Annotated in this window: 58 protein-coding genes and 1 pseudogene (2 of these 59 only partly in view); 38 read left to right on the top strand and 21 right to left on the bottom strand. The window is 67.4% G+C overall.

Annotated elements, in window-relative coordinates; all coding sequences use genetic code 11:
- Positions 1–1,616, bottom strand: the 5' portion of a protein-coding gene (locus AAFN88_RS06705) for an elongation factor G (RefSeq protein WP_347519245.1). 430 nt of this gene lie to the left of the window's left edge; 1,616 of the gene's 2,046 nt are visible here — the first part of the coding sequence; it begins with the start codon at positions 1,614–1,616; the stop codon falls past the left edge of the window.
- A gap of 361 nt (positions 1,617–1,977) precedes the next feature.
- On the opposite strand from AAFN88_RS06705, the gene argC reads away from it, so the two are divergent.
- Positions 1,978–2,943, top strand: coding sequence for an N-acetyl-gamma-glutamyl-phosphate reductase (gene argC, locus AAFN88_RS06700; protein ID WP_347519243.1), 966 nt, complete (start codon positions 1,978–1,980; stop codon positions 2,941–2,943).
- A gap of 19 nt (positions 2,944–2,962) precedes the next feature.
- Here the strand turns inward: argC and AAFN88_RS06695 are convergent, their stop codons facing one another.
- From AAFN88_RS06695 to AAFN88_RS06680, 4 genes are all read right to left on the bottom strand, one after another.
- Entirely contained in the window at positions 2,963–3,577 is a 615-nt protein-coding gene (locus AAFN88_RS06695) for a glutathione S-transferase family protein (RefSeq protein ID WP_347519241.1), read from the bottom strand.
- 173 nt (positions 3,578–3,750) lie between these two features.
- Positions 3,751–5,475: a Cache 3/Cache 2 fusion domain-containing protein gene (locus AAFN88_RS06690; RefSeq protein ID WP_347519239.1), complete on the bottom strand. Its 1,725-nt coding sequence runs from the start codon at positions 5,473–5,475 to the stop codon at positions 3,751–3,753.
- A 175-nt stretch (positions 5,476–5,650) separates the two neighbouring features.
- The gene (locus AAFN88_RS06685; RefSeq protein ID WP_347519237.1) at positions 5,651–7,072 is read right to left on the bottom strand and encodes an amidase; all 1,422 of its coding nucleotides are present in this window, start codon (positions 7,070–7,072) and stop codon (positions 5,651–5,653) included.
- Between the two features lie 7 nt (positions 7,073–7,079).
- Entirely contained in the window at positions 7,080–8,285 is a 1,206-nt protein-coding gene (locus AAFN88_RS06680; RefSeq protein ID WP_347519235.1) for an aspartate transaminase, read from the bottom strand.
- Positions 8,286–8,580: 295 nt separating this feature from the next.
- Between AAFN88_RS06680 and AAFN88_RS06675 the strand changes: the two genes are divergently transcribed.
- The 6 genes from AAFN88_RS06675 to AAFN88_RS06650 all read left to right on the top strand — a co-directional run bounded on the left by AAFN88_RS06675 (position 8,581) and on the right by AAFN88_RS06650 (position 15,047).
- Positions 8,581–10,950: a marine proteobacterial sortase target protein gene (locus AAFN88_RS06675; RefSeq protein ID WP_347519233.1), complete on the top strand. Its 2,370-nt coding sequence runs from the start codon at positions 8,581–8,583 to the stop codon at positions 10,948–10,950.
- On the top strand, positions 10,943–11,638 hold the full coding sequence (locus AAFN88_RS06670; RefSeq protein ID WP_347519231.1) for a class GN sortase: 696 nt from the start codon (positions 10,943–10,945) through the stop codon (positions 11,636–11,638). The genes AAFN88_RS06675 and AAFN88_RS06670 overlap by 8 nt, the downstream gene beginning before the upstream one ends.
- A gap of 5 nt (positions 11,639–11,643) precedes the next feature.
- On the top strand, positions 11,644–11,790 hold the full coding sequence (locus AAFN88_RS06665) for a hypothetical protein (protein ID WP_347519230.1): 147 nt from the start codon (positions 11,644–11,646) through the stop codon (positions 11,788–11,790).
- Between the two features lie 99 nt (positions 11,791–11,889).
- Entirely contained in the window at positions 11,890–14,058 is a 2,169-nt protein-coding gene (gene uvrB / locus AAFN88_RS06660) for an excinuclease ABC subunit UvrB (protein ID WP_347519228.1), read from the top strand.
- Positions 14,059–14,070: 12 nt separating this feature from the next.
- The gene (locus AAFN88_RS06655; protein WP_347519227.1) at positions 14,071–14,577 is read left to right on the top strand and encodes a DUF6653 family protein; all 507 of its coding nucleotides are present in this window, start codon (positions 14,071–14,073) and stop codon (positions 14,575–14,577) included.
- Positions 14,574–15,047, top strand: a complete 474-nt coding sequence (locus AAFN88_RS06650) for a YaiI/YqxD family protein (protein WP_347519226.1) — start codon at positions 14,574–14,576, stop codon at positions 15,045–15,047. Before AAFN88_RS06655 ends, AAFN88_RS06650 begins: the two co-directional genes overlap by 4 nt.
- A gap of 27 nt (positions 15,048–15,074) precedes the next feature.
- Here the strand turns inward: AAFN88_RS06650 and AAFN88_RS06645 are convergent, their stop codons facing one another.
- Complete coding sequence (locus AAFN88_RS06645; protein WP_347519225.1) at positions 15,075–16,010, bottom strand: sensor domain-containing diguanylate cyclase; 936 nt, start codon at positions 16,008–16,010, stop codon at positions 15,075–15,077.
- Positions 16,011–16,291: 281 nt separating this feature from the next.
- Here AAFN88_RS06645 and msrB point away from each other — a divergent pair, with 281 nt between their 5' ends.
- The 9 genes and pseudogenes from msrB to AAFN88_RS06600 all read left to right on the top strand — a co-directional run bounded on the left by msrB (position 16,292) and on the right by AAFN88_RS06600 (position 24,424).
- On the top strand, positions 16,292–16,711 hold the full coding sequence (gene msrB / locus AAFN88_RS06640) for a peptide-methionine (R)-S-oxide reductase MsrB (RefSeq protein WP_347519224.1): 420 nt from the start codon (positions 16,292–16,294) through the stop codon (positions 16,709–16,711).
- Positions 16,712–16,891: 180 nt separating this feature from the next.
- On the top strand, positions 16,892–17,911 hold the full coding sequence (locus AAFN88_RS06635) for a calcium/sodium antiporter (protein WP_347519223.1): 1,020 nt from the start codon (positions 16,892–16,894) through the stop codon (positions 17,909–17,911).
- Between the two features lie 90 nt (positions 17,912–18,001).
- On the top strand, positions 18,002–18,412 hold the full coding sequence (locus AAFN88_RS06630) for a dihydroneopterin aldolase (RefSeq protein ID WP_347519222.1): 411 nt from the start codon (positions 18,002–18,004) through the stop codon (positions 18,410–18,412).
- A 712-nt stretch (positions 18,413–19,124) separates the two neighbouring features.
- Positions 19,125–20,963 (top strand): annotated as a pseudogene (gene uvrC, locus AAFN88_RS06625) (excinuclease ABC subunit UvrC); the annotation flags it as partial.
- Between the two features lie 178 nt (positions 20,964–21,141).
- Complete coding sequence (pgsA, locus tag AAFN88_RS06620) at positions 21,142–21,714, top strand: CDP-diacylglycerol--glycerol-3-phosphate 3-phosphatidyltransferase (RefSeq protein WP_347519221.1); 573 nt, start codon at positions 21,142–21,144, stop codon at positions 21,712–21,714.
- A gap of 14 nt (positions 21,715–21,728) precedes the next feature.
- Complete coding sequence (gene mobB / locus AAFN88_RS06615) at positions 21,729–22,268, top strand: molybdopterin-guanine dinucleotide biosynthesis protein B (protein WP_347521642.1); 540 nt, start codon at positions 21,729–21,731, stop codon at positions 22,266–22,268.
- Complete coding sequence (glp, locus tag AAFN88_RS06610) at positions 22,268–23,524, top strand: gephyrin-like molybdotransferase Glp (RefSeq protein WP_347519219.1); 1,257 nt, start codon at positions 22,268–22,270, stop codon at positions 23,522–23,524. The genes mobB and glp overlap by 1 nt, the downstream gene beginning before the upstream one ends.
- Positions 23,525–23,697: 173 nt before the next feature.
- Positions 23,698–23,949 carry a molybdopterin converting factor subunit 1 gene (moaD, locus tag AAFN88_RS06605; RefSeq protein ID WP_347519218.1) on the top strand — a complete coding sequence of 84 codons (252 nt, stop codon included), beginning with the start codon at positions 23,698–23,700 and terminating at the stop codon, positions 23,947–23,949.
- Between the two features lie 4 nt (positions 23,950–23,953).
- A complete protein-coding gene (locus tag AAFN88_RS06600; RefSeq protein ID WP_347519217.1) occupies positions 23,954–24,424 on the top strand; it encodes a molybdenum cofactor biosynthesis protein MoaE in 471 nt (156 codons plus the stop codon).
- A 68-nt stretch (positions 24,425–24,492) separates the two neighbouring features.
- Here the strand turns inward: AAFN88_RS06600 and AAFN88_RS06595 are convergent, their stop codons facing one another.
- Complete coding sequence (locus AAFN88_RS06595; RefSeq protein ID WP_347519215.1) at positions 24,493–24,879, bottom strand: RidA family protein; 387 nt, start codon at positions 24,877–24,879, stop codon at positions 24,493–24,495.
- Between the two features lie 119 nt (positions 24,880–24,998).
- On the opposite strand from AAFN88_RS06595, the gene AAFN88_RS06590 reads away from it, so the two are divergent.
- Complete coding sequence (locus tag AAFN88_RS06590; RefSeq protein WP_347519214.1) at positions 24,999–25,478, top strand: Lrp/AsnC family transcriptional regulator; 480 nt, start codon at positions 24,999–25,001, stop codon at positions 25,476–25,478.
- A 17-nt stretch (positions 25,479–25,495) separates the two neighbouring features.
- On the opposite strand, the gene AAFN88_RS06585 is transcribed toward AAFN88_RS06590, so the two are convergent.
- Both AAFN88_RS06585 and AAFN88_RS06580 read right to left on the bottom strand, forming a co-directional pair.
- The gene (locus AAFN88_RS06585; protein WP_347519213.1) at positions 25,496–25,996 is read right to left on the bottom strand and encodes a GreA/GreB family elongation factor; all 501 of its coding nucleotides are present in this window, start codon (positions 25,994–25,996) and stop codon (positions 25,496–25,498) included.
- A gap of 87 nt (positions 25,997–26,083) precedes the next feature.
- A complete protein-coding gene (locus AAFN88_RS06580; RefSeq protein ID WP_347519212.1) occupies positions 26,084–26,977 on the bottom strand; it encodes a branched-chain amino acid aminotransferase in 894 nt (297 codons plus the stop codon).
- A gap of 231 nt (positions 26,978–27,208) precedes the next feature.
- Between AAFN88_RS06580 and AAFN88_RS06575 the strand changes: the two genes are divergently transcribed.
- The 4 genes from AAFN88_RS06575 (at position 27,209) to AAFN88_RS06560 (ending at position 30,860) form a co-directional block, all read left to right on the top strand.
- A complete protein-coding gene (locus AAFN88_RS06575; protein ID WP_347519210.1) occupies positions 27,209–27,760 on the top strand; it encodes a MarR family transcriptional regulator in 552 nt (183 codons plus the stop codon).
- Between the two features lie 126 nt (positions 27,761–27,886).
- Entirely contained in the window at positions 27,887–28,546 is a 660-nt protein-coding gene (locus AAFN88_RS06570) for a response regulator (protein ID WP_347519207.1), read from the top strand.
- A gap of 34 nt (positions 28,547–28,580) precedes the next feature.
- Positions 28,581–29,936, top strand: a complete 1,356-nt coding sequence (locus AAFN88_RS06565; RefSeq protein WP_347519206.1) for an ATP-binding protein — start codon at positions 28,581–28,583, stop codon at positions 29,934–29,936.
- Between the two features lie 141 nt (positions 29,937–30,077).
- A complete protein-coding gene (locus AAFN88_RS06560; protein WP_347519204.1) occupies positions 30,078–30,860 on the top strand; it encodes a response regulator in 783 nt (260 codons plus the stop codon).
- Positions 30,861–30,917: 57 nt separating this feature from the next.
- Here the strand turns inward: AAFN88_RS06560 and AAFN88_RS06555 are convergent, their stop codons facing one another.
- Together AAFN88_RS06555 and AAFN88_RS06550 are read right to left on the bottom strand one after the other, a co-directional pair.
- Positions 30,918–31,550: a LysE family translocator gene (locus AAFN88_RS06555; protein ID WP_347519202.1), complete on the bottom strand. Its 633-nt coding sequence runs from the start codon at positions 31,548–31,550 to the stop codon at positions 30,918–30,920.
- Positions 31,551–31,629: 79 nt separating this feature from the next.
- The gene (locus tag AAFN88_RS06550) at positions 31,630–31,977 is read right to left on the bottom strand and encodes a tRNA-binding protein (protein WP_347519200.1); all 348 of its coding nucleotides are present in this window, start codon (positions 31,975–31,977) and stop codon (positions 31,630–31,632) included.
- Positions 31,978–32,303: 326 nt separating this feature from the next.
- On the opposite strand from AAFN88_RS06550, the gene AAFN88_RS06545 reads away from it, so the two are divergent.
- A complete protein-coding gene (locus tag AAFN88_RS06545; protein ID WP_347519199.1) occupies positions 32,304–32,780 on the top strand; it encodes a hypothetical protein in 477 nt (158 codons plus the stop codon).
- A gap of 19 nt (positions 32,781–32,799) precedes the next feature.
- Here AAFN88_RS06545 and AAFN88_RS06540 read toward each other — a convergent pair whose 3' ends face one another.
- Positions 32,800–33,294: a MarR family transcriptional regulator gene (locus tag AAFN88_RS06540; RefSeq protein ID WP_347519197.1), complete on the bottom strand. Its 495-nt coding sequence runs from the start codon at positions 33,292–33,294 to the stop codon at positions 32,800–32,802.
- A 297-nt stretch (positions 33,295–33,591) separates the two neighbouring features.
- On the opposite strand from AAFN88_RS06540, the gene ectA reads away from it, so the two are divergent.
- The 7 genes from ectA to AAFN88_RS06505 all read left to right on the top strand — a co-directional run bounded on the left by ectA (position 33,592) and on the right by AAFN88_RS06505 (position 39,257).
- Entirely contained in the window at positions 33,592–34,143 is a 552-nt protein-coding gene (gene ectA / locus AAFN88_RS06535; RefSeq protein WP_347519196.1) for a diaminobutyrate acetyltransferase, read from the top strand.
- Between the two features lie 92 nt (positions 34,144–34,235).
- Positions 34,236–35,516 carry a diaminobutyrate--2-oxoglutarate transaminase gene (gene ectB / locus AAFN88_RS06530; protein WP_347519195.1) on the top strand — a complete coding sequence of 427 codons (1,281 nt, stop codon included), beginning with the start codon at positions 34,236–34,238 and terminating at the stop codon, positions 35,514–35,516.
- A 23-nt stretch (positions 35,517–35,539) separates the two neighbouring features.
- Positions 35,540–35,932, top strand: coding sequence for an ectoine synthase (locus tag AAFN88_RS06525; RefSeq protein WP_347519193.1), 393 nt, complete (start codon positions 35,540–35,542; stop codon positions 35,930–35,932).
- Between the two features lie 110 nt (positions 35,933–36,042).
- Entirely contained in the window at positions 36,043–37,548 is a 1,506-nt protein-coding gene (locus AAFN88_RS06520; RefSeq protein WP_347519192.1) for an aspartate kinase, read from the top strand.
- A gap of 92 nt (positions 37,549–37,640) precedes the next feature.
- Positions 37,641–38,048, top strand: coding sequence for a hypothetical protein (locus AAFN88_RS06515; protein ID WP_347519190.1), 408 nt, complete (start codon positions 37,641–37,643; stop codon positions 38,046–38,048).
- A 10-nt stretch (positions 38,049–38,058) separates the two neighbouring features.
- Complete coding sequence (locus AAFN88_RS06510; RefSeq protein ID WP_347519188.1) at positions 38,059–38,523, top strand: NAD(P)H-dependent oxidoreductase; 465 nt, start codon at positions 38,059–38,061, stop codon at positions 38,521–38,523.
- 170 nt (positions 38,524–38,693) lie between these two features.
- On the top strand, positions 38,694–39,257 hold the full coding sequence (locus tag AAFN88_RS06505; RefSeq protein WP_347519186.1) for a hypothetical protein: 564 nt from the start codon (positions 38,694–38,696) through the stop codon (positions 39,255–39,257).
- Positions 39,258–39,433: 176 nt separating this feature from the next.
- Here the strand turns inward: AAFN88_RS06505 and AAFN88_RS06500 are convergent, their stop codons facing one another.
- The 9 genes from AAFN88_RS06500 to AAFN88_RS06460 form a co-directional block, all read right to left on the bottom strand.
- Positions 39,434–40,189: a dienelactone hydrolase family protein gene (locus AAFN88_RS06500; RefSeq protein ID WP_347519184.1), complete on the bottom strand. Its 756-nt coding sequence runs from the start codon at positions 40,187–40,189 to the stop codon at positions 39,434–39,436.
- Positions 40,190–40,500: 311 nt separating this feature from the next.
- Positions 40,501–41,007 carry a phasin family protein gene (locus AAFN88_RS06495; RefSeq protein WP_347519182.1) on the bottom strand — a complete coding sequence of 169 codons (507 nt, stop codon included), beginning with the start codon at positions 41,005–41,007 and terminating at the stop codon, positions 40,501–40,503.
- A 214-nt stretch (positions 41,008–41,221) separates the two neighbouring features.
- Positions 41,222–41,884 (bottom strand): TetR/AcrR family transcriptional regulator, encoded by a 663-nt coding sequence (locus tag AAFN88_RS06490; RefSeq protein WP_347519181.1) that lies wholly within the window; start codon positions 41,882–41,884, stop codon positions 41,222–41,224.
- Between the two features lie 65 nt (positions 41,885–41,949).
- The gene (locus tag AAFN88_RS06485; RefSeq protein ID WP_347519180.1) at positions 41,950–42,453 is read right to left on the bottom strand and encodes a YbaK/EbsC family protein; all 504 of its coding nucleotides are present in this window, start codon (positions 42,451–42,453) and stop codon (positions 41,950–41,952) included.
- A gap of 155 nt (positions 42,454–42,608) precedes the next feature.
- Positions 42,609–43,424 (bottom strand): pyrroline-5-carboxylate reductase, encoded by an 816-nt coding sequence (gene proC / locus AAFN88_RS06480; protein WP_347519178.1) that lies wholly within the window; start codon positions 43,422–43,424, stop codon positions 42,609–42,611.
- A gap of 18 nt (positions 43,425–43,442) precedes the next feature.
- A complete protein-coding gene (locus AAFN88_RS06475) occupies positions 43,443–43,943 on the bottom strand; it encodes a YbjN domain-containing protein (RefSeq protein ID WP_347519175.1) in 501 nt (166 codons plus the stop codon).
- A 239-nt stretch (positions 43,944–44,182) separates the two neighbouring features.
- Entirely contained in the window at positions 44,183–44,512 is a 330-nt protein-coding gene (locus AAFN88_RS06470; RefSeq protein WP_347519174.1) for an accessory factor UbiK family protein, read from the bottom strand.
- A 121-nt stretch (positions 44,513–44,633) separates the two neighbouring features.
- The gene (locus AAFN88_RS06465; protein ID WP_347519172.1) at positions 44,634–45,260 is read right to left on the bottom strand and encodes a hypothetical protein; all 627 of its coding nucleotides are present in this window, start codon (positions 45,258–45,260) and stop codon (positions 44,634–44,636) included.
- Positions 45,261–45,269: 9 nt separating this feature from the next.
- Positions 45,270–45,854, bottom strand: coding sequence for a hypothetical protein (locus AAFN88_RS06460; protein ID WP_347519170.1), 585 nt, complete (start codon positions 45,852–45,854; stop codon positions 45,270–45,272).
- Between the two features lie 177 nt (positions 45,855–46,031).
- Between AAFN88_RS06460 and AAFN88_RS06455 the strand changes: the two genes are divergently transcribed.
- The 9 genes from AAFN88_RS06455 to pth all read left to right on the top strand — a co-directional run.
- Positions 46,032–47,078, top strand: a complete 1,047-nt coding sequence (locus AAFN88_RS06455; RefSeq protein ID WP_347519168.1) for a substrate-binding domain-containing protein — start codon at positions 46,032–46,034, stop codon at positions 47,076–47,078.
- A 128-nt stretch (positions 47,079–47,206) separates the two neighbouring features.
- A complete protein-coding gene (rfaD, locus tag AAFN88_RS06450) occupies positions 47,207–48,205 on the top strand; it encodes an ADP-glyceromanno-heptose 6-epimerase (RefSeq protein ID WP_347519166.1) in 999 nt (332 codons plus the stop codon).
- Between the two features lie 59 nt (positions 48,206–48,264).
- Positions 48,265–49,068: a prolipoprotein diacylglyceryl transferase gene (gene lgt / locus AAFN88_RS06445; protein WP_347521641.1), complete on the top strand. Its 804-nt coding sequence runs from the start codon at positions 48,265–48,267 to the stop codon at positions 49,066–49,068.
- 12 nt (positions 49,069–49,080) lie between these two features.
- Positions 49,081–50,232: an SAM-dependent methyltransferase gene (locus AAFN88_RS06440; protein ID WP_347519164.1), complete on the top strand. Its 1,152-nt coding sequence runs from the start codon at positions 49,081–49,083 to the stop codon at positions 50,230–50,232.
- Between the two features lie 10 nt (positions 50,233–50,242).
- Complete coding sequence (gene pgeF, locus AAFN88_RS06435; protein ID WP_347519162.1) at positions 50,243–51,010, top strand: peptidoglycan editing factor PgeF; 768 nt, start codon at positions 50,243–50,245, stop codon at positions 51,008–51,010.
- Between the two features lie 19 nt (positions 51,011–51,029).
- On the top strand, positions 51,030–52,181 hold the full coding sequence (locus AAFN88_RS06430) for a Xaa-Pro peptidase family protein (RefSeq protein WP_347519160.1): 1,152 nt from the start codon (positions 51,030–51,032) through the stop codon (positions 52,179–52,181).
- 426 nt (positions 52,182–52,607) lie between these two features.
- The gene (locus AAFN88_RS06425; RefSeq protein WP_347519158.1) at positions 52,608–53,552 is read left to right on the top strand and encodes a ribose-phosphate pyrophosphokinase; all 945 of its coding nucleotides are present in this window, start codon (positions 52,608–52,610) and stop codon (positions 53,550–53,552) included.
- A gap of 119 nt (positions 53,553–53,671) precedes the next feature.
- Entirely contained in the window at positions 53,672–54,328 is a 657-nt protein-coding gene (locus tag AAFN88_RS06420; RefSeq protein ID WP_347519156.1) for a 50S ribosomal protein L25/general stress protein Ctc, read from the top strand.
- A 24-nt stretch (positions 54,329–54,352) separates the two neighbouring features.
- Positions 54,353–54,968 carry the 5' portion of an aminoacyl-tRNA hydrolase gene (gene pth / locus AAFN88_RS06415; protein WP_347519154.1) on the top strand. The gene runs 59 nt beyond the window's last position, so 616 of the gene's 675 nt are visible here — the first part of the coding sequence; its start codon is at positions 54,353–54,355; its stop codon lies beyond the right edge, outside the window.

Genomic DNA, 54,968 nt, shown 5'->3' with positions numbered 1-54,968 from the left:
CCCAGGGGGCCGCGCGAAAGGTACTCCTTCGCTCCATGCTCCACGGCGCCGATGTACTGGCGCGGCACCGCGCCGCCGACCACCTTGTCGACGAACTGAAAGCCCTCGCCGCGCGGCAGGGGATTGATCTCCACCTGTACGTCGCCGAACTGGCCGTGGCCGCCGGTCTGGCGCTTGAAGCGCGAATGCTGCTTGGTTCCCTTGCGGATGGTTTCCTTGTAGGCGGTCTGCGGACGCGCCGCGTCGACCTCGACGTTGTAACGGTTCTTCAGCCGGTCGACCGCCAGCTTCAGGTGGATATCGCCCTGGCCGCGCAGCAGCATCTCGTGGGTGTCCTCGTTGTGCTCCAGCGCCAGCGAGGGATCTTCCTCGATCAGCTTGGCGAGGCTCGACGTCAGCTTCACTTCGTCCTGCCGGTTGTGCGGACGGATGGCGAGGCTGAAGACCGGCCTGGGCACCTCCGGCCACGGCAGCCCGGCCTCGGGCTGGCGGCCGTCCCCGGTTAAGAGGTCGCCCGTCTGCAGGGTCTCCATGCGGCCCAGGGCGACCAACTCGCCGACGCCGGCGCTGTCGATCTTCCGTGTTTCCCCGCCCATCAGGTGGTAGAGGCCGGAAATCCGGTCGTCGCCCAGGGTGTCGCCGTCTTTCACGCCGCCGCGCCAGATGCGCGCCACCGACATCTTGCCGGTGTGCGACTGGTGATAGGTGCGGATCACACTGGCGGCCAGGGCTCCGTCGCCCGGGGCGCCTTCGGGCACGCCCAGGCGCGCGGCGGTCGCCGCCGGCTCCGGCGTTTCGTGGCGCAGCGCCTTCAGCAGGCGGGTGATGCCGTGGCCCTGCTCGGCCGAGCCGAAGAGCACCGGCACGATGAGGTCGTCCGCCAGGTCCTTGGCGATCTGTTCGTAGATCTCGCCGGAGGCCGGGACCTTGTCCTCCAACAGTTGCTCGAGCAGACCGTCATCGAAGTCGGCCAGGGATTCCAGCATCTCCTGGCGCGCTTCCGCTTCGCGGTCCTTCACCTGGTCGGGCATTTCGATGAGGTTAGACTGCTTGTCGAGGTTGTAATGCCAGGCCCGCTCGCTCACCAGGTCGACGAAGCCGGTCACCTCCTCGCCTGCGCGGATCGGCACCTGGCGCAGGACCAGCGGACGGTCGGAAACCGATTGCAGGGACTCCAGGACGTCGCGCACCCGCAGCGTCGTCTTGTCCATCTTGTTGACGAAGAGGATGTGCGGGATCTGGTGGTCATCGAGAAACTTGAAGATCGGCGCCAGGGTCAGGGCGCGTTCGGGCTCCGGCGAGGCCACGACCACGGCGACGTCGACACCCATGAGGACGGCGTGGGTGTCCTGCGCCAGTTCGATGGAGCCGGGGCAGTCGATGAAGGACCAGGTCTCGTCGAGATAGGAGCAGTGCGCGAAGTTCGGTTCCGTAGTCATCTGGCGTTCGCGCGCCTCGGGGGCGGAATCCCCGACGCTGTTGCCTTCGACGACCGAGCCTTTGCGGTGGATGGCTCCGGTTTGCAGGAGCAGGGCTTCCAGCAGGGTGGTCTTGCCGCTGGTATAGGGTCCCACGATGGCGGCGCAGCGCGCCGCCGATACCGATCTGGACGTCATGGCTTCCTCCCTCCGCCCCGAGGGTGGCTCCATGAGGGACCGGACCATGCGTTTCCCCATGTGAGACCTGGGGCGAACTGTCCTTGTTGTGAATGGGCTAAAGCGGCCTTCCTGGACGTTTTTAGACCTTATGTGGGCCTATGGTTTCAAAGAAGGCGGCAAGCTGGCAACCAAAAAGCGGGCCCGTTCCGGGCAGCGGCGGCCGATGTCACGGAAATTCAGTGACTTCCGGGCCGCAAGGCCGAATAATACGGCTTGGCTTTCGGCCTGCGAGACAGTCCCCTCCGCCCCGGGCGACGGGGTTGTTTTGGTATGGCCGGATTCCCCTCAACCACACCCAGGACGCAATGGGACCAGAGACATGACCGCGCAGGTATTCATCGACGGCGAAGCAGGCACCACGGGACTTCAGATCCGGGCGCGCCTGGAGGCGCGCGCCGACGTGCGCCTGATCCGCCTGGCCGATGACGAGCGCAAGGACCCGGATGCCCGCGCGCGCGCCCTCAACGCCGCCGACCTGGCCATTCTCTGCCTGCCCGACGAGGCGGCGCGCGAGGCCGTGAGCCTGATCGACAACCCGGAAACGCGGGTGATCGACGCCAGCACCGCCTACCGCACCGACCCGGAATGGACCTACGGCTTTCCGGAGCTGGATGCCGCGCAGGCCGCCAAGGTCGCAGCCTCCAAACGGGTCAGCAACCCCGGCTGCTATCCCACCGGCGCCATCGCCCTCGTCCGCCCGCTGGTCGACGCCGGCGTGCTGCCGCGGGACTTCCCGGTCACGGTCAACGCCGTCTCCGGCTACTCCGGCGGCGGCAAGAACCTGATCCGCCGCTACGAGGAGGCCGGCGCGCCCGACCACCTGGCCAACGCCTACCGCGCCTATGCCCTGGGCCTCGCCCACAAGCACCTGCCGGAAATGCAGGTCCATGCCGGGCTGGACCACACGCCGCTCTTCGTGCCGGCGGTGGGCAATTACCACAAAGGGATGCTGGTGCAGGTACCGCTGCAGCTCTGGGCGCTGCCGGGCAAGCCGTCGCCCGACGACTTGCGCGCCCTGCTGGCCGAGCGTTATGCCGGCGCGGACTTCGTCAGCGTCGCCCCTGCCGAGGACAGCGCGGGGCGCGAAGACCTCGACCCGGAGGGTCTGAACGGCACCAACGACATGCGCCTCTACGTCTTCGGCAACGCCGCCGGCGACCAGGCGCTGCTGGCCGCGGTGCTCGACAACCTGGGCAAGGGCGCCTCCGGCGCGGCGGTGCAGAACATGAACCTCATGCTGGGCCTCGACCCCCAGGCCGGCCTCTCCGACCGCCTCGCCGCCTGACGCGGCGCGGCGGCCCGCCTCAATTCAGCTCGTATAGCCTGCGTACTTCGGCGATGCGCGGCTCTTCCTTCAGGGCCGCGCAGAGGCCGCCGATACGCGGCAGCTCGCCGGCCGGCGGATACCAGTCGACCAGCATCATCAGGTAGATGTCGGCGGCGCCGAAGGTCTCGCCGAGCAGAAAGGCGTCGGCCTCCAGCGCCGCCTCGAGGATCGCGAAGAGAGACTCCAGGTCGCGCCCGGCCGCTTGCCGGACGCCCTCGGCGCCGGCCGGATCGGTGGTGAAGCGGCCGGCGTAGTAGCGGCGCAGGATGGCGCCGTAGACGTTCACCGCCAGGAACACCAGCCAGCGATCGAAGACCGCCCTTGCGCTGCCGCCGGGGGCAGGCGCCAGCCTCGCCTCTGGAAAGCGTTCGACCAGATGCAGCACCATGGCCGCGGATTCGGTGATCGTCTCGCCGTCGGGCAGCCGCAGCAGTGGGATCTGGCCCAGCGGATTGAGCTTGCGATAGGCCTCGCCCTGATGCTCCTTGCCGTCGTAGTCGACCCTTTGGCGCTCGAAGGGCGCGCCGGCCAGCGTCAGCACCGCATCGGGCGCGAAGGCGCCGGTGTTGGGGGCCCAATAAAGCCTATACATCGCTCTCTCCGCCGGACGTTCCGGGCGGCACTCTAGGGCAAAGCTCTCCTGTCAAACCACGGACATTGTTCCGGCCGGCATCCCCGGCAGCAAGAAGGGGCGGCCCCTGGGGGCCGCCCCTTCCTCTGTCACGCCAGGACTTAAGCTTCAACTGCCCCGGTCAGGCACTGCCCCTAGGCACTTTGGCGCACCTTCTCCAGGAAGGCCCCGACTTCCTTCTGCAGGTCGTTGGCGTCGCCGTTCAAGCCCTCGATGGCGCTGACGGCCTGCTGGATGGCGGTCATGGTCTGCTCCGAGGCGGCTCGCACCTCCGAGATGGTCGTCGACACCCGCGCGGTATCGCTGGCCGCCGACTCGACGTTGCGGCCGATTTCCTGGGTGGCCGCGTTCTGCTCCTCCACCGCCGAAGCGATGGCGGTGGTCGACTCGTTCACCTGGCCAATGACGCCGCGGATGCTGGCGATGGCGGAGACCGCTTCCGCGGTCGCCTGCTGCATGGCGTTGATCTGGCCGGAAATCTCCTCGGTCGCCTTGGTGGTCTGGGAGGCCAGGGTCTTGACCTCGTTGGCCACCACGGCGAAGCCCTTGCCGGCTTCTCCGGCGCGCGCCGCCTCGATGGTGGCGTTGAGCGCCAGCAGGTTGGTCTGCTCGGCGATCTCGTTGATCAGCTTCACCACATCGCCGATCTTCTGCGCGGCAGTGTCGAGCGACTGCACCGTCTCGTTGGTGGAATCGGCCTCCTTCACCGCCCCGGCGGCGACCTTGGCCGACTCGCTGGCGCGGCGGGCGATCTCGGAGATCGAAGCCGACATCTCCTCGGCGGCGGCGGCGACGCTGTCGACGTTGCCGCTGGCGCCTTCGGCCGCGCCGCTCACCTGAGTGCTCTTCTCGCTGGTCTGACTGGCGAGGTCGCGCACCTGTCCGGTGGAGGCATCGAGGTGCTCCGCGGCGTCCAGCACCGACGTCACCTTGTGGGCGACCGATTGCTCGAACTCGCTGGCCAGGGCGTTCATGGCCTCGCGCTTCTCGGCGGCGGCGCGCCGGTCCTGCTCAGCCCGCTCCTGCTCCAAACGTCGCTTTTCCAGGGCATTCTCCTTGAACACCTGAACCGCGCGCGCCATGTCGCCGATCTCGTCACCCTGTTTCTGATAGGCGACCTCCACTTCGGTGTCGTCGCGGGCCAGACGGTTCATGACCTCGGAAAGGCGCGGCAGCGGACGCAGCAGCCTGCGGAACATGAAGAAGGCGATCAGCGCGGTCACCAGAACCGTGATGCCCGCGGTTACCGCCAGATCGGCGGCCAGCTTGTCCAGGATCGCGGTGATGTTGGACTTCAGCACGCCCGCGTAGAGGATGCCGATAACCTTGCCGTCAGGGGCGAAGATCGGCGCGTAGATGGTGTAGTAGGCCTTGCCCAGGATGATCGCCTCGCCGCGGAAGGTCTCGCCCTTGGTGACGACCGGATAGACCGCGCCCTTCTGGCCCAGCGGCGTTCCCACCGCGCGGCTGCCGTCGTCCTTCTTGATGTTGGTGGTGCGCCGCCAGAAATCTTTGGTTTCCTCGTCCCACACGAAGACCGTCGCGGTCTCGCCGGTCAGGTAGCCGACGCGGTCGATCATCTCGTGGTTCGAGAACTCGGGCAATTGGTCGACGGCGATCCGCTCGACCTGCGAACCCTTCCTGGTCACCTGCAACTGCGGATAGGCTTCCGCGAAGATATCCGCGGCGATGCGCAGGCTGGCGGACTGGCGCTCCACCACCTGATGGCGGATCTCGCCCTGGATGGCAAAGACCGCGGCCGTGGCGCAGGCCGCGGCGGCCACGACGATGAGGACGATGGTCAAGGCCATCGTCTTCGTGGTGAGTCTGATGCTCCTGACGGCTGAAAAGGGGCTCATCTCTCTCTCGCTGACAGCGTTGGCTTGCCACCGCCGTCATGGAAAGAGGCGGTCTTGAACCGCGCGATCCTCGCCAAATCAACTTAGAAAACAGTAAAAAATCCGGAGCCCGGAAGTCTTTTAAGTAGAGAAAATATCCCTATGCACCCGCTCCGGGTTCATCCGCCCGGGCCCGTCATGGCGCGAGAGGCGGCCGTCGATCGAACCATGGCCGGGCCTGCTCGAATTGCGCCGCCAAGGCCAGAAGCGTGGCCTCGTCCCCGACCCGCCCCGCAATCTGCACCCCGACCGGCAGACCCTGCGGAGTCCAGTGCAGCGGCAGAGAGGCCGCCGGCTGGCCCGACATGTTGAACATCTGGGTGAAGGCGACATAGGGCTGGACCGCCCGGTTGAAGCCGTCGAAATCGTCGCGCATCGTGTCCAGCACGCCCAGCCGCGCCGGCGGCTGCGCCAGGGTCGGCGTCAGCAGCACATCGTAGCGCCGGAAAAACCCCGCCAGCGCGAGCCCGACCTGGCGCACGGCGTTGACCGCGCGGAGATACTGCACCGCCGTCACCTGCCTGCCGCGTTCGGCGAAGAGCCAGGACTGAGTCTCGACATCGCCGCGGCGAGCGCCCTCGGGGCACAGAGGATTCCCCGGCGAGAGGCTGTCGGCGATGTTGGCGGCAACGATCGTCACCATGGCCGCGCGCAGGTTCTGGTGGTCGATGGCCGGCGCGGCCTCCTCGACCTCGTGGCCAAGCTCCGCCGCAAGGACGGCCGCCGCCTCCACCGCCGAACGGCAGTCCGGATGCAGCGCGACATCCTCCGGCGGCGCGGCGCTCCAGGCGACGCGCAGTGGCCCGGGCGCACGCCCCGCGGCCTCCAGGAAGGAGGTTTCCGGCTTCGGCAGGCTGTAGGGCAGATGGCGCGGCGGGCCGCAAGTCGCATCCAGCAGCGCCGCCGAATCCCGCACGCTGCGGGTCACGGCATGGAACACCGCGAGCCCCGCCCAGGCGTCACTGGTGAGGTTGCGCCCACGGCTGGGCTTCAGCCCGAAGAGGCCGCAGCAGGAAGCCGGGATGCGGATCGAGCCGCCGCCGTCGGAGGCATGGGCCAGAGGAACCATGCCCGCGGCCACCGCCGCCGCGGCGCCGCCGCTGGAGCCGCCGGCGGAATAGTCCGGGTTCCAGGGGTTCCGCGTCGGCCCATGCTGGCGGGATTCGGTGGAGACGTTGAGGCCGAACTCCGAGGTCGCCGTCTTGCCGACCACGGTCAGGCCCGCCGCGCGCCAGCGCCCCGCCATGGGATCGTCGAAGGGCGCGCGGTAATCCTTGAGCCAGGTGCTGCCGTTGCCGCAGGGCCGGCCTTTCTGGAAGGTGTAGAGATCCTTCAGCAGGAAAGGCAGCCCGGCGAAGGGCCCGCCGGACGCTCCGGCCGCGAGCTCCGCCCGCGCGTCGTCGTAGAAGCGGTGGACCACCGCGCCGACCGCCGGGTCGCGCGCCTCGATGCGGGCGATGACCGCCTCGAGGATCTCCAGGGAAGAAACCTCACCCCGGCGGATCAGGTCCGCCAGGGCGAGGCCGTCGTGGTCGTCGAGGAGAACGTCGACGGACAAGGCCCGCTCAATCCGAGAGGGCTTCGCAGGCCTGCTTGATGCGCGTGCAGGCTTCCTTCAGCGCCTCGGTGGAGGTGGCGTAGGAAACGCGGAAGTGCGGCGAGAGGCCGAAGGCCTCGCCCTGCACCGCGGCCACCCCGACGGACTCCAGCAGGTAGGTCACGAAGTCCTCATCGGTTTCGATCGTCTTGCCGTCCGGCGTCTTCTTGCCGATGCAGCCGGCGCAGGAGGGATAGACGTAGAAGGCGCCCTCCGGCTTGTGGCAGTGGATGCCCGGGCAGTCGTTCAGCATATCGACCACCATGTTGCGGCGTGCCTTGAAGGCCTCGGCCCGCTCGGCGATGAAATTCTGGGCACCGTTCAGCGCCTCGACCGCGGCCGCCTGGCTGATCGAGGAGGGATTGGAGGTCGACTGCGACTGGATCTTGGCCATCGCCTTGATGAGCGGCTGCGGGCCGGCGGCGTAGCCGATGCGCCAGCCGGTCATGGCATAGGCTTTCGAGACGCCGTTGACCGTCAGGGTGCGCTCCTTCAGCTTGGGCTCGACCTGGGCCGGGGTGACGAACTCGAAGCCGTCGTAGACCAGGTGCTCGTACATGTCGTCGGTCATCACCCAGACGTTCTCGTGGCGCAGCAGCACGTCGGTCAGCGCCTTCATCTCCTCGGCCGTGTAGGCCGCGCCGGTCGGGTTCGACGGGCTGTTGAGGATGATCCAGCGGGTCTTCGGCGTGATCGCCTGCTCCAGCGCCTCGGGCGTCAGCTTGAAGTTGTGGTTGGCGCCGCAGGGCACGCTCACCGGCTCGCCCTCGGCCAGCAGCACCATGTCCGGGTAGGAGACCCAGTAGGGGGCCGGAATGATGACCTCGTCGCCCGGGTTCAGGGTCGCCATGAGGGCGTTGTAGAGCACCTGCTTGCCGCCGGTCCCCACGGTGATCTCGGCCGGGCTGTAGTCCAGGCCGTTCTCGCGCTTGAACTTGTCGCAGATCGCCTGCTTCAAGGCCGGGGTGCCGTCGACCGCGGTGTACTTGGTCTGGCCTTCCTGGATCGCCTTGATGGCGGCCTGTTTGATGTTGTCCGGGGTATCGAAGTCCGGCTCGCCGGCGCCGAGGCCGATCACGTCGCGGCCGGCGGCTTTCAACTCCGCCGCCTTGGTGGTGACGGCAATGGTGGGCGAGGGCTTGATTCGCGACAAACGTTCCGCGATCACGGACATCGGATGAACTCCCGGATTGCATAAAAAACCGCCACTCGGGCGGATCAGCGGCAACTTAGAGCCTTCAAGGCGCAATTGGAACCGGCAAGGCCGCATGTCGGGCATGCCCGGCCGAGATTCCGCGGCCGGAGCGGCTGCCCCAAAAGCATCCAAAAGCATCACGGAATCGCCTTATTCCCGGTCCGCTGCCGCCACGCTCGGCGTGCCTCATACCCCAGGACCAACATCCGCCCGTGGCCTCCACGCCATCTCCAAGCCAACACCTGGCAAGTCAACACCCTGGGGGGACCAAGACATGCGACACGACCTGCTGCCACATCCGTCATTCGGCGCTTTCCCGCCCCGGCTCGGCCGGGCCGTCTTCCGCGACGCCCTTGTCATCGCCGGCACCCTGGGCCTGGCGATCCTGGTCCTCCTGGCCTCCCTGGCGCTCCGCAGCCTGCCCGCCGCCGCCCAGAGCGAACCGCTGGACCTGCGCGCCGGCCTCTACTTTCCCAGCAGCGAGGCCGGCCGGGCCCTGGAGGCGCCGACCCTGAAGACCGACGTGGACATGGCGGTCAACGGCATGGTGAACCGGGTGACGGTGCGCCAGGTCTTCCACAACCCCACAGACCGCTGGCTGGAAGGCATCTATATCTTCCCGCTGCCCGAGCGCTCCGCCGTCGACCGCCTGACCATGGTCATCGGCGAGCGCCGGGTCGAGGGCCGCATCCTGGAGAAGGCCGAGGCCCAGCGCGTCTACCAGGAGGCGGCGGCCAACGGCCAGCGCGCCAGCCTGGTCAGCGCCGAGCGCCCCAACGTCTTCGCCACCCGCATCGCCAACATCGGCCCCGGCGAGGACATCACCGTGGAGATCGGCTTCCAGGACAAGGTCGCCTACGAGAACGGCGTCTTCTCCCTGCGCTTCCCCATGGTGGTGGCGCCACGCTACACGCCCGCCCCCAAGGCCGACATCGCCGAGGCTCCGGCGGCCCCGCAGCCTGCCCCGGCGGTGGTACGCCAGGCCACGGCCGAGGAGCCCCGCGACCTCTTCGGCCCGGTGGATATCGACGACACGGTCCACAACCCGCTGTCGCTCGACATCGCCCTCAATGCCGGGGTGCCGCTGGCGAAGGTGCAGAGTCTCTACCACCCGGTGGTCATCGACAGCGGCGAAGACGGCCGGCAGGACATCACCCTGCGGGATGACGAGGTGCCCGCCGACCGCGATTTCGTGCTGGAGTGGACGCCGGTCGCCAGCGCCGCGCCCCGTGCCGCCGTCTTCGCCGAGCAGGTCGGCGCCGACACCCACCTGCTGGTCATGATGGTGCCGCCCACCCAGGACGCCTCGGCGCCCCGCCAAGAGACTCAGGGGCCGCAGGCCGCCTCTCCCCGGGAAGTGATTTTCGTCATCGACACCTCCGGCTCCATGCACGGCGCCTCCATCGACCAGGCCAAGGCCGCGGTCGTCGCCGCGCTGAAACGCCTGAACCCGCAGGACCGCTTCAACGTCATCCAGTTCAACGACCGGACTCACGCCCTCTTCCCGCGCGCCGCGGCCGCGAGCGTCGGCAACGTCGCCCAGGCCTGGCACTACGTCAGCGCCCTGGAGGCCGAGGGCGGCACCGAGATGCGCCCGGCCCTGGAACGGGCCCTCGCCAACGGGAGCGCCGCAAAGGCAGACGGCTTCCTGCGCCAGGTGGTCTTCCTGACCGACGCGGCGGTGAGCAACGAGGCCGAGCTCTTCGGCCAGGTCGCCGAGCGCCTGGGCGACAGCCGCCTCTTCACCGTCGGCATCGGCTCGGCCCCCAACAGCTACTTCATGCGCAAGGCCGCAGAACTGGGCCGCGGCAGCTTCACCTACATCGGCGACCTGGACGAGGTGGGCGAACGCGTCGACGCCCTGCTGGCCAAGCTGGAGCGCCCGGCCCTGACCGGCATCCGCGTCGGCTGGCCTTTGAGCGCCGGCAAGCGCCTGGAGATCTATCCCACGCCCCTGCCCGACCTCTACGCCGGCGAGCCGGTGACCTTCGCCGCCCGCCTGGAGGGGGTCGACCTGGCGCGCCTGGACGGCCAACTGCTCCTCACCGGCGACGCCGCCAGCGGCGCCTGGCAGCAGCGCGTGCCGCTTGCCGGCCTGACCGAGGCCCCCGGCGTCGCCGCGATCTGGGCCCGCGCCAAGCTGGTGCAGATCGAAGACGGCCTCTATCGTCCCCATGACGCGGACGGTGCGGGTGTCGACGGCCAAGGCGTCGACAGGGCGGCGATCCGCGCCGAGGCCCTGGGCGTCGCCCTGAAGCACAAGCTGGTCACCCGTTACACCGCCCTGGTCGCCGTCGACGACGCCGTCGCCCGGCCCCGGGACGAGACCCTGCACAGCACCGAGGTGCCCCGCGACCTGCCGCAGGGCTGGGACGCGGAAAAGGTCTTCGGCGAACAGGCGGAAGTGCTGCACGACGAAGCCGCGCCCGCCGCGCCGAGCGGCGGCGGGGCGATGCGCTCGCGCGCCCTGCCCGAGTACTTCCTGCAGCAGGCCAAGGCCGCCGACGGCCAGCCGGTGATGCTGCCGCAGACGGCGACGCCGGCCGAGCGCATGGCCATCGTCGGCGGCGCCTACCTCGGCCTGGCCCTGGCGCTGATCGTGCTGGTGATGCGCCGGCGCAAGAGGGCCGGCCTGCATGGCTAAGGCCTTCACCTTCGACCGGCTGCTGGGGGGCCTCGCCCTGCTGTTCCTGGCCCTCGGCCTGTGGCAGCTCGGCGGGGCCGCCCTCATCCACGGCAAGGCCTGGCTGGCCCAGCGCCTGCTGGACCGGGCCTGGAGCGCAACCCTGGCCGGCGCGCGCGAGGTCAGGCCCTGGCCCTGGGCCGATACCTGGCCGGTGGCGCGCCTGCAGGTGCCGGACCTGGATGTCGACCTCTACGTGCTGGCCGGGGCCAGCGGACGCACCCTGGCCTTCGGGCCCGCCGTGGTCGCGGGAACCGAAGGCCTGGACCACCGCATCCTCAGCGGCCACCGCGACACCCACTTCGCCTTCCTGCGCGAGCTCGCCGCAGGCAGCCGTTTCCGGCTGCAGAACCCGGAGGGCCGCTGGCAGGACTTCGCCATGCGCGGCCACCGCGTCATCGACGTGCGCCACCCGGTGCTGGCGCAGGCAGCCGCCGCGGGACAGCCCCTGGTGAGCCTGGTCACCTGCTACCCCTTCGACGCGGTCACGCCGGGCGGGCCGCTGCGCTATGTGGTGACGGCCGAGGCCGTCGCCGCAGGCGGGGAAACCACCGCGCCGCAGGGACAGGCGGCGCTGCCCATCAACCAGTTCGGGGGGACCAAGAACGGAGCCAGGAATGGAGAAGGTATCCCCGATGGACGCCTGTAACCTGAATGCTGTTTGACCCGGCGGAGTTCGCCGGAGAGTCGCCCCTGGCGCCCGGCTCGGCGCTCAGGCGCTGGCTGACGCGCGGCTGCCTGGCCGTGGTGCTGGCCGTCGGCCTCGGCGCCGCGCTGCTGCTCTTCGCGCCGCTGGTGTAGCCGCCAGCCCCCTCTCCTGACAGGCAGTTGACAGGAGGAGGACAGCCGCGCCGCCCCTCGCCCCTGGCCTCGGGCGGGGGGAAGCGCATATAAAGGGGCATGTCGAACCCGGTCCTCAGCCCCTTTCCCGCGAAACCGGCGGAAGTTCCCGCCGGCACGCCCTTCCGCATCCACTCCGACTACACGCCGGCCGGCGACCAGCCGCAGGCGATCAAGGAGCTGACCCAGGGCCTCACCGAGGGCGAGCGCGACCAGGTGCTGCTCGGCGTCACCGGCTCCGGCAAGACCTTCACCGCGGCCCAGGTCATCACCGAGGTGCAGCGCCCGGCGCTGGTGCTGGCGCCCAACAAGACCCTGGCCGCCCAGCTCTACGCCGAGATGAAGTCGTTCTTCCCCGACAACGCGGTGGAGTACTTCGTCTCCTACTACGACTACTACCAGCCGGAAGCCTACGTCCCGCGCAGCGACACCTACATCGAGAAGGAAAGCTCGATCAACGAGCAGATCGACCGCATGCGCCACGCCGCGACCCGCGCCATCTTCGAGCGCCGCGACGTGGTCATCGTCGCCTCGGTGTCCTGCATCTACGGCATCGGCTCGCCGGAGACCTACGCCACCATGACGCTGGAGGTGAAGTCCGGCCAGGAGGTCAACCGCGCCGACCTGCTGAAGAAGCTGGTCGAGCTGCAGTACAAGCGCAACGACACCGCCTTCCACCGCGGCACCTTCCGGGTGCGCGGCGACACCGTCGACATCTTCCCGGCCCACTACGAGGACCGCGCCTGGCGCCTCACCCTGTTCGGCGACGAGGTCGAGACCATCCACGAGTTCGACCCCCTGACCGGCGACAAGACCGACACCCTGGACGCCATCAAGGTCTACGCCAACAGCCACTACGTGACCCCGCGCCCGACCTTGCAGCAGGCCGCCAAGCAGATCAAAGAGGACCTGAAGATCCAGCTCGACCTCTTCACCAAGCAGGGCAAGCTGCTGGAGGCCCAGCGCTTGGAGCAGCGCACCATGTTCGATCTGGAGATGATCGAGGCCACGGGCTCCTGCGCCGGCATCGAGAACTATTCGCGCTACCTCACCGGGCGCAATCCCGGCGAGCCGCCGCCGACCCTCTTCGAATACCTGCCGGAAGACGCGCTGCTGTTCGTCGACGAGAGCCACGTCACCGTGGGCCAGCTCAACGGCATGTACCGCGGCGACTACTCGCGCAAGTCGACCCTGGCCGAATACGGCTTCCGTCTGCCGTCCTGCATCGACAACCGGCCCCTGAAGTTCGAGGAGTGGGAGCAGATGCGCCCGCAGACGGTCTACGTCTCGGCGACGCCCGGCCCCTGGGAGCTGCAGCAGACGGGCGGTGTCTTCGTCGAGCAGGTCATCCGCCCGACCGGCCTGATCGACCCGATCTGCATCATCCGTCCGACCGAGAGCCAGGTCGACGACCTCATCGCCGAATGCCGCGACGTGGCCGCGAAGGGCCTGCGCACCCTGGTCACCACGCTGACCAAGCGCATGGCCGAGGACCTGACCGAGTACCTGCACGAGGCGGGTCTGAGGGTGCGCTACATCCACTCCGACGTCGACACGCTGGAGCGCATCGAGATCATCCGCGACCTGCGCCTGGGCGTTTTCGACGTGCTGGTCGGCATCAACCTGCTGCGCGAGGGCCTGGACATCCCCGAGTGCGCCTTGGTCTGCATCCTGGACGCCGACAAGGAAGGCTACCTGCGCTCCACCACCTCGCTGATCCAGACCATCGGCCGCGCCGCGCGCAACGTCGACGGCCGCGTGGTGCTCTACGCCGACCGGATGACCGACAGCCTGATGGCGGCGCTGGAGGAGACCAACCGCCGGCGCGAGAAGCAGCAGGCCTACAACGCCGCCAACGGCATCACGCCGGAGTCCATCAAGAAGCAGATCGCCGACATCCTGGAGAGCGTCTACGAGCGCGACCACGTGACGGTGAAGACCGGCGACGCCGAGGCCATGAACCTGGTCGGCCACAATCTGCAGAGCTACATCGCCGACCTGGAAAAGCGCATGCGCGAGGCCGCCGCCGACCTGGAGTTCGAGGAAGCCGCGCGCCTGCGCGACGAGATCAAGCGCCTGCAGGACCACGACCTGGGCCTCGACAAGCCCGGCATGCCGACCGGTGAAGGCGGCTTCGCCGACCGCATCGCCCAGGCCGGCGCCGCCAGCAAGTCGCGCGCCAAGCGAAGCGGGGGCAGGTACCGCAAGTCCCAGGGCAAGCGGCGCTGAGAGCCGGCCCCCTTGAGCTTCGAAGCGCAAATCGCCCGACTCTTCGCCATGGACGAGGCCACCTGGGCGCGCCACGCCAATTCGTGGAGTGTCTGGACGCGGATAACCACCCTGCCCCTGCTGCTGGCGGCGATCTGGTCGCACGCCGTGCTGGCCTGGGGCGCCTTGCTGCCGGTGGCCGGCGCCGCGGCATGGATCTGGTTGAATCCGCGCGTCTTCAGCCCGCCGCGGTCGACCGATAGCTGGGCCTCGCGCGCCACCTTCGGCGAAAGGCTCTGGCTGGAGCGCAAGTCCCGCGCGATCCCGCGGCGCCATCGCCAGGCGCCACGCGTACTGGGGGTTCTCAGCGGCCTCGGCTTTCTCCTCGCTCTTGCCGGCGCTGTCGCCCTGGCCTTCTGGCCGATGCTCGCCGGCCTGATTCTCTGCCTGCTGGCCAAGCTGTGGTTCTGCGACCGCATGGTCTGGCTTTACGAGGACATGGCCGGGGCCGACAGCAGCCTGCGGGAGTGGGTGAAATGAACGGCGCTCCCCGTAGCGGTCAGGTCTTCATCGATGCCGACGCCTGCCCGGTGAAGGCCGAGGTCTACAAGGTCGCCGAGCGCCACGGCTGGACCGTACAGGTCGTCGCCAACGACATCATCGCCCTGCCGGTCCATGCGCTGATCAAGCGAGTGGTGGTGGGCGACGGCTTCGACGCCGCCGACGACTGGATCGCCGAGCGCGCCGGACCGGGCGACGTGGTGATCACGTCCGACGTGCCGCTGGCGGCGCGCTGCGTGAAGGCGGGCGCCGCCGTGCTGGCGCCCAACGGCAAGGGCTTCTCCGACCGCTCCATCGGCATGGCGCTGGCCAGCCGCAACCTCATGGCCGAGCTGCGCGAGGCCGGCCAGGTCACCGGCGGACCCAGGCCCTTCTCGCAGCGCGACCGCTCGGCCTTTCTCTCTGCCTTGCACGAGACCATTGAAAAACTGAAGCGGACGAGGCGCTGATACGCCGGCGCCCGTAGGAAAGGAGCGCTAGAGCATGGCTGCCGCGGCGCAGGTCGCCGCATGCTCGCGGCAGGCGATGCAGACCTTGTTGCGGCCGCCTTCCTTGGCTTTGTATAGCGCCTTGTCGGCGGCCTTGAGGCAGGCCTGGTCCTTGCAATCGAGGGAAAAGGGCGCGACGCCGATGCTGACGGTGATGTGGATCGTCTGCCCCTCCGGCAGCGTGAAGGGTGTTTCGGCCACCCGCTCGCGCATCCGTTCGGCGATGCGCCCGGCAATGCTCAGGTCGGCGGCGCGCAACACCAGGGCGAACTCCTCGCCGCCCACGCGCGCGAGAAAATCCTCGCCGCGCAGAGTCTCGCGCAGCACCGCGGCCAGGGCACGCAGTGTCGCGTCGCCGGCGCCGTGTCCGTAGGTATCGTTCACCTGCTTGAAGTGGTCGATGTCGATCACCGCGATGGAGGCCGGGGCGGTGCTGCGGCTCATGGCCGCCTGCACCCGCTCCAGTTCGTCCATGAAGGCGCGGCGGTTGGGCAGCCCGGTCAGTTCGTCGGACAGCGCCTGCGCCGAGAGTCGCGCCAGCAGGGCGTCGCGTTCCGCCTCCAGTTTCCTGCGCGGGCGATAGTCCTGCATGATGGCGCCGAAGCAGCGCTTGTCGTCGGGCGGCGGGATCTCGAAGGCGCGCAGGCCGACGGGAATCTCCTCGCCGTCGCGCGCGACGATGGAGAACTCACGCACCGCGCCCATGATGTGAAATTGCGGGCCGGCGTCCAGATAGCGCTTCAGGTACTCGTTGTGCACGGCGGCAACCGCCGGCGGCAGGATCTTGGCCAGCGGCTGATCCATCAGTTCCCGGCGGTCGTAGCCGCTGAGCGTCTCGGCGGCCGGATTGACATAGCGGATGATGCCCTCTTCATCGATCACCCATATGGCGTCGAGGGCATTGGTCAGCAGATCCTCAAACAACGGAAATCCCCAAAGCGACCCTACTCCCGCGTCTGGCTTCCTGGCGCCTGCCGCTGGAGGCCGCAACCTCTGCGACCGGCCGCCGGACCTCAACAACCACAACGCTAATCATTCCGTCTAAGAATCTGCCTTAGAAGATTAAAAATGAGCTTAATGAACATCTTGTGAGACCCCGCCGGCTTGCCAAAACCGCGAAGGCGACCGAGATGTAGACGGACAGCAACCCCAACGGGGCCGGATCCCGGCGAGAGAACGCCACCGGCCGGAGGACACGAAAGGCCATGACCGCGAAGGTGAAGAAGGGCCGCGAAGAACTGCGCCGCACCCTCAGCCAGGAGGAATTCCACGTCACCCAGGAGGCGGGCACCGAGCGCGCCTTCACCGGGCGCTATCACGACTGCAAGACGCCCGGCACCTACCACTGCGTCGTCTGCGGCGAGCCGCTGTTCTCCTCGGCCACCAAGTACGACTCCGGCACCGGATGGCCCTCCTTCTACGCGCCGGTGGACCAACAGGCGGTGGCGACCAAGGAAGACCGCGGCCTGTGGATGCGCCGCACAGAAGTGCTCTGCTCCGCCTGCGACGCTCACCTGGGCCATGTCTTTCCCGATGGGCCGGAGCCGACGGGCCTGCGCTACTGCATGAATTCCGCGGCCTTGAAGCTGCGTCCGGCCGAGCCGGAGGACGGCGAGCCCGGCTGACGCCAGCGTCCCGCCCGCAAAGACTTTCATTGAAATTGCCGCCGGGGATCGACATTTAAGGGCGGCTCGGCCATTGTGCCGCCCGCCAAGGCGGCCCAATTGGAATAAGAGCGCTCCGCTTCAGGGGGCGCCGGGCCGCAGCCGATCGACGTTCAACCAGCCTGGTACCCACATCCGGCCATGACAGCTATCGCATTCCTGCAAGCCGGAGGTGGTTTGGCCCTGCTCTTTGTCGGCGGCGAAATCCTGCTGCGCGGGGCCGTCGGACTGTCGCTGCGCTTCGGGCTGTCGCCCTTGCTGATCGGCCTGACGGTGGTCGCCCTGGCGACTTCCATGCCCGAACTGGTGGTGACCCTGACCGCCGGCGTGCAGGGCGTGCCGGACATCGGCATCGGCAACGTGGTCGGCTCCAACATCGCGAACATCCTGCTGATCCTGGGCCTCGCCGCCCTGCTCTGCCCCATCGAGCGGGAGCCCAGGCGCATCCTGCGCGACACCGGCGCCATGGTGGCGGCGACCGCCGTCTTCATCGCGATGGCCTGTGCCGAGCGCCTCGGCTTCGTGCACGGCATGGTGATGCTGGTGCTGCTGATCCTCTACCTCGCCTACAGCTACCGGGTGGAGCGGCGCGGCTACAATGAAGCCTCGACCGGCCTGGAGGCCATCGAGGAAGCAGGCGCCACCCCGAAGTCGGCTTGGGTGGCCTGCGGCCTGGTGATCGTCGGCGTCGTCGCGCTGGGCGGCGGGTCCGAGTTGCTGGTGCGCGGGTCCACCACCATCGCCCGCGCGGCCGGCGTCTCGGAGACCGTGATCGGCCTGACGCTGGTGGCCTTCGGCACCTCCCTTCCCGAACTCGCGACCGCCATCATCGCCGCCCTGCGCGGCCACACCGAAGTGGCTCTGGGCAACGTTCTGGGCTCCAACATCTTCAACATCCTGCTGATCCTGGGGGCGCTCTTCGTCATCACCCCTGTGACGGTGGCCCCGGAGATCCTGAATTTCGACATCTGGGCCCTGGCCGCGGCCACCCTCATCGCCGTGCCGGTCATGCTGACCGGCAGACGCATCACCCGGGTGGAAGGCGCCATCTTCGTGTTGCTCTATCTGGCCTTCGTCTGGGTCCAGTTCGACCCGCACAAGGCCGCCCATTTCGGCGCCGCGGCGGCCCCGGCGGTTGAGGCTGCGCCCGCGCGGTCTTAGGATGCCTCTACGAGAACCTACCCTGGTAGAAGCGGCGGCCGGAATCTCACTCCCGAGCTGACCCGGCCGCCCGCCGGAACGAGAGCCCCCATGCCCACGACCGACCCCCGCCCCGACGGCGAGCGCGCCAAGTCCGAAGTGCTGTCGCAGCGCATCCTGATCCGCGATTTGACTCTGTCCTGCAGTATCGGCGTCAGCGAGGAGGAGCGCGCCCGGCGCCAGCGCCTGCGCATCAACATCGAACTGACCGTCGACTATCCGCCGCCCAGCCGCGACAACATCAACGAGGTGGTGAACTACGGCTCCCTGGCCAAGGCGGTGCGCAATCACTGCCTGGACACCACGTTCCGGCTGCTGGAGACGCTGGCCGAAGAGCTCTCGGAGGTCTGCTTCGGATTCGACCCCGTGAGCGAGACACGCGTGCGCATCGAGAAGCTCGACCGCTACGCGGATATCGGTGGTATCGGCGTTGAAATTGCACGCAGACGTAGTGACCGCTAAGCCTTTGGCAAGTTGGCTAAGCCATTGCCGCAGAAGCCAATCCAATCCCGCGAATCAAGAGTTTTACACAAGGCGCCCAAAGCCCCGGGAATTCGTCCTCCAGTAGGCGGCATTTTTGTGACAGTATAGTTAACTTTGATCTTGACTTGATTTTTCATATTAAAAATCAATAAGATAATATCTTTTGCCTAAAAAATGTGCAGGTTAACAAAAATGTAGAATTCCCTAAGGGACTTCTAATGAGGGGGGTGGATAGCCACAGATTTATCCACAGCTTTGGTGGATAGAATCCGGACCGCTTCCCTAAGCTGGGGGCCTTGGCGGTCACATTCCGGCGCAACGGCTTTGCACGCCGCCCGTGCGGCCCCAAATATGGTATCCCAGACTCCCCGAGCGCCCCCAGATAGGCCCAGCCGACCGACCACATGTCCCTCAGACCCTCCACCCGCCGGCTCCCGACGCGATGACCAAGGCGCCCAAACAAACCTCCGGCGACCGCCTGCTGGCCAAGCGCCTGGCCAAGGATCCCTCGGCCGGGGGCAAACGCTCGGCCATGGGCCTGGAGGAACATCCCGCCGAACCCTACTTCGCCGAGGGAGAGGAGAACGCCGCGGCCGGTCTAGACACGGGCGGTCTCGACACGGGCGGTCTCGACACGGGCGGTCCCGACACGGGCGGTCCCGACACGGATGGGCTGGGCGAAGGCTTGGCGCGCGGCGTCCAGGTCATCGCCGGCACGGTGAAGACTCTCTCGGCCAGTCCCGGCGTCTACCGCATGCTGAACCGCAAGGGCGACGCGCTCTACGTCGGCAAGGCGCGCAACCTGAAGCGCCGGGTCACCAACTACACCCAGATCGCCAAGCTGCCACGCCGACTGCAGCGCATGGTGGCCGAGACCGTGGCCATGGAGGTCGTCGAGACCCACACCGAGGTCGAGGCGCTGCTGCTGGAGAGCAACCTCATCAAGCGCCTCATGCCGCGCTACAATGTGCTGCTGCGCGACGACAAGTCCTTCCCCTACATCCTGCTGACCGGCGACCAGGCCATCCCGCAGATCACCAAGCACCGCGGCGCCCAGACCCGCGAGGGCGACTACTTCGGCCCCTTCGCCTCGGCCGGGGCGGTCAACCGCACCATCACCGCGCTGGAGCGCGCTTTCCTCCTGCGCTCCTGCAGCGACGCGGTCTATGCCGCGCGCACCCGCCCCTGCCTGATGTACCAGATCAAGCGCTGCTCGGCGCCCTGCGTGGAACGCATTTCAGCCCCCGACTACCTGGACCTGGTGACCCAGGCGCGGCGCTTCCTGACCGGGTCTTCCCAGGAGGTGCAGCAGCAGATGGCCTCCAAGATGGAGAACGCCGCCGAGAAGCTGGACTTCGAGACCGCCGCCGTCTACCGCGACCGCATCCGCGCCCTCTCCCAGATCCAGGCCCACCAGGACATCAACATCCCCGGCGTCGACAATGCCGACGTCATCGCCGCCCATGAGGAAGGCGGGCAGATCTGTATCCAGGTCTTCTTCTTCCGTGCCGGGCGCAACTACGGCAACCGCGCCTACTTCCCCAGTCACGACAAGAGCCTGGGCATCGGCGAGGTGCTGGGCGCCTTCGTCGCCCAGTTCTACGAGAACAAGCCGGTGCCGCGCCTGGTGCTGCTGAGCCACGGCCTGGAGGAACAGAACCTCGTCGCCGAGGCGCTGAGCACCAAGGCCGAGGCGAAGGTGGAGCTGACGCGCCCGCAGCGCGGCGCCAAGCGCAAGTTGATCGACAATGCCCTGCACAATGCCCGCGAGGCCCTGGCGCGGCATCTGGCGGCGAGCAGCAGCCAGCGCAAGCTGCTGGCGCAGGTGGCGGAGATCTTCGCCCTGGACGGCCCGCCCGAGCGCATCGAGGTCTACGACAACAGCCACATCCAGGGCAGCGAGCCTTACGGCTGCATGATCGTCGCCGGCCCCGAGGGCTTCCGCAAGAACGCCTATCGCAAGTTCAAGATCAAGGACCCGGAAACCGCCGCCGGCGACGACTACGCCATGATGCGCGAGGTCCTGACACGGCGCTTCCGGCGCGCCCTGAAGGAAGACCCGGAGCGCAGCGGCGACCAGTGGCCCGAACTGGTGCTGCTGGACGGCGGCCAGGGCCAGCTCACGGTGGGGACGGAGGTGCTGGCCGACCTGGGCCTGGGCGACCTGCCGATCGCCGCCATCGCCAAGGGGCCCGACCGCGACGCCGGGCGCGAGCGCATCTTCCTGCCGGGCAAGCCCTCCTTCATGCTGCAGCCGCGCGACCCGGCGCTGTATTTCCTGCAGCGCCTGCGCGACGAGGCGCACCGCTTCGCCATCGGCACCCACAGGGCGGGGCGGAGCAAGGCACGCCTGCGCTCGGCGCTCGACGAGATACCGGGCATCGGCGCCCGGCGCAAGAAGGCCCTGCTGCTGCACTTCGGCGCCGCCCGGGCGGTTGCCCGGGCCGGACTGGCCGACCTGGAGGCCGTGGAGGGCATTTCCAAGACAGTGGCCCGCAAGATCTACGACCACTTCCACCGGGACGGTTGAAGATGGGGTGGCGCAGGATGTTCAGCTCAAGCAAACGCTTAACCTAGCGGCCGATTTCCGGCCTCCAGGGCCGCCCTGGCCTCTGGGTCGCGCCGGGCGGCTATGCTACAACGACGCAGAAGACAAAGCGCTGCCGGCAACCGCGGCAGGCGCTTCTTCAGGAGGAAAAACCGGGGTCATGCTGACCAGCCTGCCGAACATCCTGACCGTGTCGCGTATTGCGGCGATCCCGCTGTTGCTTGCGCTGATCTATGTAGATACGCCGTTCTACCGCTGGATCGCCTTCGCCGGCTACGTGCTGGCCTGCATCACCGACTACTTCGACGGCTATCTGGCCCGCCATATGAACCAGATTTCGCCGCTGGGCCGCTTTCTCGACCCCATCGCCGACAAGCTGCTGGTCGCCACACTGATCGTCATGCTGGTGGCGACCCAGGAAATCGCCGGGCTGGCGGTGATCCCGGCCATCATTATCCTGGCCCGTGAGATCCTGGTCTCCGGCCTGCGGGAATATCTGGCCGAAATCAAGGTCTCGGTGCCGGTGACAAAGCTGGCCAAGTGGAAGACCGGCATCCAGATGCTGGCTCTTGGCTTCCTTATCGTCGGCGACGCCGGGCCAACCGCGATTCCGGTCTCGCTGATCGGCGAGATCGGGCTGTGGGTCGCCGGCATCCTGACGGCGGTCACCGGCTATGACTATATGGCCCGCGGCCTGAAGCACATGGTCAGCGAGGAAAGCGGGCGCGGATGAACAGCGAGGCAGAAATGAAGGTCATCGGCCTGGCCGGCTGGAGCGGCAGCGGCAAGACCACGCTTATCGTTCAGTTGATCCCCGCCCTGGTGCGCCGCGGCCTTAAGGTCTCGACCATGAAACACGCGCACCACGCCTTCGACGTGGATAAGCCGGGCAAGGATTCCTACGAGCACCGCGCCGCCGGGGCGACCGAGGTGATGATCGGCTCCGGCAAGCGCTGGGCGCTGATGCACGAACTGCGCGAGGAGCCGGAACCGGACAGCCGTGCCCTGATACGGCACATGTCGCAGGTGGACCTGCTGATCATCGAGGGTTGGAAGGCCGAGGGCCACCAGAAGATCGAGATCCACCGTCCTTCGCACGGCAAGCCGCTGATCCAGCCCGAGGACGACCAAGTGGTCGCCGTGGCCAGCGACGAGGCCCTGCCCGGCCTGCCGGTGCCGCGCCTGGACCTCAACGACGTCGAGGCCATCGCCGACTTCATCGTCGCCCACTGCGGGCTTGAGTCGAAGGCCGGGACGCAACGCGCACGGAAAGGCGCGGCAGAGTAATGGCGCAGCTCACCGACGACTGTTTCGCCCACGGCGGACGCCTGATGCGGGTCGACGAAGCGCGCAGGCTGCTGGCCGACATCCTGACGCCGGTGACCGCCGGCGAGGCGGTGCCGCTGCACCGGGCCCTCGGCCGCATCCTGGCCGAGGACGTGGTCTCCCCAGTGAACATCCCGCCGGCGCCCAACTCCGCCGTCGACGGCTACGCCGTCTTCCACGCCGACCTGGACCCGGAGGCCGACACCCGCCTGCCGGTCATCGGCCGCGTCACCGCCGGACAGATGGATCTGCCGGAAGCGCGGCGCGGCGCGACGGTCCGCATTTTCACCGGCGCGAGGCTGCCGGAAGGTCCCGACACGGTGATGATGCAGGAGGACTGTGAGGTCGACGGTGATACCGTCATCATCCGCCCCGGCATCAAAAAAGGGTCCAACGCCCGCAAGGCCGGCGAGGACGTGGCGACGGGAGACGTGGTTCTGCACAAGGGCCAGCGCTTGCGCCCGCAGGACGTCGGCCAGGCGGCGGCGGTGGGCCGCCGCGATGTCAAGGTCTCGACCCGCCTCAAGGTCGGGCTGTTCTCCACCGGCGACGAGCTGCGCGAACCGGGCAGCGCCCTCGAACCCGGCGCCATCTACGATTCCAACCGCTACACCATCCATGGCCTCCTGACCGGCCTGGGCTGCGAGGTCGACGACCTGGGCATTCTGCCCGACGACCTGGACACCATCCGGCGAGCGCTGCAGACCGCCGAGGGCCGGCACGACCTGCTGGTAACGTCGGGCGGCGTCTCCGTGGGAGAAGAGGACCACGTGAAGGACGCGGTCGAGGCGCTGGGCAAGCTGCACCTCTGGCGCCTGGCGGTGAAGCCGGGCCGGCCCATCGCCCTGGGCCAAGTCGGCCGCGTGCCCTTCGTCGGCCTGCCGGGCAACCCGGTGGCCGTGGTGGTCACCTTCCTCACCATCGTCCGCCCGTTGATCCTGCGCCTCATGGGCGGCAAGGACACCCCGCCGCATACCTTCAGGGTGCGTGCCGGCTTCGACCACAAGAAGAAGAAGGACCGCCGCGAGTGGGTGCGCGCACGTCTTGTTGACGATACTTCTGGAGGCCTCACCGCCGAGAAGTTCCCGCGTGAGGGCGCCGGCATCCTCTCCTCCCTGGTCGCCGCCGACGGGCTCATCGAACTGCCCGAGGACCTGACCCGCCTGGAGGCCGGCGCGATGGTGGAATTCCTGCCCTTCAGCGAAGTGGCGCAATAACCTATATAATTGGAGCGGCTTCCCATCCTTCGAGACGGCCCTGCGGGCCTCCTGAGGATGAGGCTGGAGATTTTTGGGATATAGCCTCACCCTGAGGAGGCGCTGAAAAGCGCCGTCTCGAAGGGCGGGGCGGGCCGCCGGTTCGATCAAGAGTGGATAGGAAGACTTACCCCGTGAAACTGCTGTATTTCGCCTGGCTCAAGACCAAGACCGGCATGGCCGAGGAGGATGTGACGCCGCCCGAGGGCGTGGCCACGGTGGGCGAGTTGCTGACCTGGCTGGAAGGCCGCGGCCCGAACTTCGCCGACGCGCTCTCCGACCGCGGCGCCATCCGCGTGGCGGTGAACCAGGCCTACGCCAAGCCGGGAGACCCCATCGGCCCGAATGACGAGGTCGCCCTCTTCCCGCCGGTGACGGGAGGGTAAGGAGATGATCCGGGTCCAGGCGGAAGATTTCGACGTCGGCCAGGAGCTGGCCAAGCTCACCGAGGGCAACCATGCCATCGGCGGCCTCGCCGTCTTCGTCGGGCTGGTGAGGGATCTCGCGGGCGGCTCGGAAATCTCCGCCATGACCCTGGAGCACTACCCGGCCATGACCGAGAAGATGCTGGCCGAGATCGAGGCGGAAGCGAAAGCGCGCTGGCCGCTGGAGGCGAGCCTGGTCATCCACCGCTACGGCCGCCTGGAGCCGGGCGACCGAATCGTCATGGTCGCCGCCGCCTCGGCGCACCGCCAGGCCGCCTTCGAGGCCTGCGAGTTCCTCATGGACTGGCTGAAGACCAAGGCCCCCTTCTGGAAACTGGAAGAAACCGACCAGGGCGCCCAGTGGGTCGACGCCCGCGACAGCGACGACGCCGCCGCCGCCCGCTGGGTGAAGAAAGACCCCGACGCGGCGGAGTGATCGAAACCATGTTTCGCCGACGTTCGATGGCAGCGGCAAGCTGGCGAGAGCATGACCCGCAACCAGCCTCATGCCGCCGCAATGACTTCGATCTCGACCAACCAGTCTTCTTTCAGCGTCTCCACGACAATGGCCGTCGTCGGCACGCGCCGATCCCCCAAAGCCGCGACGCGGGCCTCCTGATTCTCCCCAACGAAGGCGGAGTTTCTTAAGTAGCTGGTGACGCGCACGATGTTGGCGGCCGACATACCCGCGTCGGCGAGGATCCGCCCGATATTCGCCCAGACAAGGTCCAACTGCTCGCTGAGGGTCTGCGGGGCGTCTCCGCCTTGGTCCAACCCCATCGTTCCGCTGACGAACAGGAGGCGACTGGCCCCGGTCAACTCGATGGCGTGAACGTAGTCCTCGGTCGCGGCGTAGATGCCGTCAGACGGGTTCACTGCTCGTTCTTGCATGGTGAAATTCCTTCCGTGAAATGCAAATATTGCGGAATTTCATTTCCCCACAAGACCGGAACAGCGGCTTGAACACAAAAACAGACGGCATTCGGCCGAACCGCGCCACAACCCGTCCCTTGGACGCGTTCGACCGAAAGATATTAAGCGCCCTCACCAAGGACGCGAAGCAGACCTACGCGGCAATCGGCGAAGTCGCCGGCCTCTCCGCGCCGGCCGTCCACGAACGCATAAAGCGGCTGCGTGACACCGGGGTGATTTCAGCTACGGCCGCCCTGCTCGACGGCGCCGCCGTCGGCAAACCATTGCTGGCGTTCGTTCATGTAGACGCCGACGGCTGGGGCAAGAGCCAGCGCATGATGTGCTTGGCGCAGTACCCGGAAGTCGAGGAAATGCACTCGGTCGCCGGCGATACCTGCGTCGTCCTAAAAGTGCGGGCGGAAAGCACCGACGCGCTGGAACACTTTCTGTCGCAGCTCTACGTACTGCCGGGCGTGCGCGGAACTAAAAGCTACGTGGTTTTGTCGACTTATATTGAGCGGCCTGTCCAAGCGGAGCTCACCGAGGACTGGCCGCCGATTCCCTTGCCGCCGGAATGACGGAAACCTGGATAAGGTCACCCCTCATACCTGATCGCCGTGACCTCCAGTTCCTGGTCGCCGGCGGGGCGTTTCCAGGTGATGGAGTCGCCGACCTCGGCGCCGTCGAGGGCCCGAGCCAAAGGCGAGACATATGAGACCTTGCCGTTCTGCGGCTCGGCCTCGTCCTCGCCGACGATCTGGTAGTCGTGGGTCTTGCCGTCCTCGTCCTCCACCGTCACCACGGCGCCGAAGGCGACCTTGTCGCGCGGCTGCTTGGCCGGGTCCACGAGAATGGCCGTGCGCAGGCGTTCCTCCCAATAGCGCACCTCCTGCTCGACGCGCGGCAGGTGCGACTGGCTGGCAAGCTCGTCGTCGTGCGTTTTCAACTCGGCGCGCTCGGCCTCGTAGAGGGCGACCTTGTCCTTCAGCATCTGAAGGCCCGCCGGGGTCACGAAGTTGGGATGCTCGCTGATCGGCAGGTCGACCTGTTCTTCCGGCGTACCGGCGTCGTCTTCCTTCACGAAGGCACGGGACATCTGCTGCGTCTCCTCCAGACAAAAAAGAAAACCGGGCGGCGCCCCCTCCGCGCCGCCCGGTCTCTCGTCAGACCGATTTCCGCGGCGCTAAGCGGCGCTGGCCGCCGCGTGCTTGCGCACCGCGGCGTCGTAGTCGTTCATCAGGTTGCGGGTAATCTCGCCCGCTTCAAACTTGTACTCACCGATCTCGGCCACCGGGGTCACCTCCACGGCCGTACCCGTAAGAAAGACTTCCTGGGTCTTGGCCAGTTCTTCCGGCTTGATCGCCCGCTCGATGACCTCGTAACCCCGGCGCTTGGCCAGGTCGATCACCGTGCGGCGGGTGATGCCGTCCAGAAAGCAGTCCGGTGTCGGGGTATGGATCTTGCCGTCCTGGACCAGGAATACGTTGGCACCAGTCGCCTCCGCGATCAAGCCGCGGTAATCGAGCATCAGGGCGTCGGCATAGCCCTTGGCCTCGGCGGCGTGCTTGGACATGGTGCAGATCATGTAGAGGCCGGCGGCCTTGGAATTGCAGGGCGCGGTCGCCGGCGAGGGGCGTTTCCACTCGGCGAAATCCATGCGGATGCCCTTCATTCGCGCTTCCGGGCTGAAATAGGCCGGCCACTGCCAGGCGGCGACGGCGACGTGGATCTTCGTCTGCTGGGCGGAGACCGCCATCATCTCGCTGCCGCGCCAGGCCACCGGGCGGAGGTAGCCGTCGGAGATACCGTTGGCCTCCAGCACCGCCATGGCCGCGGCGTCGATCTCCTCGCGGCTATAGGGGATGTTGAAGCCCAGGATCTTGCCGGAATTGAGCAGCCGGTCGTGGTGCTCTTCCATCTTGAAGATACGCCCGGCATAGGAGCGCTCGCCCTCGAAGACGCAGCTTGCGTAGTGCAGGCCGTGGCTGAGGACGTGCAGCTTGGCATCCCGCCAGGGCAACAGCTCGCCGTTGTACCAGATGACGCCGTCACGGTCGTCGAAAGGAAGTATGGACATCTCGCGTCTCGTCCCTAAAAAGCTTGTTGGCCAAACCCGTTTTCGGAGTGCGGTGGTCCGGGCGGCGGCTCCGCCGGTCCGGCCGGCCGTCGCCCGAAAGTCCCGCTCTTCGCGGCAGATCAGTCAGTAACACTAACCAATCAGAGATTTTTTTCCGTTAATAGTTCCGATTTGATACTTTCGATCAAATCTAGTTGATCTTATGTAACAAGATTAGGCGAATATGTCAACATGGCTGACGTAAAAGGCGGACCCAACCCCCTCTTCCTGCGCGAGGAGGAGCTGCGCCAGGCGATGGAGCTGCTGTTCTTCGCCTACCGCGACTTCACCGGCGAACCGGACCAGATTCTCGCCGACTACGGCTTCGGGCGGGCCCATCACCGGGTCATCTACTTCGTCGGCCGCAATCCCGGCATCACGGTGTCCGAGCTGCTGGCCATCCTGCGCATCACCAAGCAGTCCCTCTCTCGCGTCCTGGGCCAACTGGTCCGCGACGGCTTCATCACCCAGCGCCCGGGCCTGCGCGACCGGCGCCAGCGCCTGCTGGAATTGACCGACAAGGGGCGCGAGCTGGAGAACAAGCTGACCGAGCAGCAGCGCATCCGCATCGCCCGCGCCTATCGCACCGCCGGGGCCGAGGCGGTGGAGGGTTTCCGCACCGTGCTGACCAACATCATCGACGAGGCCGACCGCGGCCGCTTCGAACGCCCGGAGGCGCCCGGCAAGCCGGGGGCCAAATCCGCGGCCAAGGCGGCGGCCGCGAAATCGGCGGCGCGGCGCTAACTGCCGCTTTAGCCCTCGCGGGCCACCGTTGCCGGGCCTATACTCCGCCTCCATGATCGAGGATACCACAGCGAGGCACCCCTGCCCCATGAGGTTCCCCTGAGCGACAAGCCGCATATCCTGGTGGTGGACGACGATACGCGCCTGCGCGACCTGCTGCAGCGCTATCTCAGCGACCAGGGTTTTCGCATCACCACCGCGGTGGACGCCGCCGACGCGCGGGCCAAGCTGACCTCCATCGCCTTCGACCTTCTGGTGCTCGACATCATGATGCCCGGCGAGACCGGCCTGCAGCTGACCGAGACCCTGCGGCGCGAAAGCGCGGTGCCGATCCTGCTGCTGACCGCCATGAACGAGACCGAAAACCGCATCGCAGGCTTCGAATGCGGCGCCGACGACTACCTGCCGAAACCCTTCGAGCCGCGCGAACTGGTGCTGCGCATCAACGCCATTCTGCGCCGCGTGCCGCCGCCGGCCGCCGCGCCGCCGCAGACCAAGGTCGTCTTCGGCGAGTTCTGCTTCGACCTGGAGCGCGAGGAACTGACCCGGGCCGGCGCCTTCGTGCGCCTGACCACCGCCGAAGCCTCCTTGCTGAAGGCCCTGGCGCGGCGCGCCGGCGAGCCGATCAGCCGTGACGACCTGGGCGAAGAGAGCATGATCAGCGGCAATACCCGTACCATCGACGTGCAGGTCACCCGCCTGCGCCGCAAGATCGAGATCGACCCGAAATTCCCACGCTACCTGCAGACCGTGCGCGGCACGGGTTACGTGCTGATGCCCGATTGATGCTGCGACACTTTTCCCGCAAGAGCCCGGAGCCATGAACAGCTCCCCACCCGACCCTCTCTACCCGCAAGGCGGACCGGGGCCGATCCGCCGCTTCCTGCCGCGCTCCCTGCTGGGCCGCGCGGTGCTGATCATCGTCACTCCGCTGATCCTCATGCAGGTGATTTCCACCTGGGTGTTCTACGACCGCCATTACGACACCATCACCAAACGCCTGGCCCAGGGCCTGGCCGGCGACGTCGCCGCGGTCATTACCCTGCTGTCGCGCAGCGAAAGCGACCTCGATCAGCGCCGCATCTTCCATCTGGCGCGCAGCGCCATGCAGCTTGAGCTGACCCTGACCGAAGGGGCCGAATTGCTGGTGCCGGCGCAGCGCCAGGTGCGCGGCGTGGTGGAATCGCGCCTGACCGACGCCCTGCAGGAGCGCCTGCGCCAGCCCTTCGCCATCGACGCCCGTTCCATCAAGGACCGGGTGGAGATCCTGGTGCAGTTGCCCAAGGGCGTGCTGCGCGTGCTGGTGACCGACGAGCGGCTGTTTTCCTCGACCACCTACATCTTCATCTTCTGGACCATCGGCAGCTCGATCCTGCTGTTCGGCATCGCGGTCATCTTCATGCGCAACCAGGTGAAGCCGATCCGCCGTCTGGCACGCGCCGCGGAGAGTTTCGGCAAGGGCCAGGAGGTGCGCGACTTCAAGCCGGAAGGCGCGACCGAGGTGCGTCAGGCCGCCGCCGCCTTCATCAACATGCGCGATCGCATCAAGCGCCAGATCCAGCAGCGCACCGAAATGCTGGCCGGCGTCAGTCACGACCTGCGCACGCCGCTGACCCGCATGAAGCTGCAGCTCGAGATGCTGGAGGACGTGCCCGACGTGCAGAACCTGCGCTCCGACGTGGCCGAGATGGGGCATATGGTGGAAGGCTACCTCGCCTTCGCCCGCGGCGAGGGTCAGGAAACGCCGGCGCCCACCGACCTGGGCGGACTGCTGCGCGACGTGGTGGCTCAGATGACCCGCGACGGCCACGCCGTCGACCTGCACGTGGAGCAGGACATCACCCTGCCGCTGCGTCGCGACGGCATGCGCCGCTGCCTGACCAACCTCATCGCCAACGCCCAGCGCCACGGCGAGCACGTGGCGGTGCGCGCCGGGCGGCGCAAGAATACGGTCGAGATCACGGTGGACGACGACGGCCCCGGCATTCCCGCGGAGTGCCACGAGGACGTCTTCAAGCCCTTCTACCGGCTGGAGCAATCGCGCAATCCGGCGACCGGCGGAATCGGCCTGGGCCTGACCATCGCCCGCGACGTCGCGCGCAGCCACGGCGGCGACGTGACCCTGGAGAGCGCTCCGGGGGGCGGGCTGCGCGCCCGCATCTGGCTGCCGGTCTAGCCCCGGCCGGGCGCCGGAAAGCGGCCGAAATCCCACAACCAGGGGTTCAATTTCATTTATACAGCCTTAACCCTTGGCGTCTAAGCTGGCGCCGCTGACCGCCGTCAGTTTCCCGCACAAGCAGGTTACGGAGCTAAGGGCATGGCCACCACGCGTGGGTTGATTTCGGAAGAAGAACTCGATTCTCAGCTCGAGAGCGAAGTGCTCGACGAGGCGCGCGACCTCGTCAGCAACCTGGAACTGCGCGTCCAGCAGGTGAAGAACGGGGTCCTCAACCCCAAGGAAGCCGCCAAGGCCCTGGCCCAGGAATCCGCAAACCTGCGCATGAAGGCCCGCGCGGTGAACCTGGTCGGCTTCGGGCCCCTGACCCACCGCCTGGACGAATACCTCAGCGAGATCGACGCCGTCGACGGCAAGCAGGCCGACGACCTGATCGCCTTCGCCGACCGCATCTCCGCGGTGCTGGACGGCGAGACCGTCGACGTCGACAACGTCGCCGCCGTGCTGCGCACGCTGCCGCAACAGAACACCTTCAACGTCGAAGACGTGACGGTGATGGACAAGGACGTCACCGTGATCATCCCGCAGCGCTCGGCCGCCAAGGTGGTGGGCCGCGAACTGGCGGCCTGCGGCTACCGCGTCGCCACGGTGCTGAACCCCATCGAGGCGCTGGAGTTGATCCTCGAGACCAAGCCGGACCTGGTGATCACCTCGCAGGTCATGCCGCGCATGAGCGGCGTCGACCTGGCCTGCGCGCTGGCCGCCATGCCGGCGACCAAGTCGATCCCGGTGGCCCTGCTGACCAGCCTCGATCCGGACCATCCGGACCTGAAGGCCCTGCCCATGAACGTCGGCCTGATCCGCCGCGGCGCCCAGTTCGGCGACGACCTGGCCGACGTGCTGCAGCGCTTCAACATCACCTAAGCGCGCCGCAGCGGCCACCTTAGATTTGGGGCCGCCGGCGGGCGGCCCCGATCTGCTCTAGCCCCGGTAGGTCGCCAGCTTATAGCTCGCAAAACAGAAATAGGCTCCCAGCGCGCAATCGATCCAGCGGCGCGCCTTGCCGTAGGCGGCGACGACAGGCGACGTCGAGAAGGCCACGGCATAGACCAGATGCCCAAAAATCGAAATGACGCCGGTTCCAGCGACCACAAGGCCGCCGATCCAAAGCGGCGCGTCGCCATCCATGGCGAGGGACATGATCGCGATCCAGACGAAGGCAGCCTTCGCATTGGTCATCTGGATCAGCAGGCCGCGCTTGTAGAATGTCCATGCGCCGCCGTATGCGCCGACGGCGGAAATCTCCGGCATCTTATTGGACAGAGCCGACTTGAAGGCCTTGAAGGCAAGCCAGAGAAGATAGAGCGCGCCGGCCGTTTTCAGGATTACCATGAAGGACGCATAGGCCGAGACCAAAGCCGTCAGCCCGGCCAGGGTCACCAGCCCCCAGCAGAGCGTTCCCGTTCCAATTCCCAGCGCCAAGGCCTTGCCCTGCCGCCGGCCTATGGACATTGACGTCCCGATGACCGCGAGGATGTTCGGCCCCGGCGTAAACATGCCGATCATGAACACGCCGTAGGCGAGCAAGATGCCGGGGATATACGGCTCGATCATCGCTCAAGTGTCCTTATCGCACGGTGCCTGGGCCCCGCCGCGCCCTTCTCGATGCCGCCCGGGGCGCTTCGGGGACGCTTCAGTACAGCCGCCCGCCGTTGGGGACCGGCTGGTCGGATGTTACCAGCACCACCTCGCCCTCGCCGTCGGGAAAGCCCAGCACCAGGACCTCCGACATGAACTTGCCGATCTGGCGCGGCGGGAAGTTCACCACCGCGGCGACCTGCTTGCCGACCAGATGCTCAGGGTCGTAGTGCACGGTGATCTGGGCCGAAGACTTCTTCACGCCGATCTCCTCGCCCAGGTCGACCCACAGCTTGATGGCCGGGCGCCGCGCCTCGGGAAAGGGCTGGGCGTCGACGATAGTGCCGACCCGCACGTCGATTTTCATGAAGTCGTCGAAGGAAATCTGCGGGCTCGCGGCCATGACCTTGGGTGCCTCTGACTGTCCTGTTCGCGCCTCGGTGGAGAGCGGCGAGGCTATCACTGCGGCAAAGCGCGCGACAAGGCGCCAGGGCCGCCCAAGCCGCCCGAATGCCTAAAAAAATTTCCGCCCCCGCACCGGCGATCGTCGGGAATCCCGCTCCGTGCGGCGAAGGATCCCCGGATGGACGGGGCGCAGCCGTCGAATCGCCGCGGGATTTCCTCTGCGGAACAAAACTTGATTTGTCGTAAATACGACTACAGTGTCGCATTTTGACAATTCGCGGCGCTTCGGTTAGTCTCCGGCACCCTGTTCACAGCCGGCGCGAAATGCGCCCGGAGGCCCCCATTTCCGACTCACGCCCCCTTGCCGTTTCGCGTGATGAGCTCGACTTCGTCGTTCCCGCGCGCCCGCCGCGCACCGACAATCCGGCGCGCCGCAAGAAGCTGGTCAACCGCCGCATGGAAGACCTGCGCCGGATTTTCCTGGACGGCTTGGACCACCAGATCGGCCTGGCGCACGACGCCGGCTTCACCTACCCGAGCCACGAATACGTCGAGCGCGACGGCGAGACCGTCAAGCAGATGACCTACAAGACGCCGCTGCCCTGGTGGTTCGAGGAGAACGGCACGCTGTACCTGCGCCTCAACTTCGGCGAACGCACCATGCTGATCCCCGGCAAGAACCCGGTGATCCGCGTCGGCAAGCGCAGCAACCTGCTGCCGACGCTGGAGGCGCTGCACATCCTGGTCGATGGCCGGGAAATGGACGACGTCATCGAGAAGATGGTGGTGGTCAGCCGCTAGCCCCCTGAGGCAGGGCCGGTCAATGCTGCTCGCGGTCGATGGCGCCCACGTCCAATACCGGCGCCGCGTCCAGGCTTTCGGCATCCAGCAGGGCCACGACCCGCTCCAGGGCCGCCACCAGCATGGCCTGCTCCCAGGATTCAAGATCCTCGAAGCGCTCCCGGAAGTTCTCCTGCAGCCCGTCCGGCGCCGCGGCCAGCTTCTCGCGCCCGGTTTCGGTCAGCGACAACCAGACCTGACGGCGGTCGGCGTCGCCGCGCTGCCGGCGCACCAGGCCGCGGGCCTGCAACTTGTGCAGCAGGCTGGTGGTCGTGGCCTGGGTGATGCCCATGTGCGCGGCGATCCGGCCGGCGGTGGTTTCGCCGTGCTCGTCGAGCACCTGCAGCAGCAGGAGTTGGGAGGCGGTCAGGCCGGTCTCCCGTGACAGCTTGCGCGCGAAGTTATCGGTCGCGCGCAGGATTTGGCGCATGGCCGTCAGGGCCTGTTGGGAGCGCCGCCGCGATACTTGTGCCAAGGGATCCCCGAAGTCTCGAAAGCCAACCAGTCGTCACGTCGATCCTAGGGCCCGGCCGCAGGTCGGCCAAGGCTCCCTTTTAGTTCTCCTAACTAAAGATATTTTCGGCTGAATTCAAAAACAGTTTGATACTAAAACTTCACACAAATTTTTACCTCCCACCACTTATCGCTGTTTTTCGCCGATTATGAGGTTTTTCAGCATCCTACCCTGAAAATTCATCCCCTCTTTACGGTTGACAAATTAGTTTGATACACAAAATATTCGGCGTCCTCGCCGCTTGGAGACGAACAAAAAATGCAATTGGAAACCGCTCTGAAATCCCCCCGGACCCCGACCGCCGGCACCTTGCGATTCCGCAAGCCGAAGAAGGCCGACGGCGCCAAGGTCTGGGAGCTGATCAAGAGTATCGAGAAGCTGGACGACAACTCGATGTACTGCAATCTGCTGCAGTGCTCGCATTTCGCCGGCACCTGCGCCCTGGCGGAGCTGAATGGCGAGCCCCTCGGCTGGATTTCGGGCTACCGCCCGCCGGAACAGCCTGACACGCTCTTCGTCTGGCAGGTCGCCGTGCATCCCGATGCCCGCGGCCGCGGCGTGGCCAAACGGCTGATCCGCGAGCTGCTGCAGCGCCCGGACTGCCGCCAGGTGCGCCACATCCACAGCACCATCACCCGCGACAACGAAGCCTCCTGGGCGCTGTTCCGCGCCATCGCCGACGACCTGGACGCGCCCATGGTCGACGACGCGCACTTCGAGCGCGAGGCCCATTTCGGCGGCGCCCACGCCACCGAGCACCTGGTGGAGATCGGTCCCATCGACCGTATCGCCCTGCAGCGCGCCGCCTGATCAGGTCCGATCTGATTTGATCTGATCCGGGCCGCCTCGGCCGCCCCGCTTCCCGAATTCCCGCTTCCCACAACAACGAAAGAGGCCCCTCCATGTCCTCGGCACTCGACACCTTTACCCGCAGAGAATCCGAAATCCGCAGCTACTGCCGCAGCTTCCCGGTGCTGTTCGAGCGTGCCAGCGGCGCCGAGTTGATCGCCGAGGGCGGCCGCCGCTACATCGACTTCCTGGCCGGCTGCTCGACGCTGAACTACGGCCACAACGACCCGGACATGAAGCTGGCGCTGGTCGACTACATCCTGCGCGACGGCGTGACCCACGGCCTGGATATGTACACCGAGGCCAAGGCCGGCTTCATCGAGGCCTTCGAAGAGATCATCCTGCAGCCGCGCAGCATGGACTACCGCCTGCAGTTCACCGGCCCGACCGGCGCCAACGCCGTCGAAGCAGCCCTGAAGCTGGCCCGCAAGGTGACCGGCCGCCAGCAGGTCGTCGCCTTCACCAACGGCTTCCACGGCGTGACCTTGGGGGCGCTGGCCTGCACCGGCAACGGCTATCACCGCGGCGGGGCGGGCGTGCCGCTGGAGGGCGTGACGCGGGTGCCCTACGACGGCTACCTGGAAAGCGGTGACGCCAAGGGCGCGGAGGGCCTGGCGATGCTGGAGCAGATGCTGGACGACCCCTCCAGCGGCATGACGCCGCCGGCGGCCTTCATCATCGAGACCGTGCAGGGCGAAGGCGGCCTCAACGTCGCTTCGGCGGAATTCATGCAGCGTCTGGAGAAGCTGGCGCGCAAGCACGGAAGCCTGCTGATCGTCGACGACATCCAGGCCGGCTGCGGGCGCACCGGCAGCTTCTTCTCCTTCGAGGAGATGGGCATCTCCCCCGACATCATCACGATGGCCAAGTCGCTGTCGGGCATGGGCCTGCCCTTCGCCATGGTGCTGCTGAAACCCGAGCACGACGTCTGGGGGCCGGCCGAGCACAACGGCACCTTCCGCGGCAACAACCACGCCTTCGTCACCGCCAAGGTCGCGCTGGAGAAGTTCTGGCGCAACGCGGACTTCGCCCGGGCGGTGCAGGACAAGGGCGAGCACCTGGGCCGGCGCCTGGCCGGGATCGCCAAGAAGCACGGCTATTCGACCAAGGGCCGGGGCATGTTCCGCGGCATCGACGTCGGCGACGGCGATACCGCCGCGGCAATCTGCGCCGCCGCCTTCGAGCGCGGCCTGATCATCGAGACTTCCGGCGCCCATGACGAGGTGGTCAAGGCCCTGGCGCCGCTGACCATCAAGACCGAGCAGCTCGACGCCGGCCTCGACATGCTTGCCGAGGCCTTCGAAGAGACGCATCGTTCGGCAGCCGCCGCTTAAGTTACGAGGAGTTCGACAGAGAAATGATTGTCCGCGACTACAAGGAAGCCGAGACCGGCGAGCGCTGCGTCAGCGCCGAGGGCTGGAAGAGCGTCCGCCTGCTGCTGAAGGGCGACGACATGGGATTCAGCTTCCACATCACCACCATCTTCGAGGGCGCCGAGCTGCACCTGCACTACAAGAACCACTTCGAATCGGTCTACTGCATCTCCGGCGAAGGCTCGATCGAGGACTGCGCCACCGGCGAGGTTCACCAGATCCGGCCCGGCGTGATGTACGCGCTCAACGAGCACGATAAGCACATCCTGCGCGGCGAGACCGAGATGATCATGGCCTGCTGCTTCAACCCGCCGGTCACCGGCAAGGAAGTGCACGGCCCCGACGGCGCCTACGCCCTGGAGGACGACGCCGCCTGAGAGAGCGGCGGTAAACGAAGCGCCCCTAGAGACAAGAACGGATCAGGTTTGATGCGCGGCGGGCGCCGGCAGGCCCGGCACCCGCGCCATCACCCCGGGAGATATACCCAGTGACGGAAGCCATACTGCAGCAACGCTCGGGCAATCAGAACCACGCCCCTCAGGGCGCCCCCCACAGCGTCCACAAGATCGGCGGCACTTCCATGTCCGCGGTCGATACGGTGCTGGACAACATCGTGGTCGGCGGGCGCGAAGAGGCCGAACTCTACAACCGCGTCTTCGTGGTCTCCGCCTACAGCGGCATGACCGACCTGCTGCTGGAGCACAAGAAGACCGGCGAGCCCGGCGTCTACGCCCTCTACTCCGGCTCCGAGAACGAATGGGCCTGGGGCGATGCCCTGACCCGCATGGCCGCGGCCATGCGCGACAAGAACCGCGCGGTCCTGGAGGACCCGGCCGACATCGCGCTGGCCGACCGCTTCGTGGAGGAGCGGGTCGAGGGCGTGCGCAGCTGCCTCATGGACCTGCGCCGGCTCTGCTCCTTCGGCCACTTCAAGCTGCCCGAGCACCTGCTGACCGTGCGCGAGATGCTGAGCGGCATCGGTGAGGCGCACAGCGCCCACAACCTGACCCTGGCCCTGAAGCGCCGCGGCGTGAACGCGGTCTTCGTCGACCTGACCGGCTGGCGCGAGACCGGCGCCAAGAAGCTGGACGAGCGCATCGCCGAGGCCTTCGAGCCGCTGGACTTCGCCCGCCAGTTGCCCATCGTCACCGGCTACGCCCAATGCGAGGAAGGCCTGGTCGGCCTCTATGGCCGCGGCTACAGCGAAATCACCTTCTCGCGCATCGCCGTCAACAGCGGCGCGGCGGAAGCGATCATCCACAAGGAGTTCCATCTCTCCTCCGCCGACCCCAAGCTGGTGGGCGCCGAGGCGGTGAAGCCGATCGCCGAGACCAACTACGACGTCGCCGACCAGCTCTCCAACATGGGCATGGAGGCGATTCACCCCAGCGCCGCCAAGGGCCTGCGCCAGGCGCGCATCCCGCTGCGCATCATGAACACCTTCGAGCCGGAGGACCCCGGCGCGGTGATCCGCGGCGACCTGGAGGCCACGGCCCCGGCGGTCGAAATGATCACCGGCCTGAAGAGCGTCTACGCCTTCGAGTTCTTCGAGCAGGACATGGTGGGCGTGAAGGGCTACGACGCAGCCATCCTGGAGACGCTGAAGCGCCACAAGGCGCGCATCGTCACCAAGACGTCGAACGCCAATACCATTACCCACTTCCTGAAAGGCTCGGCCAAGGCGGTGAAGCGGGTCGAGCAGGATCTGAACGAGCGTTTCCCCTCGGCTTCGATCTCCTCGCGCAACGTGGCCCTGATCTCCATCATCGGCCGCGACCTGCGCCTGCCGGGCCTCGGCGCCCGGGTGCTGACGGCCCTGGCCGAGGCCGGGATCGAGCCGCTGGGCTTCAACGACCTGCTCCGCAAGGTGGACATGCAGGTGATCGTCGAGGAGGGCGACCACGACGCCTGCATCCGCGCCTTGCACAAGGCGCTGATCGAGGAGGCCGGCGAGGACAGCCAAAAGGTCTCCTCGCTCAGCGCCGCCGCCTGAGGCCGCCCCCCTCTTCCAGGGTTTGCCCAGCAAGCTGCGGGTTCGTTAGAGTACGACCCTGACGGATTCGCAGAACTGAAACGAGGCGCAACATGACCGGCAGCTTGGATCGGGACGAGCTGATCTCCCTCTTGGAGACCCTGGGCAGCGACAACGACGAGGAAGCGCTGGCCGCGGCCCGGGTGCTCGACACCAAGGTGAAGGCCACCGGCAGCGCCTGGGCGGAGCTGCTGTCGCCCAGCCTCGGCGCCGAGGCCGCGGAGAGCGGCGCCGCCGCCTATGACCTGGGCGACCTGGGCGACCTCGACGAACTGCCGGCCGACGCCGCGGCCAAGAACAGCGAAAGCCTGGCGCTGATCGAAAAACTGCTCGCCAAGCCCGACAATTCCGACGAGTTCCGCGAGGAGTTGGAGGACTATAAGGCGGACATCGCCGCCGGGGAGTTCACCGACGGCGACCACCGCTATCTGCGGGCCCTCTGCAAACGCCTCTCCGCCTAGTCGGCCTGTGATGGGCAAGCGCCTGCTCGTCGTCGCCCACGTCCCCTCCGACAATACCCTGCGCCTGCGCGACGCCGTCGTGGCGGGCGCGCGCTCCGACGAAGCCGGGAACGTGGAAACCGTCGCCCTCACCCCCTTCGAGGCGGGCCCGGCGGAGGTGCTGGCCGCCGACGGCATCATCCTGGGTACTACCGAGAACCTGGGCACCATGAGCGGCGCCCTGAAGGACTTCTTCGACCGTACCTACTACGGCGTCATCGAACAGACCGAAGCCCTGCCCTACGCCCTCTACATCCGCGCCGGCCACGACGGCACCGGCACCCGCCGCGCGGTGGAAAGCATCGCCAGGGGCCTCAAGTGGCGCGCGGTGCAGGAACCGCTGGTCTGCCGCGGCGCCTGGCAGGAAAGCTTCGTCGAGGATTGCCGCAACCTGGGGCTGGCCATGGCCGCCGGCCTGGACGCGGGGATTTTCTAACCAGCTGCTGAAAGCTGACCTCCTGCTTCGATGCGCCCCTTTAACAATAGCCCGTGGTACAAGGAAGGTCAGGAAGCCAGCAATCAAAGACGTCCTGCGGATTCCAATACCTCCTCCAGAAGCCTATTGGCTGCAAATTTGGTTGAAATGAAAATTGTTTGGGGGCTGCAATGAAGATAGATACCGCCGACACATTGCGTATCGTTCAGCACCAAAGCAGCGAGAGCGCAACCTATCTGCGGCAACTGCACATCTGGCTTGGCGTAGGCTCTGCGGGAGGTACGGTTTCCATGGTTTCTCTGGCGACCAGCCTACCCGATCCGGCCTATGTTTTTCGCTTTCTCCAGCCCTCTTTGTGGTCATTTTTGGTGGGGATTGTGGCCGCGGGCGCCAGCCTCTTCTTTCTATCTCTACGGGCAGGTGCGATGGGAGGGCATTACGCAGCTGCCCACAATCGCGATCAGTTCAATGACGCAATAAGGGCCACTCCGGTAATGTTTTCATCCCCACAATCACTTGCCAACGATGCAAACCGTGACCGTAACGCGTTGATCAAGAAGTCAAACGAGGCGCACGAGTGCGCGGAGCGAGAATGGGTATTGCGTCAACGCTACTCGATTGCGTGGAGGGTGAGCCTTGTACTATCCGCTCTTGCGTTTGTTTTCGGATTTGCCTGGCCATTGGCTCAGGTCAGCTTCTTCGGCGGCAGCCTCTTACCCTTCAGCCCAGAATAATGAAGTAGATATCAGCCGTTGACGCCGGCAGTGGCACGAAACAGCATTTCTCGCAACTGCGGATCGCCCGACGGTTCTCCGGATGGTGGACCCACTGTGATGCTGTTTCCGGGGAGAACGGCGGAGGCGGAGGCGTATCCGCCTCCACCCGCGTTCATCCCAAATTCCGATCAATCTCAGCTGCCCGCCAGGTGGGTGGCGAGGAAGTCCTGGAAGGCGTCCCAGGACTGGGTGTCCGCGACCTTGCGGTAGCGGTCGGAACCGAACACCGTGAAGGCGTGCGGAGCGCCGGAATAGACCTGGATCTCGTAAGGAATGCTGCCGGCCTCCAGCTCCTTGGAGAGGGCCGCCACGTCGTCCATGGTAATGGCGCTGTCGGCACCGCCGTGGGCGATGAGCAGCGGCGGCGTGTCGGCGGGATAGCTCTGGCCCTCGGGCGTCGAGAGGCCGCCGTGGAAGGTGGCGTAGCCGGCGATGTCCTTGGCCTCGCCGGAGCGCGCCAGTTCCAGCACCGCGGCGCCGCCGAAGCAGTAACCCATGACCACAGCCGGGCCGCCGTTCAGCTTGCGCGCCTCGGCCAGACCGCCGAGGATCAGGCCGCGCATCTTCTCACGGTCCTTGTAGAGCTTGCCGGTCTCGGCCTTCTTGGCGCCGGTCTCCACCGGGCGGTTGCCCTGGCCGTAGAGGTCGACGGCGAAGGCGTCGTAGCCCATTCCTGCCAGCATGTCGGCGCGCTTTTCCTCGTACTCGGTCAGGCCGTCCCAGTCGTGGATCACCAGGACCAGGCCTTTGGAAGCGCCTTTGGCCGGCGCGCTGTAGCCCTCGTAGCTGCCGCCCCCGACGCTGTAGACGACCTTCTCGCCGGCGGCCGCCGCGAAGGGCAGCAGCGCCGCCGCCATCACCAGGACCGAAAGCCTCACTGCCTGCCTCATTCCCTGATCTCCCTATTCCGTGGGTGGAGGTTCAGGGGAAAAAGATAGGGCGCTACTCGCGCAAGTTAAGCCCCGGCAACGGTGGGGGCACCGCCGCCCCTCCTCTGCCTGACCCACGGGGCAGGGCACGTCGCTCGCCCTGGATGCTCGGAACAAGTCCGAGCATGACAGAGGCGGCATCTCGCAAGACGCACCCGAAAGGCCGCGCAGACAAAAAGGGCCGTCCCGAGGGACGGCCCTTAAGGCAAGTTACAGGGTACTCACGGTAAAGGGTACTTTGGGGAGGAAATAGCTCCCGCGAAAAAGCTCGCTTACTTCTTCTTCGCGGTCTTCTTGATCTCGCTGGTGAACTCGCCGAAGCTCTCGCTCACGCGGGTCGACAGCAGATCGGCGGCTTCGCCGTTCGACTTGCTCGCCATCTCGGCCAGCTCGCGAAGATTGGCGAGAGCGGCTTCGTAGGCGCCCTTGGCCAGCTCGGCCTGCTTGACGATCTTGTCCTGCGGCGTGCCGGCGGCGTTCAGCTCGGAGAACGCCTTGGAGGCCTCTTCAACACCCTGGCGCAGGATCTCGGCCTGGCGGCGAATCACCGCTTGGGCGCCTTCCAGCGCGATCTTGTTGGCAGAGGCAACGGCCTCGAGGTTGCGCTTCTGGTACTCGACCAGCGCCTGCGCATCGAGGCCCGGAAACTTGAACTGGTCCGCCGTCTTTGCGAAATCGAACTTCTCGAACTGCTCAGCGAACTTGCTGGGATCCATAAGAGCGGCGAAATCGAACTTGGCGAACTCACCGTTCAGAAAGGGGTTACCGGAAACAGCCATGGTTCGGGCTCCTATCCCTGGCGGGGCGACCCCGCGATTTGCTGCACCGCACAATTCAGTGCGTGACGGTGATATAAGCCCCTACTTGCAAGCGGTCAAGGATTTTTTTGCACTGCACAATAAAATAATCCCAGGGATCCCCTGGGGCCGCGCCCGGCCGCGCGTGCAGATGCGAGATTAATTAACCATCAGAAGCGCATGGGCGCTTGGCCCCTCAGGCTGCGGCCCGTCCGGCGGGCCGGTAGCTCCTGAAGCGGCCGATCAGGGTATCGATCCGGGTGAGCTGCTTGTCCAGGTGGGCCATGGTCCCGGCCATGTCCTCGCTGTCGTCACGCAGCCAGACCCGCACCGCCGCGAGATAGACGGCCGAGAGCCCCTTGATGCGCAGGACGCCGCGGCAGCCGGTGGTGGAGAAGCCGGCGGCCTCCAGGGTGGCGGCCATGGAGCGGCCCAGGCGACCGAGCCCGCAGCAGGCCGCCAGCGGGTCGCAAAGCTGGTCCTGCAGGATCGCGCCCAGCCCGGCCTTGTAGGGCTGCAGAGCGTCGAAACGGCGCATGATCATGTCGAAGAGGCGGTCGCGCGCCGGCAGGCCCAGATCCTCCACGCCCTCGGCCAGCATCGCCGCGTCGACCTGGCGCGCGAAGCCGTTGAGGATGGCCTGCTTGGAGGAGAAGACCGGATAGACGGTGGACAGCGGCAGCTTGGCCGCCTCGGCGATCTCGGCCAGGGAGAGGTCGCGCCAGCCGCGCTCCGCCGCCAGAGCGAAAGCGGCGTCGATGATCCGCCGCGCCGGGTCGCCCTTGGCGCCGCCCGCGGCGGCTTTCCTGGCGGAAGTCTTCTTGCCGGTCGCCTTCTTGCCGGCGGCTTTCTTGACCATGTCAGTCCCTCCTTCTCGCCATTCAACCTAGGTTTCCAGCGCACGGGGAAAAGGCCGCGCCCGCCTCAACCCGCCTTCTTCAGCACCGCGACCCGGCCGCCGGTCAGCGACACCAGTTCCGGCGGGCTCAGTCGGAAGACCGCATGGGGCGTGCCGGCGGCGGCCCAGATCTCGCCCAGCTCCATCAGGTCGGCGTCGATGAAAGCGACCGGCGTTTCGCGGTGGCCGACCGGCGGCACGCCGCCGATAGCGAAACCCGTGGCCGCGCGCACGAAATCGGCGTCGGCGCGTGCGAGCTTCTCGCCCAGCAGACGCGCCACCGCCTTCTCGTCGACCCGGTTGGCGCCGCTGGCCATGACCAGCACCGGGCGGTTCGATTCCTTGGCACGGAAGATCAGCGACTTGGCGATCTGCGCCACGCCGCAGCCGATGGCCGCCGCCGCCTCCTCCGAGGTGCGGGTGGAGGCGGGAAACTCGCGGACCTGGAAATCGAAGCCCGCCGCCTCGATCGCCTGCTGCACCCGCCGGGCGCTGTCCTTCATCGGAGCCTGGGTCGGCGCTTCGCTCATAGAGAACTCATCCTGAAATGACTGCATTTTCCGCCAGCATAGCACGATCGCCCGGGACGGCGAGGCCCCCAAGGCGTAACCGTGCCGGGCTGGAACCGGGCCCCCGGGACCCGCCGGCGCGCCGAGGCGCGGAGCCCCCGGCGCTTGGCAGACAGCTACCCCAGTTCCTTGCTGCGCGCGGTGGCGGCGGCGATGGCGCGGGTCATCAGCGGCTGCAGGCCGTCCTCGGCCATGAGGATCTTCAGCGCCTCCAAGGTGGTGCCCCCCGGCGAGGTGACGTTCTCGCGCAAGGTGGAGGCGGGCTCGCTGGCGATGTGCACCAGTTCCCCGGCGCCGGCCACGGTGACCCGGGCGCACTGCATGGCCAGGTCCTCCGGCAGGCCGGCCTCGACGCCGGCCTTGGCGAGGCACTCGATCAGCAGGAAAACATAGGCCGGCCCGCCGCCGGAGACGGCGGTCACGGCGTCGATAAGGCCCTCGTCGTCGACCCAGGCGGTCTCGCCCACGGCCGAGAGCAGCTCGCCGCAGATCTCCCGCAGCTTCGCATCCACCTGCTTGTTGGCGCAGAGCACGGTCATGCCGCGCCCCACGGCGGCCGGGGTGTTGGGCATGGCGCGCACGACGGGCGTCGCCGCGCCCAGCGCGTCCTCGAAGCCGGCGATGCGCCAGCCGGCGGCGATGGAGAGCGCCGCCGCGCCCGCTTCGGCGAAGGCCTTATAGGCGGGCAGCGCCGCGGCCAGCATCTGCGGCTTCACGGCGAAGACCATAAGGGCGGGTTTCAGGTCGCCGGGCAGCGCCGCGGCCTCGTCCGCGTGGTGGACGCCGCGGGCGATGAAGCCCTGCAAGGGCTCTGGGTTGGGCTCGACGATCCAGACGTCGGCGGGGGCGATGCCCTGGCTGAGCCAGCCTTCCAGCAGCGCCCCGCCCATCTTGCCGCAGCCGACCAGCAGCAGCGGTCCACCTAAATTCATGGCATTCCCGGCATGGCGTCAGGCTTCGCCAACCGTCTCCAGCATTGCCGCGTCCAGAGCCTCGCGCACCGGGGAATTGCCCCAGACCACCAGCTGCAGGGCCGGATAGATACGGTCGCACTCCATGAGGGCGGCCTCCACCAGGTCTTCGAGCTGCTCCAGCGACGCGCCAGGCAGGCCGCGCAGCGGAATGGTGTGGCGGTACATGAGGGCGCCTTCCTCGGACATCAGGTCGAAGTGGCCGAGCCACAGCCGCTCGTTGGCCTGCGCCAGCAGTTCGCAGACCTCGCCGCGCCGGGCTTCAGGGACTTTCATGTCGAAGTGGCAGGAAAAGAACATGGAGCTCACGTCCGCCTGCCAGACGGAATACATGTGATATTCGCACCAATGACCGGACATCTCGATGAGGAGCTCCGACTCGCTGTGGCGGTCGAGGGTCCAGTCGTTGGCGGCACCGAGTTCTTCCAGGAGGTCGAGGGGGTTGATCGGATGGTGGTAATCGGAAACGAGTTCGACCATTGCGATACAGCCTCTTCGGTTGGCGGTGGCAGGGTCGAGCGTCCCGCTTGAGCCCGATATATGGAATAAGGCGACGCCGCCGCTACCACATCTAGCGTAGCCTCAATTGATTCCGCTGTGCAACAAAGGATTAGCCGCAAATCCGGGGGGATTTGCAGAAAGCTGTGGACGGAAGGAAACGGGCCCCCGGAGCAGCAGCCGGCGGCGGAAGGCGGGCGCCCCGATCCGGGCCGGGCGGCTCAGCCGTCGCCCTGCGGCGGCCCGCCGGTCTTGCCGGAAGGTTTCGAGGGGGCCTTTTTCGGGGTCTTTTGGGAGGCCTCGAGCGCGGCCAGGCGCTGTTCCAGGGCCGCCACCTGCCCGGCCAGGGCCTCCTGGCCCTCGCGGGCGGCCACGGCCACGGCCTTCATGGCGTCGAACTCCTCGCGGGGCACCAGGTCCATCTGGGCCAGCAGACGCTCCAACTGCTCGCGGAAACGAGCCTCGACCTCGCTGCGCATGCCCGCGGCCACGCCCATGGCGCTGCTCGCCACCTTGGCCATGTCGTCCAGGATCTTGCTCTGGCTCTGCATCGAATTTAGCTCCCTGAAGCGCGGGCGAACCCAATCGGATGTTGCGGGTATCCAATATGCCGGGTCCCGGAGGCCGACTCAATCGGTTCGGCCTCCATTTCTGCGCCGCCGGGTCAGCCGATCAAGTTGACGGGCATTGCTTGACATTGCCCGAAGTGGAGCCGGGCAGATTTACGAGGGGAGGGCCGACCAAACTCAACATCACACTGTCTGAAATGCTGCCCGGAGGCGGATCGCAGACCAAGCAGTTCGGATAGCGGCGGCAGATCTTGGAGAAGAGCTCCCCCCAACTTTCTCCGGCCGTATGCTCGATGAACAACGCCCGCAGTTCCGTTATCCGCGAAGGGTCGAGTTCCAGGCTGAAGCCCGTGCCTGCGGCGATGTGGCTTTCCAGGTTGTGAACCAGCCCTTCGTGCATGAAGACCTTGCGTTCGCTGACGCTGGACGGCGGGTTCACATAGTAGACGAACGCCGTCACGGCAATTGCCCCGGTCGCTCGCACCGCGAGAAGCTTGCCTTGCCCAATGCGCAGATGGAAAAAGCCCGGGATGAACGCCGCCGCCGCTCCGGCCGTCAGGGCGACGACGGTGCGGAAGACGAATTCCTGGAACGCCGTCACTTCAGGGAACAGAACCGCCAAGACCAGCATAGTCGCCAAAAAGACGACAACGCTGATACCCAAGCAAATGCGCTCGACGTTCGAGACATCATGGGGCCGGGTTTGCGTGTCTTCTTCTGGCTGGTTCATCGTCGCCCGCTACTCGCCGATCTCTCCATCGCAGAAATAGACTCTTTGGGAGAAGCGGGTCTTCACCATGAATTCAAAGCCATCGAATTTCAGCGAAACGCAGCCGTAACTCGCAAGCCAGGCAACGCCGCCGGCGCTGCCCTGCTTGGGATCGGCGCCCTTGTTCGCAAAGATGTCTTTGATCGTCGCCGCGTCGTCGCTTTCGGCAACGTTCTGGACGGCCTTCAACATTATCGGAGTCGCGTCCTGAAACTTGGTGCGTTGGGAGACCGCAAACAACGCCGGCAGCAACTGGTACAATCCGTCGCGATAGAACTCCGGCGGCATTTTGAATGCCTGATCCAAGGCCTGCCGAGGGTCTTGTTCTATCCCCAGCCCTTGTAGCCGGGAGACGAAGTCCTTGTACGCCTCCGGCGGGGTGCTGGTGAAAGACAGGGTGCAGTTGTCCTTGTCTTCGGTGCGCGAGCAAGTCCCCGCCGCTTCAGCTTCCGCAGGATGCTGCTTGCACTCACACGTCGTGGCCTTTGCGTTCGACGCAAAAAACGGAGATATCGCCAGCAATGTCGCAGCAAGAATCTTGCAACCGCGCCCCATACACACCCCCACGTCGCAATGATCAAAGAAATTTTCAATTATTAGGGGTGTTTTTTCAAGTCACGATTCCTGGTTACCAGCGGATCACTTTCGGGGGGCCTGGCCCATCTCCGGCCCATTGTTCTTGTGTAGCGGCAGGCAAGACGCTTGACTGCGGCGGCACGAGAGAGGGGGGCCATGCCCAAGATTCCGCGAATTTCACTGCCGCTGCGCGCAGGGGCGCTGCTGGCGGTGCTTGCCCTGCCGGCCGCCGCACCGGGCCCGGCCCAGGCGCAGCACGACCCCCGCGAGGCGGTCAGCGTGGTCAGCGGCACGGCCGCCTTTCCCCTGGCGATCGCCGCCGCCGAGCGGTTCAGCCTGAAGAGCGACCAAGCCATGCCGGTGGTCGAGCGGCTGGGCGGCGCGCGCGCCTTTCAAGCGTTCTGCGCCGGCCAGGGCCCGCGTTTTGCCGACGCCGCCGTGACCGAGCGGCGCATGACGCGGGCCGAGCTCGGCGCCTGCCAGCGCAAGAACATCGCCGTCAGCGAGACGGCCATCGGCCACCAGGCGGTGGCGCTGGGCCAGCTCCCGGGCCGCGCGCCGGCCGGCCTCAGCCTGCGCCAGATCTTCCTGGCCCTGGCGCGCCAGGTTCCCCTGGAGGGACGGCTGATCGACAATCCCTACCGCCTGTGGAGCGATATCGACTTCGCCCTGCCGGTGGCGCCCATCGAGATCTACGGCCCGCCGCCGGGCAGCCCGCTGCGCGACGCCTTCGTCGAGCTGGTCATGCAGCCCGCCGCCGCGGCTCTGCCCGAGCTGCGCGGCTGGACCGCGGAGCAGCGCGCCGCCTTGGCCGGAGCGCTGCGCGCCGACGGCGTCTTTGTCGAGCTGGGCGAGGACGAGGCGGAGACCGCCGAGCAACTGACCCGGCATCCGGGCGCACTGGGCATCTTCAGCTTCAATTTCCTGGACCGCCAGGGCGCGCGCCTGGACGCGCTGGCGGTTGAGGGCATCTCCCCCCGCGCCGCGGCCATCGCCGACGGCCGCTATCCCCCCGCCCGGCCGCTTTACGTCTACGCCAAACCCGGCCAGGCGAAGGACACACCCGGCCTGGACGGCTTCCTGGCCGAGATCCGGGGCGCCGCCGCCTCCGGGCCCGGCGGCTACCTGACCCTGCGCGGCCTGGTGCCCCTGCCCGCCGGCCAGGGCGGCGGAACCGCAGGGCGCGTCCCCTCGGGCAACTAGGGGCTAAGGCAACCCGAAGCAAAAGGGGCCGTGGGGTTGCGGAGGCTTCGGCCCGGCCTCTATAAGGGAGCGCCTCTAGTCCCGCGCCTTCACCGGCGAGGCGGCTCTAGAAAAGGATCGGCTTCACTATGCTTCTTGTTACCGGCGGCGCCGGTTTCATCGGCTCCAACCTGGTTGCCGCGCTCTGCGAGCGGGGCGAGGACGTGGTCGTCTGCGACCGCCTGGGCGAGGGCGACAAATGGCGCAACCTGGCCCACCACGGCCTGGAGGACGTGATCCCGCCGGAGGAGCTGCCGGACTTCCTGCGCTGGGCCGAGGGGCGCCTGACCGGGGTCTTCCACATGGGCGCCATCTCGGCGACCACGGAGACCGACGGCGACGCCCTGCTGGCCAACAACTTCCGCCTGTCCAAGGTGCTGTGGGATCACTGCACCCGCGAGAGGATTCCGCTGATCTACGCCTCCTCCGCCGCCACCTACGGCGACGGGGCCGAAGGCTTCGACGACGACGCGAGCGCGGACTACCTGGCGCGCCTCAGGCCCCTCAACGGCTACGGCTGGAGCAAGCAGCTCTTCGACCGCTGGGTCGTCCGCCGCCTGGCCAAGGCGGCCCAGCACGGCGAGGCCCTGGCACCGCCGCAGTGGGCGGGCTTGAAGTTCTTCAACGTCTACGGCCCCAACGAGTACCACAAGGGCGGCCAGGCCAGCGTCGCCTGGCACCTCTACGGCCAGCTTCAGCGCGGCGAAGCGGCCAAGCTGTTCCAGTCGCACCACCCGGACTATGCCGACGGCGGCCAGCTGCGCGACTTCATCTGGGTCGGCGACTGCGTCGACGTCATGCTCTGGCTGCTCGACAGCCCGGCGGTTAGCGGCCTGTTCAACGTCGGCACCGGCAAAGCGCGCTCCTTCGCCGACCTGGCGCGCGCCGTCTTCGCCGCCGTGGAGCGCCCGGAGAACATCAGCTACGTGCCGACGCCGGAGAACATCCGCGACAAGTACCAATACTTCACCGAAGCCAGGATGGCGCGCCTGCGCGCCGCCGGCTACGGCAAGCCCTTCACCGAACTGGAGGAAGGCGTCGCCCGCTACGTGAAGGACTTTCTCTCCCAACCCGACCCTTATCGTTAGAGGGCACAAGAGGTTCCATGGCATTTCCGGCCGACTCCGCCGCCAGTTCCCTTAACCCGATGTGGATGGCCCTGCAGCACCCGGACTTCGACCCGGTCGCCTTCTCCATCTGGATTTTCGACGTGCGCTGGTACGCGCTGGCCTACATCGCAGGCCTGGTGCTGGCCTGGCTGTACTGCCGCTGGATGACCAAGCTGCCGCCCCACCGCCTGAAGCCCGTCGACTTCGACGATTTCCTCTTGTGGGCGACGCTGGGCGTGGTGCTGGGCGGGCGCCTGGGCTACGTCCTGTTCTACAAGCCCGACTATTACCTGGCCAACCCGCTGGAGGTGGTCTTCATCTGGCGCGGCGGCATGTCGTTCCACGGCGGCCTGCTGGGCGTGCTGGCGGCCATCGGCCTCTTCGCGCGCAGCCGCGGGGTCAGCTACTTCACGCTCTCCGACATCGTCGGCGCGGCGACCCCCATCGGCCTCTGCCTGGGACGCATCGCCAACTTCATCAACGGCGAGCTCTACGGCCGCACCGCGGACTCCGCCCAGGTGCCCTGGGCCATGGTCTTTCCCCACGCCGGCCCCATCGCGCGCCACCCCAGCCAGCTTTATGAATCGCTGCTGGAAGGCCTGGTGCTGTTCCTCGTCCTCCACGTCATGGTGCGCAAGGGCGCGCTGGAGCGCAGCGGCCTGATCTCCGGCGCCTTCATGATCGGCTACGGCCTGGCGCGGATCATCGCCGAGTTCTTCCGCGAGCCCGACGAATTCCTCGCCTTCGTGCTGCCCGGCATCACCATGGGCCAGGTGCTGTCCTTCCCCATGGTGCTGATCGGCATCGCCGTCACCGTCTGGGCGCTGCGCCGCAAGGCGTAAAGGCCAGGGTCCATGGTTTCCCTGCTCGACCACCTGCGCCGGCGCCTGGAGCGGGAAGGCATGCTGAGCGTGGCCGACTACATGGGCGAGGCCCTGACCCATCCGGTGGGCGGCTATTACATGCGCGGCGACCCCTTCGGCGCGCCCGGCCCAGCCGGCGGCGATTTCATCACCGCCCCGGAGATCAGCCAGATGTTCGGCGAGTTGATCGGCGTGTGGTGCGCCGATAGCTGGCTGCGCCTCGGCCAGCCCGCCCCCTGCGCCCTGGTGGAGCTGGGCCCGGGGCGCGGCACCCTGATGGCCGACGCCCTGCGCGCCACCCGCCAGGTGCCCGGCTTCCACGACGCCCTGGACATCCACCTCGTCGAGGTCAGCCCCGCGCTGCGCGAGCGCCAGCGCGAATCGCTGGGCGCGCACGAGATCACCTGGCTGGATAACGCCGGGCAGATCCCGGAAGGCCCGCTGCTGCTGATCGCCAACGAGTTCTTCGACGCCCTGCCGGTGCGCCAGTTCGAGCAGACCGCGGAAGGCTGGGCCGAGCGGGTGGTGGTGCTGGGTCCGGACGACGCCTTGGCCTTCGCCCTGGCGGCGCCCAGCGCGGCCAACCGCCCGCTGATCCCCGCCGCCCTGCGCGACGCCCCGGAAGGCACCCTGGTGGAGGTCTGCCCGGCGGCCCTCAACATCGCCGCCTTCCTGGGCCACCGCCTGGCGCGCCAGCCCGGCGCCGCCCTCATCGTCGACTACGGCCCGGCCAGTCCGGCGCCCGGCCCGACCCTTCAGGCGCTGCGCCACCACCGCCACCACGAGGTGCTCGACGCGCCGGGCAGCGCCGACCTGACCGCCCACGTGGACTTCGCGAGCCTGGCCCAGGCCGCGGCCAGCGCCGGCTGCCTGGCCCACGGGCCGGTGCCGCAGGGCGACTTTCTGGGCGCCCTGGGCATCGAGCTGCGCGCCGCCCAGCTCGCCGCCGCGGCGCCGCGCGCCGCCGAGGCCATCGGCGCCGCGCGCAAACGCCTGACCGACCCGGCGGAGATGGGCGGCCTCTTCAAGACGCTGGCCCTCACCTCCCCCGGCCCCCCGTTCGACCCGGGCGCCCCGGCCGGCTTCGAGGCGCCCGCCCCGCAATCGCCGCCCCCCCTATCGCCCGACAGCCAAGACCGTTAGAGTGCCGCCCATGCTGACCATCGGCCGCCTCAACGACCTGCCCCGCGTGCGCCACGGCTTCTTCTGCCGCGGCGGCGGCGTCAGCGAGGGGCTCTTCTCCAGCCTCAACTGCGGCTACGGTTCCGGCGACAAGCCGGAGAACGTCACCGAGAACCGGCGCCGCGCCATGGCGACGATCGACCTGGAAGGCGACCGCCTGGTCACCGCCTACCAGATCCATTCGCCGGACGTGGTGGAGGTGCGCGCGCCCTGGGCCCGCGACGAGGCCCCCAAGGCCGACGCCATGGTGACCCGCGAGCGCGGCATCGCCCTCGGCATCCTCACCGCCGACTGCGTGCCGGTGCTCTTCGCCGACGCCGAGGCCGGCGTCGTCGGCGCCGCCCATGCCGGCTGGAAGGGCGCGCTGAACGGGGTGGTGGCGGCCACCGTGGCGGCCATGGTCGAGCTGGGCGCCACGGCCGAGCGCATCGCCGCCGGCATCGGCCCGGCGATCTCCCAACGCTCCTACGAAGTCGGCCCCGAGTTCCCGGCCCCCTTCCTGGAGCAGGACCCGCAGAACGCGGACTTCTTCTGCCCCGGCCGGCGCGAGGGCCACTCCCACTTCGACATCAAGGGCTACGTCGCCCGGCGCCTCGGCGCCGCGGGCCTCAAGACCGTGCAGACCCTGCCCTGCGACACCTGCGCCGAGGAAGAACGCTTCTTCAGCTACCGCCGCTCCTGCCACCGCAAGGAGCCGGATTACGGCCGCGGCCTCTCCGCCATCTACCTGGAACCCTGACGCCCGAGAGAACCCCTCCATGCCCCTGCATTTCAGCGAAGAGGAGCTCGCCCGGCGGCGCGAGCGGACCTGCCGCCTGCTGGCCGAGACCGGCCTGGACGGCCTGCTGATCTTCCGGCAGGAAAGCATGTACTACCTGACTGGCTACGACACCTTCGGCTACTGCTTCTTCCAGTGCCTCTACCTGGGCGCCGACGGCCGCCTCATGCTGCTGACCCGGGCGCCGGACCTGCGCCAGGCGCAGCAGACCTCGATGATCCGGGACATCCGCATCTGGGTCGACGATCCCGATGCCGCGCCCGCCGCCGAGCTGCGCGAGATCCTGCGCGGCTTCGGCTGCGCCGGGAAGAAGCTGGGCGTGGAGTACGACGCCTACGGCCTGACCGCCGCCCAGGGCAAGCGCCTGGAGGCGGCCCTGGAGGGTTTCTGCGCCCTGGAGGACGCCTCCGGCCTGGTCAGCCGCCTGCGGGTGGTGAAGAGCCCGGCAGAGGTCGCCTATGTGCGCGAGGCAGCAAACCTGGCCGACGCCGCCTGGCAGGCCGCGCTCGACAGCGCCGGGCCGGGCGCCTTCGAGGGCGACGTCCTGGCCGCCATGCACGGCGCCATCTTCACCCGCGGCGGCGACGACCCCTCCAACGAGTTCATCATCGGCTCCGGCCCCGGCGCCCTCTTGTGCCGCTACTATTCCGGGCGGCGCCACCTGGATGCGCAGGACCAACTGACCCTGGAATGGGCCGGCACCTACCGCCACTACCATGCCGCCATGATGCGCACCCTGCCGATCGGCGGACCGCGGCCCCTGCACCGGGAGATGCACGCCGTGGCCCGCGACGCCCTGCTGGCGGTGGAGGACAAGCTGCGCCCCGGCAGGACCTTCGGCGAGGCCTTCGACGCCCACAGCCGGGTCATGGATGCCGCCGGCTACCAGGCCCACCGCATGAATGCCTGCGGCTATTCCCAGGGCACCACCTTCGCCCCGGTGTGGATGGACTGGCCGATGCTGTACCACGGCAATCCCGTGGTCTTCGAGCCGGGCATGACGATCTTCTGCCACATGATCCTCTTCAACTCCGAGGAAGGCGTGGCCATGACCCTGGGACGCACCAGCCTGGTCACCGAGGCGGCGGCGGAGCCCCTGTCCGGGGCCTCCCTGGAGCTGGAAACCCGCTAGCGGAAACCGGTAAGGTTAAGCCGCCCGGCGCCCCGGCGGGCCGCCCCCGGAGGGCGATTCGGGAGACCCCTTTTCGATGCCGCATCTGACCGTCTTCGTCCTTTTCCTCTGCCTCGGCCTGCTGGCCAGCTGCTTCCTGATCTAGGCCGGCCTGCCCGGGCCCCGGCAAGCGCCCCCGCCGGACGTCTCCGAACCACAGCCGGAAGGCTAGTTTTTAACCGCCTTCTCCCCCCTGGCAGCGACCCTCCCGACACCCTCGGGGGCGGCCGCCGGGATGCCTCCAGAAAGTCCGGCCAAGGCCGTTTACAGGGCCGGAAGGCATTGATATGGTCCGCCCGCCTGGGCCCCAGGGGACGCGTGAGACGGACGAGATTTCGCCGCGCCAGACGATCCACGCCCAGCAAAACGGGCACTAAGGATACCGCCATGAAAATCATGACCGGGAACAGCAATCGGCCTTTGGCCGAGGCGATTTCCGCCTTTCTGAACCTGGAACTGACCAAGGCCAGCGTGCGCCGTTTCTCGGACATGGAGGTCTTCGTCGAAATCCACGAGAACGTGCGTGGCGAGGACGTCTTCATCATCCAGTCCACCTCCTATCCGGCCAACGACAACCTGATGGAGCTGCTGGTCGCCATGGACGCCCTGAAGCGGGCCTCGGCGCGGCGCATCACGGCGGTCCTGCCCTACTTCGGCTACGCCCGCCAGGACCGCAAGTCCGCCCCCCGGACCCCGATCTCGGCCAAGCTGGTGGCCAATCTGATCACCTCGGCCGGGGCCGACCGGGTGCTGACCCTGGAACTCCACGCCGGGCAGATTCAGGGCTTCTTCGATATTCCGACCGACAACCTCTTCGCGACGCCGGTCTTCACCAAGGACATCCTGGAGCGCAACGGCAAGGACGACCTGACCATCGTCTCCCCCGACGTGGGCGGCGTGGTGCGGGCCCGGGCCATCGCCAAACCGCTTGACGCCGACCTTGCGATCATCGATAAGCGCCGCGAACGTGCCGGGGTTTCCGAGGTGATGAACATCATCGGCGACGTCCGGGGCCGGCGCTGCATCCTGGTGGATGACATCGTCGACTCGGCCGGGACCCTTTGCAACGCGGCCGTCGCCTTGAAGGAGGCCGGCGCCACTTCCGTGTCCGCCTATGTCACCCACGGGGTGCTCTCGGGCGGAGCCGTGGCGCGGGTGTCCTCCTCCCCGCTGGAGGAGCTGGTCATGACCGACAGCATCCAGGCGACCGAGGCGGTGCGGGTGGCCCAGAACATCCGCCAGATTTCGATCGCCCCGCTGATCGGCGATGCCATGCAGCGCATCAGCGACGAGCGCTCGGTTTCGAGTTTGTTTAACGTTCCGGCCATGTAAGGCCGTTAGAACGTCGTTTTACGAGCTTTTCCGATGCCGGCACCCCTGGAGGCCGGGTCGGGCGAGGCGGAGGCCGGCAGGGTGCCGGCATCCGGTTCAATCAGTCAAGGAGTTAGACAATGGCTGACGTAGTTGAATTTCCCGCGGCTTCGCGGGAGCGGGCCGGGAAGGGGCCAGCCCGTGCCGCACGTCGCGCCGGGCAGGTGCCGGGCGTGATTTACGGCGCGAAAAAGGATCCTACCCTGATTTCCGTCGAGGAGCGGCAGTTGAACAAGCTGCTGCACCAGGGCGGTTTTTTCTCCACCCTCTTCGACGTGAAGGTCGATGGCGGCAAGAGCGAGCGGGCCCTGGCCCGCGACGTGCAGTTCGATCCGGTGACCGACAATCCGGTCCACATCGACTTCCTGCGCGTCTCCGCAGCCACCAGCGTCCACGTCGAGGTGGCGGTCCACTTCATCAATGAAGACACCTGCCCGGGCCTGAAGGAAGGCGGCGTGCTGAACGTGGTGCGCCACGAGATCGAACTGGCCTGCCGGGCGGACGCCATTCCGTCGCAGATCGACATCGACCTGGCCGGTCTGCAGATCGGCGACGGCGTGCACATCTCCATGGTGAAGCTGCCGGACGGCGTGGCGCCGACCATCACCGACCGCGACTTCACCATCGCGACCATCGCCGCCCCCACCGTGGTGCGCGAAGAGGCCGCGGAGGAACAGGAGGGCGAAGCCGAGGCGGCAGCCGAGGCGCCCGCCGAGGAAGAGTCCAAAGAGGACTAAGCCGACCCAAAGGGGGTGGCCAGCATGTTGTTGCTTGCCGGGCTCGGCAACCCGGGCCCCCGCTACGCGGACAACCGGCACAATATCGGCTTCATGGCGGTGGACGAGATCGTCCGCCGCCATTCCTTTTCGCCCTGGCGCAGCCGCTTCCAGGCGGATTGCGCCGAAGGCCGCCTTGGCGGCGAGAAGGTGCTGGCCCTGAAGCCCCAGACCTATATGAACGAGTCCGGCCGCGCGGTCGGCGAGGCCCTGCGCTTCTTCAAGCTGGCGCCGGAAGACGTCATCGTGCTCTACGACGAGATCGACCTGGCGCCCGGCAAGATCCGCGTGAAGCAGGGCGGCGGCAGCGGCGGCCACAATGGCATCCGTTCCATCGACTCCCACATCGGCAACAACTTCTGGCGGCTGCGCCTGGGCGTCGGCCATCCCGGCCAGAAGGAACTCGTGCACGGCCACGTGCTGGGCGACTTCGCCAAGGCCGACAAGGTCTGGCTGGAGAAGCTGCTGGACGCGGTGGCCGGCGAGATCCCCGCCCTGGTCGAGGGCGACGCCCCGCGCTTCATGTCGCGGGTCGCCGAACTCACCGCTCCCCCCCGGCCCAAGAAGCCGAAGCCCGCCGCGAAGCCAGCGCCCGAGGACG

The sequence above is a fragment of the Pelagibius sp. CAU 1746 genome (assembly GCF_039839785.1).
Taxonomy (GTDB): Bacteria; Pseudomonadota; Alphaproteobacteria; order Kiloniellales; family Kiloniellaceae; genus Pelagibius.
Note: the sequence above shows the minus strand (reverse complement) of the source record. Positions and strands in the feature narration are given on the sequence as shown.

What these genes read in the sequence shown, in the direction of transcription:
- ectA (WP_347519196.1), top strand. Translation starts at nt 33,592, where the DNA reads ATGCAATTGGAAACCGCTCTGAAATCCCCCCGGACCCCGACCGCCGGC.
- AAFN88_RS06665 (WP_347519230.1), top strand. Translation starts at nt 11,644, where the DNA reads ATGCTGTTTGACCCGGCGGAGTTCGCCGGAGAGTCGCCCCTGGCGCCC.
- pgsA (WP_347519221.1), top strand. Translation starts at nt 21,142, where the DNA reads ATGCTGACCAGCCTGCCGAACATCCTGACCGTGTCGCGTATTGCGGCG.
- AAFN88_RS06680 (WP_347519235.1), bottom strand. Translation starts at nt 8,285, where the DNA reads ATGTCCGTGATCGCGGAACGTTTGTCGCGAATCAAGCCCTCGCCCACC.
- AAFN88_RS06560 (WP_347519204.1), top strand. Translation starts at nt 30,078, where the DNA reads ATGGCCACCACGCGTGGGTTGATTTCGGAAGAAGAACTCGATTCTCAG.
- AAFN88_RS06550 (WP_347519200.1), bottom strand. Translation starts at nt 31,977, where the DNA reads ATGGCCGCGAGCCCGCAGATTTCCTTCGACGACTTCATGAAAATCGAC.
- glp (WP_347519219.1), top strand. Translation starts at nt 22,268, where the DNA reads ATGGCGCAGCTCACCGACGACTGTTTCGCCCACGGCGGACGCCTGATG.
- AAFN88_RS06585 (WP_347519213.1), bottom strand. Translation starts at nt 25,996, where the DNA reads ATGTCCCGTGCCTTCGTGAAGGAAGACGACGCCGGTACGCCGGAAGAA.
- mobB (WP_347521642.1), top strand. Translation starts at nt 21,729, where the DNA reads ATGAAGGTCATCGGCCTGGCCGGCTGGAGCGGCAGCGGCAAGACCACG.
- AAFN88_RS06545 (WP_347519199.1), top strand. Translation starts at nt 32,304, where the DNA reads ATGCGCCCGGAGGCCCCCATTTCCGACTCACGCCCCCTTGCCGTTTCG.
- AAFN88_RS06630 (WP_347519222.1), top strand. Translation starts at nt 18,002, where the DNA reads ATGCCCACGACCGACCCCCGCCCCGACGGCGAGCGCGCCAAGTCCGAA.
- argC (WP_347519243.1), top strand. Translation starts at nt 1,978, where the DNA reads ATGACCGCGCAGGTATTCATCGACGGCGAAGCAGGCACCACGGGACTT.
- AAFN88_RS06455 (WP_347519168.1), top strand. Translation starts at nt 46,032, where the DNA reads ATGCCCAAGATTCCGCGAATTTCACTGCCGCTGCGCGCAGGGGCGCTG.
- proC (WP_347519178.1), bottom strand. Translation starts at nt 43,424, where the DNA reads ATGAATTTAGGTGGACCGCTGCTGCTGGTCGGCTGCGGCAAGATGGGC.
- uvrB (WP_347519228.1), top strand. Translation starts at nt 11,890, where the DNA reads ATGTCGAACCCGGTCCTCAGCCCCTTTCCCGCGAAACCGGCGGAAGTT.
- AAFN88_RS06670 (WP_347519231.1), top strand. Translation starts at nt 10,943, where the DNA reads ATGGCTAAGGCCTTCACCTTCGACCGGCTGCTGGGGGGCCTCGCCCTG.
- AAFN88_RS06485 (WP_347519180.1), bottom strand. Translation starts at nt 42,453, where the DNA reads ATGAGCGAAGCGCCGACCCAGGCTCCGATGAAGGACAGCGCCCGGCGG.
- AAFN88_RS06500 (WP_347519184.1), bottom strand. Translation starts at nt 40,189, where the DNA reads ATGAGGCAGGCAGTGAGGCTTTCGGTCCTGGTGATGGCGGCGGCGCTG.
- AAFN88_RS06510 (WP_347519188.1), top strand. Translation starts at nt 38,059, where the DNA reads ATGGGCAAGCGCCTGCTCGTCGTCGCCCACGTCCCCTCCGACAATACC.
- AAFN88_RS06635 (WP_347519223.1), top strand. Translation starts at nt 16,892, where the DNA reads ATGACAGCTATCGCATTCCTGCAAGCCGGAGGTGGTTTGGCCCTGCTC.
- AAFN88_RS06420 (WP_347519156.1), top strand. Translation starts at nt 53,672, where the DNA reads ATGGCTGACGTAGTTGAATTTCCCGCGGCTTCGCGGGAGCGGGCCGGG.
- AAFN88_RS06595 (WP_347519215.1), bottom strand. Translation starts at nt 24,879, where the DNA reads ATGCAAGAACGAGCAGTGAACCCGTCTGACGGCATCTACGCCGCGACC.
- ectB (WP_347519195.1), top strand. Translation starts at nt 34,236, where the DNA reads ATGTCCTCGGCACTCGACACCTTTACCCGCAGAGAATCCGAAATCCGC.
- AAFN88_RS06650 (WP_347519226.1), top strand. Translation starts at nt 14,574, where the DNA reads ATGAACGGCGCTCCCCGTAGCGGTCAGGTCTTCATCGATGCCGACGCC.
- AAFN88_RS06600 (WP_347519217.1), top strand. Translation starts at nt 23,954, where the DNA reads ATGATCCGGGTCCAGGCGGAAGATTTCGACGTCGGCCAGGAGCTGGCC.
- rfaD (WP_347519166.1), top strand. Translation starts at nt 47,207, where the DNA reads ATGCTTCTTGTTACCGGCGGCGCCGGTTTCATCGGCTCCAACCTGGTT.
- AAFN88_RS06555 (WP_347519202.1), bottom strand. Translation starts at nt 31,550, where the DNA reads ATGATCGAGCCGTATATCCCCGGCATCTTGCTCGCCTACGGCGTGTTC.
- AAFN88_RS06505 (WP_347519186.1), top strand. Translation starts at nt 38,694, where the DNA reads ATGAAGATAGATACCGCCGACACATTGCGTATCGTTCAGCACCAAAGC.
- AAFN88_RS06465 (WP_347519172.1), bottom strand. Translation starts at nt 45,260, where the DNA reads ATGAACCAGCCAGAAGAAGACACGCAAACCCGGCCCCATGATGTCTCG.
- AAFN88_RS06490 (WP_347519181.1), bottom strand. Translation starts at nt 41,884, where the DNA reads ATGGTCAAGAAAGCCGCCGGCAAGAAGGCGACCGGCAAGAAGACTTCC.
- AAFN88_RS06695 (WP_347519241.1), bottom strand. Translation starts at nt 3,577, where the DNA reads ATGTATAGGCTTTATTGGGCCCCCAACACCGGCGCCTTCGCGCCCGAT.
- msrB (WP_347519224.1), top strand. Translation starts at nt 16,292, where the DNA reads ATGACCGCGAAGGTGAAGAAGGGCCGCGAAGAACTGCGCCGCACCCTC.
- AAFN88_RS06515 (WP_347519190.1), top strand. Translation starts at nt 37,641, where the DNA reads ATGACCGGCAGCTTGGATCGGGACGAGCTGATCTCCCTCTTGGAGACC.
- AAFN88_RS06440 (WP_347519164.1), top strand. Translation starts at nt 49,081, where the DNA reads ATGGTTTCCCTGCTCGACCACCTGCGCCGGCGCCTGGAGCGGGAAGGC.
- AAFN88_RS06430 (WP_347519160.1), top strand. Translation starts at nt 51,030, where the DNA reads ATGCCCCTGCATTTCAGCGAAGAGGAGCTCGCCCGGCGGCGCGAGCGG.
- AAFN88_RS06460 (WP_347519170.1), bottom strand. Translation starts at nt 45,854, where the DNA reads ATGGGGCGCGGTTGCAAGATTCTTGCTGCGACATTGCTGGCGATATCT.
- AAFN88_RS06475 (WP_347519175.1), bottom strand. Translation starts at nt 43,943, where the DNA reads ATGGTCGAACTCGTTTCCGATTACCACCATCCGATCAACCCCCTCGAC.
- AAFN88_RS06470 (WP_347519174.1), bottom strand. Translation starts at nt 44,512, where the DNA reads ATGCAGAGCCAGAGCAAGATCCTGGACGACATGGCCAAGGTGGCGAGC.
- pgeF (WP_347519162.1), top strand. Translation starts at nt 50,243, where the DNA reads ATGCTGACCATCGGCCGCCTCAACGACCTGCCCCGCGTGCGCCACGGC.
- AAFN88_RS06565 (WP_347519206.1), top strand. Translation starts at nt 28,581, where the DNA reads ATGAACAGCTCCCCACCCGACCCTCTCTACCCGCAAGGCGGACCGGGG.
- AAFN88_RS06495 (WP_347519182.1), bottom strand. Translation starts at nt 41,007, where the DNA reads ATGGCTGTTTCCGGTAACCCCTTTCTGAACGGTGAGTTCGCCAAGTTC.
- AAFN88_RS06425 (WP_347519158.1), top strand. Translation starts at nt 52,608, where the DNA reads ATGAAAATCATGACCGGGAACAGCAATCGGCCTTTGGCCGAGGCGATT.
- AAFN88_RS06575 (WP_347519210.1), top strand. Translation starts at nt 27,209, where the DNA reads ATGGCTGACGTAAAAGGCGGACCCAACCCCCTCTTCCTGCGCGAGGAG.
- lgt (WP_347521641.1), top strand. Translation starts at nt 48,265, where the DNA reads ATGTGGATGGCCCTGCAGCACCCGGACTTCGACCCGGTCGCCTTCTCC.
- AAFN88_RS06690 (WP_347519239.1), bottom strand. Translation starts at nt 5,475, where the DNA reads ATGAGCCCCTTTTCAGCCGTCAGGAGCATCAGACTCACCACGAAGACG.
- AAFN88_RS06580 (WP_347519212.1), bottom strand. Translation starts at nt 26,977, where the DNA reads ATGTCCATACTTCCTTTCGACGACCGTGACGGCGTCATCTGGTACAAC.
- AAFN88_RS06675 (WP_347519233.1), top strand. Translation starts at nt 8,581, where the DNA reads ATGCGACACGACCTGCTGCCACATCCGTCATTCGGCGCTTTCCCGCCC.
- AAFN88_RS06525 (WP_347519193.1), top strand. Translation starts at nt 35,540, where the DNA reads ATGATTGTCCGCGACTACAAGGAAGCCGAGACCGGCGAGCGCTGCGTC.